Annotated in this window: 39 protein-coding genes, 9 tRNA genes, 7 rRNA genes, 8 pseudogenes and 1 other annotated feature (1 of these 64 running past the window's edge); of the genes and pseudogenes, 6 read left to right on the forward strand and 57 right to left on the reverse strand. The window is 40.2% G+C overall.

Going from position 1 to position 57671, the window contains the following annotated elements; all coding sequences use genetic code 11:
- The 23 genes and pseudogenes from rpoB to CNQ82_RS00115 all read right to left on the reverse strand — a co-directional run.
- Window positions 1-2227, reverse strand: a pseudogene (gene rpoB / locus CNQ82_RS00005) (DNA-directed RNA polymerase subunit beta); the annotation flags it as partial.
- 328 nt (window positions 2228-2555) lie between these two features.
- Window positions 2556-2957, reverse strand: a pseudogene (locus CNQ82_RS13215) (methyltransferase).
- A gap of 342 nt (window positions 2958-3299) precedes the next feature.
- Window positions 3300-3577: pseudogene (rplL, locus tag CNQ82_RS00015) on the reverse strand (50S ribosomal protein L7/L12).
- Complete coding sequence (locus CNQ82_RS13440; RefSeq protein ID WP_420876472.1) at window positions 3567-3623, reverse strand: hypothetical protein; 57 nt, start codon at window positions 3621-3623, stop codon at window positions 3567-3569. Before CNQ82_RS13440 ends, rplL begins: the two are co-directional and overlap by 11 nt.
- 77 nt (window positions 3624-3700) lie before the next feature.
- Window positions 3701-4202, reverse strand: a pseudogene (rplJ, locus tag CNQ82_RS00020) (50S ribosomal protein L10).
- 46 nt (window positions 4203-4248) lie between these two features.
- Window positions 4249-4398: a sequence feature (ribosomal protein L10 leader region), on the reverse strand.
- A 141-nt stretch (window positions 4399-4539) separates the two neighbouring features.
- Window positions 4540-5234: pseudogene (gene rplA, locus CNQ82_RS00030) on the reverse strand (50S ribosomal protein L1).
- A gap of 206 nt (window positions 5235-5440) precedes the next feature.
- Window positions 5441-5862, reverse strand: a pseudogene (rplK, locus tag CNQ82_RS00035) (50S ribosomal protein L11).
- A gap of 182 nt (window positions 5863-6044) precedes the next feature.
- Window positions 6045-6592 (reverse strand): annotated as a pseudogene (gene nusG / locus CNQ82_RS00040) (transcription termination/antitermination protein NusG).
- A gap of 20 nt (window positions 6593-6612) precedes the next feature.
- On the reverse strand, window positions 6613-6810 hold the full coding sequence (gene secE, locus CNQ82_RS00045; protein ID WP_123143538.1) for a preprotein translocase subunit SecE: 198 nt from the start codon (window positions 6808-6810) through the stop codon (window positions 6613-6615).
- A 46-nt stretch (window positions 6811-6856) separates the two neighbouring features.
- Window positions 6857-7000 carry a 50S ribosomal protein L33 gene (rpmG, locus tag CNQ82_RS00050; protein WP_095106879.1) on the reverse strand — a complete coding sequence of 48 codons (144 nt, stop codon included), beginning with the start codon at window positions 6998-7000 and terminating at the stop codon, window positions 6857-6859.
- Between the two features lie 195 nt (window positions 7001-7195).
- Window positions 7196-7759: a sigma factor gene (locus CNQ82_RS00055; protein WP_240624895.1), complete on the reverse strand. Its 564-nt coding sequence runs from the start codon at window positions 7757-7759 to the stop codon at window positions 7196-7198.
- 11 nt (window positions 7760-7770) lie between these two features.
- The gene (locus CNQ82_RS00060; protein WP_123143539.1) at window positions 7771-8295 is read right to left on the reverse strand and encodes an NYN domain-containing protein; all 525 of its coding nucleotides are present in this window, start codon (window positions 8293-8295) and stop codon (window positions 7771-7773) included.
- A gap of 3 nt (window positions 8296-8298) precedes the next feature.
- On the reverse strand, window positions 8299-9042 hold the full coding sequence (gene rlmB, locus CNQ82_RS00065; RefSeq protein ID WP_123143540.1) for a 23S rRNA (guanosine(2251)-2'-O)-methyltransferase RlmB: 744 nt from the start codon (window positions 9040-9042) through the stop codon (window positions 8299-8301).
- A 5-nt stretch (window positions 9043-9047) separates the two neighbouring features.
- Window positions 9048-9449: a Mini-ribonuclease 3 gene (locus tag CNQ82_RS00070; protein WP_206125366.1), complete on the reverse strand. Its 402-nt coding sequence runs from the start codon at window positions 9447-9449 to the stop codon at window positions 9048-9050.
- Window positions 9442-10842, reverse strand: coding sequence for a cysteine--tRNA ligase (gene cysS / locus CNQ82_RS00075; protein WP_123143541.1), 1401 nt, complete (start codon window positions 10840-10842; stop codon window positions 9442-9444). Before cysS ends, CNQ82_RS00070 begins: the two co-directional genes overlap by 8 nt.
- Window positions 10826-11455, reverse strand: a complete 630-nt coding sequence (gene cysE, locus CNQ82_RS00080) for a serine O-acetyltransferase (protein WP_186824455.1) — start codon at window positions 11453-11455, stop codon at window positions 10826-10828. Before cysE ends, cysS begins: the two co-directional genes overlap by 17 nt.
- A gap of 303 nt (window positions 11456-11758) precedes the next feature.
- On the reverse strand, window positions 11759-13213 hold the full coding sequence (gene gltX, locus CNQ82_RS00085; RefSeq protein ID WP_123143542.1) for a glutamate--tRNA ligase: 1455 nt from the start codon (window positions 13211-13213) through the stop codon (window positions 11759-11761).
- A gap of 288 nt (window positions 13214-13501) precedes the next feature.
- Window positions 13502-14560, reverse strand: coding sequence for a PIN/TRAM domain-containing protein (locus CNQ82_RS00090; protein ID WP_123143543.1), 1059 nt, complete (start codon window positions 14558-14560; stop codon window positions 13502-13504).
- A 27-nt stretch (window positions 14561-14587) separates the two neighbouring features.
- Window positions 14588-15958 carry a DNA repair protein RadA gene (radA, locus tag CNQ82_RS00095; protein ID WP_123143544.1) on the reverse strand — a complete coding sequence of 457 codons (1371 nt, stop codon included), beginning with the start codon at window positions 15956-15958 and terminating at the stop codon, window positions 14588-14590.
- A gap of 176 nt (window positions 15959-16134) precedes the next feature.
- Window positions 16135-18600 carry an ATP-dependent Clp protease ATP-binding subunit gene (locus tag CNQ82_RS00100; protein WP_123143545.1) on the reverse strand — a complete coding sequence of 822 codons (2466 nt, stop codon included), beginning with the start codon at window positions 18598-18600 and terminating at the stop codon, window positions 16135-16137.
- A gap of 11 nt (window positions 18601-18611) precedes the next feature.
- Complete coding sequence (locus CNQ82_RS00105; RefSeq protein WP_095106897.1) at window positions 18612-19616, reverse strand: protein arginine kinase; 1005 nt, start codon at window positions 19614-19616, stop codon at window positions 18612-18614.
- 4 nt (window positions 19617-19620) lie between these two features.
- Window positions 19621-20007 (reverse strand): annotated as a pseudogene (locus CNQ82_RS00110) (UvrB/UvrC motif-containing protein); the annotation flags it as partial.
- 159 nt (window positions 20008-20166) lie between these two features.
- A complete protein-coding gene (locus CNQ82_RS00115; protein WP_095106901.1) occupies window positions 20167-20628 on the reverse strand; it encodes a CtsR family transcriptional regulator in 462 nt (153 codons plus the stop codon).
- Between the two features lie 173 nt (window positions 20629-20801).
- Here CNQ82_RS00115 and CNQ82_RS00120 point away from each other — a divergent pair, with 173 nt between their 5' ends.
- The 3 genes from CNQ82_RS00120 (at window position 20802) to CNQ82_RS00130 (ending at window position 23136) form a co-directional block, all read left to right on the forward strand.
- Window positions 20802-22013 (forward strand): NupC/NupG family nucleoside CNT transporter, encoded by a 1212-nt coding sequence (locus tag CNQ82_RS00120; protein WP_095106903.1) that lies wholly within the window; start codon window positions 20802-20804, stop codon window positions 22011-22013.
- A 161-nt stretch (window positions 22014-22174) separates the two neighbouring features.
- On the forward strand, window positions 22175-22618 hold the full coding sequence (locus CNQ82_RS00125; protein ID WP_123143546.1) for an ASCH domain-containing protein: 444 nt from the start codon (window positions 22175-22177) through the stop codon (window positions 22616-22618).
- Window positions 22619-22638: 20 nt separating this feature from the next.
- Complete coding sequence (locus CNQ82_RS00130; protein WP_123143547.1) at window positions 22639-23136, forward strand: GNAT family N-acetyltransferase; 498 nt, start codon at window positions 22639-22641, stop codon at window positions 23134-23136.
- Between the two features lie 152 nt (window positions 23137-23288).
- Here the strand turns inward: CNQ82_RS00130 and pdxT are convergent, their stop codons facing one another.
- Window positions 23289-23885, reverse strand: coding sequence for a pyridoxal 5'-phosphate synthase glutaminase subunit PdxT (gene pdxT / locus CNQ82_RS00135; protein ID WP_123143548.1), 597 nt, complete (start codon window positions 23883-23885; stop codon window positions 23289-23291).
- Between the two features lies 1 nt (window position 23886).
- Window positions 23887-24774, reverse strand: coding sequence for a pyridoxal 5'-phosphate synthase lyase subunit PdxS (pdxS, locus tag CNQ82_RS00140; RefSeq protein ID WP_123143549.1), 888 nt, complete (start codon window positions 24772-24774; stop codon window positions 23887-23889).
- A gap of 97 nt (window positions 24775-24871) precedes the next feature.
- Here pdxS and pdxR point away from each other — a divergent pair, with 97 nt between their 5' ends.
- The 3 genes from pdxR (at window position 24872) to CNQ82_RS00155 (ending at window position 28017) form a co-directional block, all read left to right on the forward strand.
- Window positions 24872-26242 carry a MocR-like pyridoxine biosynthesis transcription factor PdxR gene (gene pdxR, locus CNQ82_RS00145; RefSeq protein ID WP_123143550.1) on the forward strand — a complete coding sequence of 457 codons (1371 nt, stop codon included), beginning with the start codon at window positions 24872-24874 and terminating at the stop codon, window positions 26240-26242.
- 14 nt (window positions 26243-26256) lie between these two features.
- Window positions 26257-26727: a GNAT family N-acetyltransferase gene (locus CNQ82_RS00150; protein ID WP_123143551.1), complete on the forward strand. Its 471-nt coding sequence runs from the start codon at window positions 26257-26259 to the stop codon at window positions 26725-26727.
- Window positions 26728-26850: 123 nt separating this feature from the next.
- On the forward strand, window positions 26851-28017 hold the full coding sequence (locus CNQ82_RS00155; protein WP_123143552.1) for an MFS transporter: 1167 nt from the start codon (window positions 26851-26853) through the stop codon (window positions 28015-28017).
- A 517-nt stretch (window positions 28018-28534) separates the two neighbouring features.
- Here the strand turns inward: CNQ82_RS00155 and rrf (CNQ82_RS00160) are convergent.
- The 32 genes from rrf (CNQ82_RS00160) to mfd all read right to left on the reverse strand — a co-directional run.
- Window positions 28535-28649 (reverse strand): 5S ribosomal RNA (gene rrf, locus CNQ82_RS00160).
- A 68-nt stretch (window positions 28650-28717) separates the two neighbouring features.
- Window positions 28718-31642: ribosomal RNA gene (locus CNQ82_RS00165) — 23S ribosomal RNA — on the reverse strand.
- A 157-nt stretch (window positions 31643-31799) separates the two neighbouring features.
- Window positions 31800-31876 (reverse strand) — tRNA-Ile (locus CNQ82_RS00170).
- A gap of 99 nt (window positions 31877-31975) precedes the next feature.
- Window positions 31976-33527, reverse strand: a 16S ribosomal RNA gene (locus CNQ82_RS00175).
- Window positions 33528-33763: 236 nt separating this feature from the next.
- Window positions 33764-33878, reverse strand: a 5S ribosomal RNA gene (gene rrf / locus CNQ82_RS00180).
- A 68-nt stretch (window positions 33879-33946) separates the two neighbouring features.
- Window positions 33947-36871 (reverse strand): 23S ribosomal RNA (locus CNQ82_RS00185).
- A gap of 243 nt (window positions 36872-37114) precedes the next feature.
- Window positions 37115-38666 (reverse strand): 16S ribosomal RNA (locus tag CNQ82_RS00190).
- A 124-nt stretch (window positions 38667-38790) separates the two neighbouring features.
- Window positions 38791-38866: transfer RNA gene (locus CNQ82_RS00195), tRNA-Ala, on the reverse strand.
- A gap of 21 nt (window positions 38867-38887) precedes the next feature.
- Window positions 38888-38961: transfer RNA gene (locus CNQ82_RS00200), tRNA-Pro, on the reverse strand.
- Between the two features lie 34 nt (window positions 38962-38995).
- Window positions 38996-39072, reverse strand: a tRNA-Arg gene (locus tag CNQ82_RS00205).
- Window positions 39073-39083: 11 nt separating this feature from the next.
- Window positions 39084-39172: transfer RNA gene (locus tag CNQ82_RS00210), tRNA-Leu, on the reverse strand.
- A 7-nt stretch (window positions 39173-39179) separates the two neighbouring features.
- Window positions 39180-39254 (reverse strand) — tRNA-Gly (locus CNQ82_RS00215).
- Window positions 39255-39283: 29 nt separating this feature from the next.
- A tRNA-Lys gene (locus CNQ82_RS00220) sits at window positions 39284-39356 on the reverse strand.
- Between the two features lie 12 nt (window positions 39357-39368).
- Window positions 39369-39444: transfer RNA gene (locus CNQ82_RS00225), tRNA-Thr, on the reverse strand.
- Between the two features lie 7 nt (window positions 39445-39451).
- Window positions 39452-39527 (reverse strand) — tRNA-Val (locus CNQ82_RS00230).
- Between the two features lie 10 nt (window positions 39528-39537).
- Window positions 39538-39652, reverse strand: a 5S ribosomal RNA gene (gene rrf, locus CNQ82_RS00235).
- The 16S, 23S and 5S rRNA genes sit together here with 9 tRNA genes alongside, the layout of an rRNA operon.
- Before the next feature lie 563 nt (window positions 39653-40215).
- Window positions 40216-41709, reverse strand: coding sequence for a lysine--tRNA ligase (gene lysS, locus CNQ82_RS00240; RefSeq protein ID WP_123143553.1), 1494 nt, complete (start codon window positions 41707-41709; stop codon window positions 40216-40218).
- A 12-nt stretch (window positions 41710-41721) separates the two neighbouring features.
- Window positions 41722-42717 carry a tRNA dihydrouridine synthase DusB gene (gene dusB, locus CNQ82_RS00245; RefSeq protein ID WP_123143554.1) on the reverse strand — a complete coding sequence of 332 codons (996 nt, stop codon included), beginning with the start codon at window positions 42715-42717 and terminating at the stop codon, window positions 41722-41724.
- 23 nt (window positions 42718-42740) lie between these two features.
- Window positions 42741-43223, reverse strand: a complete 483-nt coding sequence (gene folK / locus CNQ82_RS00250) for a 2-amino-4-hydroxy-6-hydroxymethyldihydropteridine diphosphokinase (RefSeq protein WP_123143555.1) — start codon at window positions 43221-43223, stop codon at window positions 42741-42743.
- Window positions 43216-43590, reverse strand: a complete 375-nt coding sequence (folB, locus tag CNQ82_RS00255; protein WP_123143556.1) for a dihydroneopterin aldolase — start codon at window positions 43588-43590, stop codon at window positions 43216-43218. Before folB ends, folK begins: the two co-directional genes overlap by 8 nt.
- The gene (gene folP / locus CNQ82_RS00260) at window positions 43590-44372 is read right to left on the reverse strand and encodes a dihydropteroate synthase (protein WP_123143557.1); all 783 of its coding nucleotides are present in this window, start codon (window positions 44370-44372) and stop codon (window positions 43590-43592) included. Before folP ends, folB begins: the two co-directional genes overlap by 1 nt.
- 155 nt (window positions 44373-44527) lie before the next feature.
- On the reverse strand, window positions 44528-45463 hold the full coding sequence (gene cysK / locus CNQ82_RS00265) for a cysteine synthase A (RefSeq protein WP_123143558.1): 936 nt from the start codon (window positions 45461-45463) through the stop codon (window positions 44528-44530).
- Window positions 45464-45750: 287 nt separating this feature from the next.
- Entirely contained in the window at window positions 45751-46635 is an 885-nt protein-coding gene (hslO, locus tag CNQ82_RS00270) for an Hsp33 family molecular chaperone HslO (protein WP_123143559.1), read from the reverse strand.
- A gap of 149 nt (window positions 46636-46784) precedes the next feature.
- The gene (gene ftsH / locus CNQ82_RS00275; protein WP_123143560.1) at window positions 46785-48893 is read right to left on the reverse strand and encodes an ATP-dependent zinc metalloprotease FtsH; all 2109 of its coding nucleotides are present in this window, start codon (window positions 48891-48893) and stop codon (window positions 46785-46787) included.
- A 116-nt stretch (window positions 48894-49009) separates the two neighbouring features.
- Window positions 49010-49552, reverse strand: coding sequence for a hypoxanthine phosphoribosyltransferase (hpt, locus tag CNQ82_RS00280; protein ID WP_123145604.1), 543 nt, complete (start codon window positions 49550-49552; stop codon window positions 49010-49012).
- A 5-nt stretch (window positions 49553-49557) separates the two neighbouring features.
- A complete protein-coding gene (tilS, locus tag CNQ82_RS00285; RefSeq protein WP_338062283.1) occupies window positions 49558-50847 on the reverse strand; it encodes a tRNA lysidine(34) synthetase TilS in 1290 nt (429 codons plus the stop codon).
- A gap of 248 nt (window positions 50848-51095) precedes the next feature.
- Complete coding sequence (locus CNQ82_RS00290) at window positions 51096-51506, reverse strand: S1 domain-containing RNA-binding protein (RefSeq protein ID WP_095106934.1); 411 nt, start codon at window positions 51504-51506, stop codon at window positions 51096-51098.
- Window positions 51507-51641: 135 nt separating this feature from the next.
- The gene (gene divIC / locus CNQ82_RS00295) at window positions 51642-52007 is read right to left on the reverse strand and encodes a cell division protein DivIC (protein WP_123143562.1); all 366 of its coding nucleotides are present in this window, start codon (window positions 52005-52007) and stop codon (window positions 51642-51644) included.
- A gap of 14 nt (window positions 52008-52021) precedes the next feature.
- Window positions 52022-52288, reverse strand: a complete 267-nt coding sequence (locus CNQ82_RS00300; RefSeq protein WP_123143563.1) for an RNA-binding S4 domain-containing protein — start codon at window positions 52286-52288, stop codon at window positions 52022-52024.
- A gap of 1 nt (window position 52289) precedes the next feature.
- The gene (locus tag CNQ82_RS00305; protein WP_123143564.1) at window positions 52290-53486 is read right to left on the reverse strand and encodes a MazG nucleotide pyrophosphohydrolase domain-containing protein; all 1197 of its coding nucleotides are present in this window, start codon (window positions 53484-53486) and stop codon (window positions 52290-52292) included.
- On the reverse strand, window positions 53486-55021 hold the full coding sequence (locus tag CNQ82_RS00310; protein ID WP_123143565.1) for a polysaccharide biosynthesis protein: 1536 nt from the start codon (window positions 55019-55021) through the stop codon (window positions 53486-53488). Before CNQ82_RS00310 ends, CNQ82_RS00305 begins: the two co-directional genes overlap by 1 nt.
- On the reverse strand, window positions 55011-57671 hold the 3' portion of the coding sequence (gene mfd, locus CNQ82_RS00315) for a transcription-repair coupling factor (protein ID WP_123143566.1). Its footprint extends 858 nt past the window's final position; 2661 of the gene's 3519 nt are visible here — the last part of the coding sequence; its start codon lies off the right edge, out of view — the gene reads right to left on this strand; the stop codon is at window positions 55011-55013. The genes CNQ82_RS00310 and mfd overlap by 11 nt, the downstream gene beginning before the upstream one ends.

A 57671-nucleotide genomic window follows, 5' to 3' on the forward strand; every position in this document is an offset into this window, starting at 1 on the left:
AGAAGGACCATCCGCTAAGATTTCGCCTTGGCTTACAATGTCGCCATCTTAACGATAGGACGTTGGTTATAACAAGTACCTGAGTTAGAACGTTTAAATTTAGCTAATCTGTACGTATCTACTTCACCATCAAATTGTTGGCCGTCTTCTTCAATAATACGACGCACTTTAATTTGATTTGATTCAACATGTTCTACACGGCCAAAGTGTTTGTTGATAACAGCAGCACCTGAATCTCGTGCAGTAGCATGTTCCATACCTGTACCTACAAATGGAGATTCCGGATTCATCAATGGTACTGCTTGACGTTGCATGTTCGCACCCATTAATGCACGGTTAGAGTCATCGTTTTCTAAGAATGGGATACATGCTGTCGCAGCTGATACTACTTGTTTAGGAGAAACGTCCATGTAGTCCATTTTTTCTCGATCCATGATTGTGTTGTTACCACGGAACGACAAACTACTTCTTCGCTAAGGAAGTGGCCTTCATCATCTAAACGAGAGTTTGCTTGAGCTACTACATAACTGTCTTCTTCGTCAGCAGTCAGATAGTCAATTTGATCAGTTACAGTATTAGTATCAAGGTCAACTTTACGATATGGTGTTTCGATGAAACCAAATTCGTTCACACGAGCATAACTAGATAATGAGTTGATCAAACCGATGTTCGGACCCTCTGGCGTTTCAATCGGACACATACGGCCATAGTGAGAATAGTGAACGTCACGTACTTCCATTTGAGCACGTTCACGAGTTAAACCACCAGGTCCTAATGCTGATAAACGACGTTTGTGTGTCAATTCAGCTAACGGGTTTGCTTGGTCCATGAATTGAGACAATTGAGAGCTTCCGAAGAACTCTTTAATTGAAGCAATTACTGGACGGATATTAATAAGTTGTTGCGGTGTAATAGAATCAGTGTCTTGAATAGACATTCTTTCACGTACCACACGTTCCATTCTTGATAAACCGATTCTGAATTGGTTTTGAAGCAATTCGCCTACTGAACGTAAACGACGGTTACCTAAATGGTCGATATCATCAGTTTGTCCGATACCATGCAATAAGTTGAAGAAGTATGACATAGAAGCAACAATATCTGCAGGTGTAATGCATTTAACCTCTGAATCAGGGAATGCGTTACCGATTACAGTTGTTGTACGTCCTTCTTCATCATTTGGTACGTAAACTTTGATTGATTGAATTTCTACTGGTTCATTAACAATACTGTCATCTAACTCATCTACTTCGATGTTAGCATTTGATTCTAGAACATCCATGATTTCGTCTAATTTACGACGATCTAGTACAGTACCTTCTTCAGCAACAATTTCACCAGTATCACTGTTCACAATCGGTTCAGCCAATTTTTGGTTGAACAAACGATGTTTTAAATGAAGTTTCTTGTTCATTTTGTAGCGGCCTACGCTCGCTAAATCATAACGTTTTGGATCGAAGAAACGAGAGTAGAGCAAGCTTTTTGCATTTTCTACTGTAGGTGGTTCGCCAGGGCGTAAACGTTCATAAATTTCTAATAATGCTTGTTCAGTATTTTCAGTACTATCTTTTTCAAGAGTATTACGTAAGTACTCGTTATCACCTAACAAATCAATGATTGATTGGTCAGTTGAATAACCAAGTGCACGAAGTAATACAGTCAACGGCAATTTTCTAGTTCTATCAATACGCACATAAACGATGTCTTTTGCATCTGTTTCGAATTCCAACCAAGCACCACGGTTAGGAATTACAGTCGCATCATAGTTTTCACGGCCGTTTTTATCTATTTTTTCATTGAAATATACGGATGGAGAACGAACTAATTGTGAAACGATAACACGTTCAGCACCATTAATTACGAAAGTACCAGTATCAGTCATTAATGGGAAGTCACCCATGAATACTTCTTGGTCTTTCACTTCTCCTGTTTCTTTGTTAATGAGACGCACTTTGACACGAAGAGGTGCAGCATAAGTTGCGTCACGGTTCTTAGATTCTCTAAATCATATTTCGGTTCACTAATCTGTAATCACAAATTCTAAGAAGGTTGCCTGTGAAATCTTCAATCGGAGAATATCTCTGAACATTTCAGTAATCCTTCTTTTAGAACCAATCATACGATTTCGTTTGAATTTCGATAAGGTTCGGTAATTCTAAAACCTCGGAAATTCTCGCGTATTTCTACGTTTACGATGTCTTCCATATTGGGACAATTTACCTGCCAAACAGATTCACCCTCAAAAATTGTTCGAATGCCTTTTACTATAAAAAATAATTTGAAATGCAACAAGACAAAAGAAAACGGCAGCACACCTGATGACACCATTTTCTATTCTGCGTTATTAATGATTTACTTTGTTATTTTATAGTAAAAGTACACACTTCTTGAACATAAATTTTTACATTCTATACTATATCAGAAATAAAATAAATGTCAATGGTTAACCGCTTGCTTTTTAAAATATAATACCCTTTATCTTTAGTTAGGGTTGTGACATTGCCAAAACAGCTCCATTTTCTTTTTGGCTGATGGCATGCCTTGTTTCTTTTGAATTACGACATAAAGTTCCCATCTTTTTTTAATTTTGAATATGCATCTTCTAATATTCCATGTACAACTGATTTACCCGCTCTGATAGGAGGGTTTGTTACAATCATGTCTGCACTGTCATCTGAAATTTCAGCTAATCCATCACTTCTTGTATCACCACATTATCAATATGGTTCTTTTCGCTATTTTCTTTAGCCAATTCCAAAGCACGATGATTAACATCCAAAGTATTACTTTATGATGCGGAGATACTTTGCAATCATCAATCCAATCGGCCCATAACCGCACCCTACATCTATAATTGTTTTACTTGGACCGGGAGGATGTTCTTTTAGAAATGTTCTTAATAATAAGTCGGATCCATAATCGATCTTCCCTTTGGAAAATACGCCTGAGTCAGTCATAAGGTTTAATTCATCCTGCTGATAACGATACTTAAAATTTTCTTTATGACTTGCTACTTCTGGATCTCTATCATAATAATGATCATACTACACTCATTTATTTAACACTCTGCAGATGCATTTCTATCCACCTTTAGATACACATTTATAGTCTATAAAGCTATGAAAGGCAATAAGGTGAGGGATAATTCTAACGTGCTTACATTAGAAAAAACCCCGTTAACTCAATAACGGGGTTTTCATTTCTCAAAGAATTCAGGCTGTGAAAACCTTAATTTTCACGATATTAACAATGGTTATTAGCCTCGTTCTCTTTTCATTCAATTCAATTAGCGATTAGAATTATTTCAATTCTACTGAAGCGCCAACTTCTTCTAATTGTTCTTTAAGTTTTTCAGCTTCTTCTTTAGGTAAAGCTTCTTTGATTACTTAGGAGCGTTGTCTACTAATTCTTTAGCATCTTTCAATCCTAAACCAGTTGCGTCTTTAACAGCTTTAACAACTTTGATTTTAGATGATCCAGCTGAAGTTAACTCAACGTCAAATTCAGTTTTTTCAGCAGCTTCGCCGCGCCTGCTGCACCTGCTGCTGCTACTGGAGCTGCTGCAGTTACACCAAATTCTTCTTCAATTGCTTTACTAAGTCATTTAATTCTAATACTGACATTTCTTTAATTGCTTCAATGATTGTTCTTGATTAGCCATTATTATATTCCTCCGTTTTATAAAATATTACGTTGCTGATTATTCAGCACTTTCTTCTTCTTTAGATTCTCCAACTGCTTTAACTGCATAAGCGAAATTGCGAACAGGAGCTTGTAATACAGAAAGTAACATAGATACAAGACCGTCGTGTGATGGTAAAGAACCAACAGTTTCAACTTCTTCAGCTGAAATAATGCTTCCGTCCATTACGCCTGTTTTAATTTCTAAAGCTTCGTGTTCTTTTGCAAATCCAGCGATAACTTTGCAGGAGCAACTACGTCATCAGTAGTTGTTGCAATAGCTGTCGACCTGTTAAGAATTCGTCAAGACCTTCAAGGCCAGCTTGTTCTGCAGCACGACGTAACATAGTGTTTTTGTATACTTTGTACTCAACACCAGCTTCACGTAATTGTTTACGTAATTCTGTTACTTCAGCTACTGTTAAACCACGGTAATTCACGATTACTGTTGAAACAGAATTTTTAAGTTGATCTGCAATTTGTTCAACTAATTGTTTTTTTGCTTCAATAATTCCAGACATTCAGACACCTCCATATTAATTTAGTTCGGTGCTTTTCATTTGGTTTACCCCAATAAAAAAAGCACTTTCACCCTACGGCAAAAAGTGCTTGAAAGTTTATCATAGATCACGTTCAAGTCAATTTTAGCCTCGGTAGGATATAGATTTTAAGTTATTTATTAACTCCTACTGTCTTAGGTAAAATAATCACATTAACCAATATAACGGTTTAGATGTGATATGTCAATATGTTTTAAAAAACTAGAGAAAATAATTTCAAGTAAGTGCAGATTCAAATCAATTCGTTCGGCACGTCACATCTTGTTATTTTCTCTAGTTCATTCATTTCAGTTATATATTATAGTTTGAAGTTAGAAGTATCTACTTTAACACCAGGACCCATTGTAGTTGTAACTGCAACAGATTTGAAGTAAGTACCTTTTGCAGAAGCTGGTTTAGCTTTAGCAATCACATCTTGAAGCGTATTGAAGTTTTCAATTAAGTCTTCAGTGCTGAATGATACTTTACCAATTGAAGCGTGGATGATACCAGCTTTTTCAGCGCGGTATTCAACTTTACCAGCTTTGATTTCTTCAACTGCTTTTTTAACATCCATAGTTACTGTACCTGTTTTAGGGTTAGGCATTAAACCTTTAGGTCCTAATACACGACCTAATTTACCAACTTCGCCCATCATATCTGGTGTAGCAACAACTACATCAAAGTCGAACCAGCCTTGTTGGATTTTAGTAGCGTATTCTGATTCACCTACGTAATCAGCGCCTGCAGCTTCTGCTTCAGAAGCTTTATCACCTTTTGCGAATACTAATACACGTTGAGTTTTACCAGTTCCGTGCGGTAATACTACTGCACCACGGATTTGCTGGTCGTTTTACGAGTATCGATACCTAAACGGAATGCTACTTCAACAGTTGCATCAAAGTTAGCAACGCTTGTTTCTTTAGCTAAGCTGATTGCGTCTTCAACACTATAGTGTTCGTTGCGATCAACTTTGCTAGCAGCATCTAGATACTTTTTACCTTTTTTAGCCATTTATTATTTCCTCCTTTAGTGGTTTTAGCGGGAATGTCCTCCCACATTACTTGCTACTGCAAGTTAAGAGCAGATGACGCTGTCAGCTGTTCGCAATATAAATATTGGATTCACTTTGAGTCATCTGCCGGTTTGTTTCAAGTTTCAAATTGTTATGTTTGTTCGTTTAAGAGATGCATTATAGAATAGCTCTCTTTGCTACGTTATTATTCTACAGTGATACCCATACTACGAGCAGTACCTTCGATAATACGCATAGCCGCTTCTTCATCAGCCGCATTTAAGTCAGGCATTTTGTTTGAGCGATTTCACGTACTTGATCTTTAGTTACTGAAGCAACTTTGTTTTTGTTAGGTTCACCAGAACCTTTTTCAACGCCAGCTGCTTTTTTAAGTAGTACTGGAGCCGGTGGAGTTTTAGTAATGAATGTAAATGAACGGTCTTCATATACACTGATTTCTACCGGAATAATTAAACCTGCTTGTTCTTGTGTTCTTGCATTGAACTCTTTACAGAATCCCATGATGTTCACACCTGCTTGACCTAATGCTGGACCAACTGGTGGTGCTGGGTTCGCTTTACCTGCAGGAATTTGTAATTTAACTACTTTTTCTACTTTTTTAGCCACGATGTGCACCTCCTTGATATCGTGATGTGGTCACAGGGCTCAATTTTGCCCTCCCACTCTTAAAACATTTCGTGACGAAATGGCCTGCCCTTCGCGAGCACGACCACAGTATTATATCATTTAAAAAATGTAAAATCAACACTATTTTCATTTTTAGTGTTTTATGCTGTTCAATTTAAATCTTAAAGTTTCTCGATTTGATCAAATTCTACTTCAACTGGAGTTTCTCTACCGAACATATCTACTAATACAGTCAATTTGAATTTATCTGCTTCGATTTCTTGCACTTCACCGACTTGGTTAGCAAATGGGCCTGATTTGATACGTACTTGTTCACCGACTTCAACTTCTACATCGATTGTTTTCTCTTTCATTCCCATTTGTTTCAAGATAAAGCGGACTTCATCCGGAAGCAGCGGATTAGGTTTAGAACCAGCACCAGCCGATCCAACAAATCCAGTTACACCTGGTGTATTTCGAACGACATACCATGATTCATCTGTCATTACTAATTCCACTAAAACGTAACCTGGAAATGTTTTTTTCGTCAATTTCTTCGCTTTACCGTCTTTGACTTGTGTTTCTTCTTCTTCTGGTATGACAACTCTAAAAATTTGTTCTGTCATATTCATCGATTCCACACGTTTTTCTAAATTCTTTTAACTTTATTTTCGTAGCCAGAGTAAGTATGCACGGCATACCAACGCTTTGCTCCAACTTCCTCAGACATGTATGTTGTCACTCCTCATATTAACTAATTAATTTTATCAATTCACCGATTCCCAAATCTAAGGCATAGAAGAAGAGTAAGAAGAATACTACTGTTACGATAACAATAGTTGTATATTTCAACAATTCTTCTTTAGTCGGCCAACTTGTCTTCTCCATTTCAGAAATAACGCCTTTAAAGAAACTATCTTTAGGTGCTTTTTTCTTATCTTCAGCCATTGTCGTACCTCCAATTAGTCATTAAATTCATCGTGGCGCAAGGCAACTACTTCGATTCCTTGTGTATCGTATGTGCATTACAAGTTTTGCAATACTTCTTCAATACTAATCTCTCTGCAAGGTCGCTGTTCTTTGGAACGGTATAATTTCTATTTCCGCATACTTCACAATTGAGCGGGACTTTCTTCATAATACCTTCACCTTACCTATATTAAATACTCACTTACTATACATAAGAAACCCTTACAATGTCAAACGACTAATCAATTGTAAGTTGTGCCTATATGTAAAATAAGTATGGTATTTCATTCATATTGTTTGTATTCTTTGCGCAATTTTGTTTTACAGCGATAAAGAGCATTATATACTGCTTTTTCCGTAATCCCTATCGCATATGCTGTTTTTGCGGAGAATAGTCATCCAATATATATTGTACTACTTCTTGTTCTAGTTTACTTAATTTCTTGCAATAAGAATCCAACTTTTCCCTTGCTTCTTCTATAATTAATCTTTCCTCAATGCTTTGTTCTGAAACAGCGGTCTCATATCGACTTCGCGCTTCTTCTATCAAACATTGGTGCTGTTTATTCAATCTGGTTTGTTTTCGGTAGTAATCAAACTTTGAAGTTTTAATTAAACGATTTAGAAAATGGTCAAAGGGTGTACTGGTTGATAGTTGATATTTATCTATATTTCTGCAAATTCTAAGAGAGATATCTTGGAGTAAGTCATCACAATCTGAAAATGCGATACTTTTATTTTGAATACGTTGACGGATCAAGGGCTGTAATAGGATAAGCAACTGGTTAACCGCTTCTTTGTCTTCTGCTTGAGCGCGTAAAATTAACGAGGTGATTTTCGTGGTGATTTCACTGGGATGCTGAGGCATGGCATTGTTCCTTTCACAGAAAGTGAAATTAGCATACCTGAATTCATCTTCGTTAATCAACTTGCAAAATTTTATTTTTCTTGGTTGCCGCGCCGTATTTTTTCAAATTCTGTGAGCACCTCATCTGACAGAGGAATGCGAGTTCTCGGCTTGTTATTGTCAAAGGATTTCATTGATGTATTAACGCTCGCTTCGTTCAACTTGATATTTTGCCACATTTCCCGCGAAGGGATACGATAAGCACCTGTTCCAAAAATAGCATGCTGTTCACTCAAATCACTCGTTACTACAGCGATATGTGTCGTATGCTTATCGTACAAATCATACACAAGTCGTTCTATATAGCTATCTGCTGTTTCATTTTCTTTTGTAAAAATAGTTTTAATCCCATGATAGTAACTCACGCTTTCATTGCCCTCTTGTTCGTAGGCATCAAACACACAAATAATTTCACCTGCTACTGCAGCATTATAATTACCTATCGATAACAACAACTTTTCTCTAGCTTCTTCTAAACTATCTTTAGCTAAATTTGTCAGATAGCTGCTTTGACCTATCATGTTATAACCATCAATAATTAAATAACGATCCTTCATGATTTATTCACCTGCCGGATGGCGTTTGCGATAAATCTCATATATCATCAAGCTCGCAGCTACAGAAGCGTTTAAGCTGTTGATATGGCCCGCCATAGGAATTTTAATATAAAAATCACATTTTTCTTTCACCAATCTGCTCATACCGTGACCTTCATTACCGATAACAATAGCAAGCGGCATGTCGACTGCCATTTGTCGATAGTCTGTTGCATTATCAGCAGCTGTACCTGCTATCCAGTAACCTTTATCTTTCAATTGATCCATGGTTTGAGATAAGTTTGTCACGCGTACTACAGGTACATGTTGAATGGCGCCTGCAGAAGCTTTGGCAACAGTTTGGGTCAAGGCTACAGAACGTCTTTTCGGAATAATGACTCCGTCCACATCTGCAGCATCTGCGGTACGTAGAATAGACCCTAGATTATGAGGATCTTCTAATCCGTCTAGTATTACCAAAGTCGGCAATCCTTCTTTGTCTTGCAATTGAGCGAGCAAGTCGTCTAACTCAGCATATTCATACGGTGCCACTAATGCAGCGACCCCTTGATGCGGCGCTTCAGCTAAATGATCTAATTTTGATTTTGGGACAGTTTGGACCACTATTTTTTGATTTTTTGCATGTTTTAATATTTCTTCAAGTTGTTGTTTTTTTACGCCATCTTGAATTAAGATTTTGTTGATTGAATGTCCTGATGTAATGGCTTCTTTAACGGCATGTCGTCCGACAATCACTGAATCTTCCACGTCCGTCACTCCCTTTCTTCTACTGCAGTTACAATACTTTCTAATAATGCTTGCAGTCTTTCTTCTTTATTTTCTAAATATAAATAGCCTATTACCGCTTCTAACCCCGAACTCTTACGATAAGTCTGTACGTCAGTGTTTTTAGCTTTAGTATGACTTTTAGCATTACGGCCTCGTCGTATGATTTCTTGTTCTTCTTCTGTAAACCAGTCTTCTTGCATCAGAAAATCCAGCGTAGCAGCTTGGCTTTTAGCAGTTACATATTGTTTAGCTTGCTGATGCAAACGATTCGGCTTTGCACGTAATTTCAAAATGATATGTTTGCGGACAAATTGGTCTAAAACTGCATCCCCCATATATGCTAAAGATAATGGGTTCAGCAGTTTTATATTATTTATATTATCCACGTTTGAATCTCACGCCTTGTGCAGTATCTTCAAGGATAATATTTTGTTCTTTTAATTGATCACGAATTTCATCAGCGCGTGCAAAGTCTTTATTTTTTCGTGCTTCATTACGTTCTTCAATTAAGGCTTCAATATCTTCATCCAACAATTCATCTTGTTGTTTACCTTTTAATGGAACACCTAAGACATCACTGAAGATTTGGAAGACTTCTTTAAAGCGAGCGATTACTTTTTTAGAAGTGGTATTTTCCAATACATATTTATTCGCTAATTTCGCTAAATCATACCAAGTAGTAATCGCATTTGCTGTATTGAAATCGTCATCCATTACTTTCTCAAATTGTGCCAACAATTGATCAACTTGTTCGATATATTCAGATTGTTCTTCAATATCTGTTGCAATGGCTTCACGTTCTTCGATGGCTTGATAACTGTTGCGGATACGTTCCAAACCGCTTTTAGCTGACTCAACTAGTTCCATATTGTAATTGATTGGACTGCGGTAATGCACACTGATCATAAAGAAACGTAATACATCTGGGTCCACTTCTTTAATAATGTCATGCACTAACACAAAGTTGCCTAATGACTTACTCATTTTCTCATTATCAATATTAATAAATCCATTATGCATCCAGTAGTTTGCAAATGGTGCATGGTTATGTGCCTCTGATTGTGCAATTTCATTTTCGTGGTGAGGGAATTGCAAATCACTGCCACCTGCGTGAATATCAATCGTTTCACCCAGTTCATTATATGCCATTACTGAGCATTCAATATGCCAACCTGGACGCCCTTTACCAAATGGACTATCCCAGCTGATTTCGCCTGGTTTGGCTTTTTTCCATAGTGTAAAGTCCAACGCATCTTCTTTTTGTTCACCTGATTCAATACGTGCGCCGACCTTCAAATCATCAATAGATTGATGGCTTAATTTACCATAGTCTTCGAATTTACGTGTGCGGAAATAAACATCTCCGCCACTTTCGTAAGCATAGCCTTTATCTACTAAATCTTTAATGAATGCGATAATATCATCCATATGATTCATAACGCGCGGATTAGAAGTCGCTTTTTTAACATTTAAAGCACCTGTATCTTCGTAAAAAGCTTGGATGTAACGGTCCGCAATTTCAGGGACACTTTCATTCAACTCTTTAGAGCGTTTGATCAATTTGTCATCCACATCTGTAAAGTTAGAGACGTAATTGACATCATAACCTTTATATTCGAAGTAACGGCGCACCACATCATAATTGATAGCAGGACGTGCGTTTCCGATATGAATATAGTTATAAACCGTTGGCCCGCAGACGTACATTTTAACTTTACCCGGTTCTAGCGGTTCAAAGGGTTCTTTTTGTCTTGTTAAAGTATTATATAATGTAATCATCTTGAATCTCTCCATTCTTAACTTGCTCTAGTTGCTTTTCTAATTGTTTCATTTGTTCGTAAATTGGATCTGGCAGATTGAGATGGTCAAAGTTTTTACCGATACGTTTACCATGTTGTTTCACAATATGTCCTGGAATACCTACTACTGTTGTATAGCTTGGTACATTTTGCAGTACAACCGAATTCGCTCCGATATTAACATTAGAATCTACTTTGATATTGCCTAGAATTTTTGAACCTGCAGCAATTAAAACGTTGTCCCCGATGTCAGGGTGACGTTTCCCTTTCTCTTTACCAGTACCGCCAAGCGTCACACCTTGATAAATTGTAACGTTATCACCGATAGTACATGTCTCCCCGATAACTACACCCATGCCATGGTCAATGAATAAACGTTTACCTATTTTAGCTCCCGGATGAATTTCAATACCTGTAAAAAACCGTGAAACTTGCGAAATAATACGCGCAGCCACATAATGCTGCTTATTATATAATTTATGAGCCACTAAGTGACTCCAAACTGCATGTAGTCCTGCATAAGTTGTTGCAACTTCGAATGCTGTTCTGGCAGCAGGGTCTTGTTCAAACACCATTTTTATATCGTCTCTCATTCTTCTAAACACGTAATCCCCTCCTAATTATAAAAAAAGCACCTCTAACAACTTAATGTCAGAGGTGCAATCGCACGGTTCCACTCTTCTTCAGCATGTTGAAATACCGCTCAAGCGATTTCTTACATACTCTCAAATAACCCGTATTCATTATTTCATACGCCAAGGTGCATTCAATAATAGTTATGATGTGCTCTCAGCTTCCGCACACTCTCTGAACATAAACTACTATCTACTAATCCTCAGTAATCACCTTTAATAATAGGTGGTTTATTTCAAAAATTCAAGCAACTTCAATATATTTTACAGATATTTTTTCAAGCGTGTAAGTACTTTTTCTTTACCTAATACTTCCATCGTATTTGGTAATTCTGGTCCGTGCATTTCACCAGTTACAGCTACACGAATCGGCATGAATAATTGTTTGCCTTTAATACCAGTTTCTTTTTGAACTGCTTTGATTGTTTTTTTGATTTCAGCCGCTTCAAACGGTTCTAAAGCTTCCAATTTGCCATACAAGTGATTCATTAATTCTGGCACTTGTTCACCGCTGATAACTTCTTTTTCTTCGTCATTCAATTCAATTTCATCACGGAAGAACATTTCAGATAACGGTACAATTTCACCCGCATAACTCATTTCTTTTTGATATAAGCCAATCAATTTGCGGCCCCAGTCTAAATCTGCTTCAGAAGGAGATTCAGGAATTAAACCAGCATTGATTAAGTGAGGTAAAGCCAATTCAAAGACTTTTTCAGAGTCTTTTTGTTTCATATATTGGTTGTTCACCCAAGCTAATTTTTTCTTATCAAAGAAAGCAGGTGATTTTTGCAAGCGGTTTTCATCGAAGATTTTAATGAATTCTTCTTTAGAGAAGATTTCTTCTTCACCTTCAGGAGACCAGCCAAGCAATGTAATAAAGTTGAACAATGCTTCAGGCAAGTAACCTAAGTCACGATATTGTTCGATAAATTGCAAGATTTGACCGTCACGTTTACTTAATTTTTTGCGTTGTTCATTCACGATAAGTGAAATGTGACCGAAACGTGGTGGTTCCCAACCGAACGCTTCATAAATCATTAATTGTTTAGGTGTGTTTGAAACGTGATCATCGCCACGGATAACATCAGAAATTTCCATATAATGATCATCTGCTGCTACAGCGAAGTTATAAGTCGGAACACCGTCTTTTTTCACAATAACCCAGTCGCCGATATTATCAGATTCAAACGATACTTCACCCTTAACCATATCATCGAATTTATAGACTTTACCTTTAGGCACACGGAAACGAATTGAAGGTTGACGGCCTTCTGCTTCGAATGCCGCTTCTTCTTCAGGTGTTAAATGAGCATGTTTACCTGCGTAACGCGGTGTTGCGCCACGTGCAATCTGTTCTTCACGTTCTTGTTCTAATTCTTCTTCAGTCATATAACATTTATAAGCTTTATCTTCTGCTAATAATTGTTCCACTAAAGGATCATAGAATTTCGCACGTTCTGATTGGCGGTACGGACCGTAACCTTTATCTTTGTCCACTGATTCATCCCACTCAAGACCTAACCATTCCAAATTGCTGAATTGAGAAGATTCACCATCATCTAAGTTACGTTTTTTATCTGTATCTTCAATACGTACAATAAAATCTCCATCATAATGTTTAGCAAATAAGTAGTTGAATAGTGCTGTTCTAGCGTTTCCGATATGCAAATAACCTGTTGGACTCGGTGCATATCTTACTCTTACGCGTTCACTCATTATATCGTTCACTCCTGTTTTTATTGTTTTTCGGAAAAGAAAACCTCAAAAAGCAAGTTGCTCTTTGTTGTCTTAGCTTTCTCCTTATTCATATAGAATGCCAGTGTATTCAGTGTTGCAGTCTTACACCATTGTCTGGAATCAACAGTTCATTTCGTGACACAAAAATCATCAAACATTCTGTATCCATTCTTATTTATTGTAGCATTACGAGCGCTATTTGGTAAGCCCAATGCTTGCAAAAATCTAACAGAGCGCTCTGAAGTTTTCTTTTTAAAAAGGTTGGATTTAAATTAATTTAGCAAATATAATACGGCCCGACGAAGTTTGTAAAATACTTATGATTTCAATATCTACATATTCACCTACATATGTTTTCGCATCATCAATCACTACCATCGTACCATCTTCTAAATAGCCGACACCTTGACCAGGCTCTTTCCCTATTTTTGTCAGCAAGAGATTCATCTGATCGCCTTGACGCACAGTCGGTTTCACCGCTTCCGATAAATCGTTGACGTTTAAGACTTTCACGCCTTGAACGTGGCAGATTTTATTTAAATTAAAATCAGTAGTAATCACATCTGCTTTATATTTATGTGCTAATTTAATTAACAACGCATCAATATCATTATATGATTTTTGAGGATGTATAATCCGCGTAGGATACGTATTGTCGTGCAGACGATTCAAGATATCTAACCCACGTTGCCCTTTATCTCTCTTCACGCTATCTGTAGAATCTGCCACAATTTGAAGTTCATTGATCACACCTTGCGGAATTAATATCTCACCATCTAAGAATCCGCATTCTATCACTTCTAAAATTCTGCCATCAATGACTGCGCTGGTATCAATAATTTTAGGCGCAGCACTGTAGGTGTTCAATTGTGCTGAACGTGCCATTTTTTCAGGCAGAAACATCAACATCTCGTCTCTTTTTTTCAAACCGAATTGGAACCCTAAGTAACTTAAGAAGACTGTAATGATAATAGGTAAAACATGAAGAAATAATGAAGAACCAATTAAATTTAAGATGAAAGAAATCATTACAGAAATTAATAAGCCCATAATCAAACCAATGGCTGCAAATAAAATTTCGATTGCGCTATGACGCATAATAAAGATTTCAAGCTTTCGCACATATTTCGTGATGCGCGGAATAAATATTCCAAAGATTAAAAAGAATATTAGTATACCAATTAAGCTGATAATATATTTGTTGGCAAGCCAAGGATAAGTATGCAGTATTCCTGTATCACGTGCCACTGACGGGATTATAATAACACCGAGTGTGGCACCTAAGATAATATAGCTTGCTATCACAATCATTCTAATAATTTTCACGCTGATGTCCCCCTCTCTTTATCTGTCTCAGCGTTTCATCAAGGCGAAATCAAGCGCTTCATGTACACTTGTGACGCCGATAACTTGGATTCCATCAGGGAAATCCCAACCGCCAATATTTGTTTTAGGGATAATCACACGTTTAAATCCAAGTTTCGCTGCTTCTTGTACGCGTTGCTCAATGCGTGAAACGCGACGTACTTCACCAGTCAATCCTACTTCACCCACATAGCAATCCATTCCGTTGACTGGCTGATCTTTAAAACTAGAAGCAATCGAAGCAATAATTGCTAAATCGACAGCTGGTTCAGTTAATCTGACCCCGCCTGCTACTTTGATATAAGCATCTTGCTGTTGCAATAAATAGCTTTCCTTCTTCTCAAGTACAGCCATCAATAAATTCAAACGGTTATGGTCGATACCTGTAGCCATCCGTCTAGGATTATTGAAAGTTGTCGGTGTAACCAAGGCTTGTACTTCAATCAATAGCGGTCTGGTACCTTCCATGGTTGGCACGATAGTCGAACCTGCTACATTGGTAGAACGTTCTTCTAAGAACATTTCGGAAGGATTTTTCACGCCCTTTAATCCGCTATGTTTCATTTCAAAAATACCCATTTCGTTAGTTGAGCCGAAGCGGTTTTTAACTGCGCGCAAGATACGATAGGCATGGTGTTCATCACCTTCAAAATACAATACTGTATCCACCATGTGTTCTAGTAATCTCGGCCCTGCAATTTGGCCTTCTTTCGTTACATGTCCTACTATAAAGGTCGCAATATTCATCTGCTTTGCAATGCCCATTAAAATTTGCGTACTTTCTCTTACTTGCGAGACCGAACCTGGCGCAGAATTGATATCCGGGTGGTAAATTGTTTGAATCGAATCTACCACTACTAAATCAGGTTGTGTCTGTTTGACCGCTTCTTTAATCACTTCTAAATCTGTTTCTGCAAATACGTTCAAATTGCTAGAATCTTCGTCTAGACGATCTGCACGCAATTTTGTTTGGTTAAGTGATTCTTCACCTGTTATATATAATACTTTTTTCTTTTGTGATAAGGCTGAACAGATTTGCAGCAGCAACGTAGATTTACCAATCCCTGGATCTCCGCCGATTAAGACCAGCGACCCTTGTACAACACCGCCTCCTAAGACTCTGTCGAATTCAGGAGAACTCGTTTGAATACGTGGAGTCGTCTCATTTTGTACTTGATTCAGCTTCGTTACTTTCGCTGTCTGCTCACGTGTACGCATGCCTCTGCCGCTTGGTGCTTCTTTCTTTTCAACGACTTCTTCCATTTGGTTCCAAGCTCCGCAATTCGGACATTTACCCATCCATTTCGGAGATTGGTACCCACATGCCATACACTCAAAAATGACTTTTTTCTTTGCCAATTTCACACCTCCTATTTTTTGTGAAAAGCATAATTATTTTACACCTTTACTATGCTAAATTCCATCATATCAGATTTTGAATTTTTACAGGGTCTCAAATGCATAAAGAAAGAGCACACGCTGACATTACAATGCAACGCATGCTCTTACTCTATCTATTTGATTTGTATTTGATTTTACGCTTTTGTAGCTGTTTTAACCGTTTCATCTGTTTCACGATCATTGATGTTATATTCAAATTTTTCGCCGTTATGATCAACAACTACATCTTTGCCTTCTAATTGGTTGCCGTCTAAGATCAATTCACTCAAGTTGTCTTCAACTGTTTTTTGAATTGCTCTGATAAGCGGACGTGCACCATATTGAGGGTCGTAACCTTCTTCAGCAATTTTTTCTTTAGCTTTTTCAGTAACGCTGATATTAATATCTTGTTCAGATAAGCGTTCTGTAAGTTTATTAACCATTTTAGTTACGATTTCTTTTAATTCTTCTTTATTAAGTTTGTGGAAGACGATAATGTCATCTACACGGTTTAAGAATTCAGGGCGGAAGGCATTTTTCAATTCTTTCAACATTGTACTGCGAATTGTTTCATAGTCTTGGCCTTCTGATGAACCGCCGCCGAAGCCTGTAAAGCGTTGGTCTTGTAATTCTTGTGCACCAACGTTTGAAGTCATAACAATGACTGTGTTACGGAAATCGACTCTGCGTCCTTTAGTATCAGTTAAGAAACCATCATCTAAGACTTGAAGCAAGATATTGAATACATCTGGATGTGCTTTTTCGATTTCATCAAACAAGATAACTGAATAAGGTTTACGTCTTACTTTTTCAGTTAATTGTCCGCCGTCATCATGACCTACATAGCCTGGAGGGGCACCAACTAAACGACTGACTGAGTGTTTTTCCATGAACTCACTCATGTCTACACGAATCATTGCATCTTCGTCCCCGAACATTGATTCAGCTAAGGCACGAGCCAATTCTGTTTTACCTACACCAGTTGGTCCTAAGAAGATAAAGCTTCCGATTGGACGTTTAGGGTCTTTCAATCCTGCACGAGCACGTCTTACGGCTTTACTGATTGAAGTGACAGCATCTTTTTGACCGATAACACGTTCATGCAATGTGTCTTCTAAGTTCAACAGACGTTCTGATTCTGTTTCGTTCAGACGAGTCAATGGAATACCAGTCCATCCTGCAATCACTTCAGCGATGTCATTTTCACTTAATGTGGTATTAGAACCGCCTTGTGCATTTTTCCATTCGTTTTTAGCGTCTTCATATTGTTTTTCTAATTTAGTTTGTTTATCACGAAGGTTAGCAGCATTTTCAAATTCTTGTGAATGTACAGCTGCATCTTTTTCGTTTTTCACTTTTTCAATTTCTTGTTCGATTTCTTTCAAGTTTGTTGGTGTGGTATGACTTTTAAGTCTTACTTTAGAACTTGCTTCATCGATTAAGTCGATAGCTTTATCTGGTAAGAAGCGATCTGAAACGTAACGGTCACTTAAACGTGCTGCTGCTTCGATAGCTTCATCAGAGATATTAATACGGTGATGTGCTTCATAACGATCACGTAGACCTTTCAAGATAGATACTGTGTCTTCAACAGTTGGTTCATCTACTTGTACAGGTTGGAAACGACGTTCTAACGCTGCGTCTTTTTCAATGTGTTTACGATATTCGTCTAATGTTGTGGCACCGATTGCTTGCAATTCACCACGTGCAAGTGCTGGTTTCAAGATGTTAGAGGCATCAATTGCGCCTTCAGCACCGCCTGCACCGATTAATGTGTGCAATTCATCGATGAATAAGATAACATCACCTGCTTGGCGAATTTCTTCCATTACTTTTTTAAGTCTTTCTTCGAATTCACCACGATATTTAGTACCAGCAACCACTGTGCCCATATCTAGAGACATCACACGTTTATTTTTCAATGTTTCAGGTACTTCATTATTCACAATCGCTTGAGCTAAGCCTTCTGCAATTGCTGTTTTACCTACACCAGGTTCCCCGATTAATACTGGGTTGTTTTTAGTACGACGGCTCAATACTTCGATCACACGTGTGATTTCTGCGTCACGTCCGACAACAGGATCTAATGTGCCGTCTTTAGCAATCGCTGTTAAATCACGTGCTAAACCATCTAATGTCGGTGTGTTATTAGATTTTGCGGCTTGCGCATTTTTGTTGCTCATTTCCGGACTGCCAAGTGCTTTAACAACTTGAGCACGTGCTTTTGTAATATTTAAGTCTAAGTTTGCAAACACACGTGCTGCTACGCCTTCATTTTCACGGATTAAACCAAGCAAGATATGCTCTGTTCCGACGAAATTATGGTGAAGTTTACGTGCTTCATCCATTGAAAGTTCGATAACTTTCTTAGCTCTTGGCGTATAGTGCAATGTGCCGACTTGTTCTTGACCTTGTCCGATTAGTTTCTCTACTTCTGCTACTACAAGATCTTCTGTAATACCGAAACTTTCTAATACTTTAGCTGCGATGCCTTCTGGTTCTTTCATTAAACCGAGAAGTAAGTGTTCAGTTCCGATATTTGAGTGATTCAAACGAATCGCTTCTTCTTGTGCATGCGCTAATACACGCTGTGCACGTTCTGTAAGTCTGCCGAATAACATAGCATAACCTCCTATTTTATATGTTCTCTAATAATATTTGCTCTTTGTTCATTTATCGATACTTCATCTGTGTCATTTATTAAAAATGGTGTTTGTATAGCGACCATCATTTCATTAAAATTAAAGTCTGGTATTTCAATATACCCTAAATCTATACCTAGTTTCACTTCGCTGAGTCGCATTGCCGCTTCTTCAAGTGACATCAAGCGACTATATCGCAACAATCCGAAAGAACGATAGATGCGATTTTCCATTTCAACTGAACTATGTTGATCCAATTGTTTTCTGACATTCAATTCTTCTGTAATGATTTGTTGTACAATCTCTATTAATGTTTCTATAATTTGTTCTTCTGTTCTTCCCAACGTCAATTGGTTTGAAACTTGGAAGACGTGGCCATACACTTGCGAGCCTTCACCATAAATGCCTCTGATGGTGAAGCCGAAGCGGTTAATCGTTTGCGCGATTCGATTCATACGTTTGGTAATCGAAAGGCCGGGCAAATGCAACATTACGCTGGCACGCATTCCTGTACCAATATTCGTGGGACAGGTTGTAAGATAACCAAGTGTTTCGTCAAAGCTTATGCTGAGTTTGCGATCTAACTCATCGTCCACTTCTGAAGCCTTTTGAAATAAAGATTCAAGATTCATATCGGTACTCATTGTTTGAATCCGGATATGATCTTCTTCATTTACCATTATGCTTAATGATTCATCTTCATTCAACAATACTGCTGAGGCAGGTTGTTTAATCAGCTCTGAACTAATTAAATGTTTGGCTACAAGTTTAAGTTTATCTCTTTGTTCCAGATTGCTCAGCTGCAAAGTTTGCATTTTCGGCAATGCATCTTGTACTTCATTAATTACCTTTTGACCTTCAATATCTGAAGTAAACATTAAGGGGTGCACATGATTATCCAAGTTTCTTGCGAGTCGAATGCGTGAAGACATTACCACAGGTGTTTCTTCACCATGTTCCATCCATTCACTCATATACATTGAATGTTCTTTCATGCAGCTATCCCTCGCTTTCTGCTTGAAGTGCTTTAATTTCATCGCGTACTACAGCCGCTTCTTCAAACAATTGCTTATCTACTAATTGCTGTAAATATTTATTTTTAGATTCGATTAATTTCTTAAGTGCTATTTTATGCGTTGAGGAAACAGGTGTTTTACCGACATGTTCAAATTGTCCACCTTGCACACGTCTTACAATATCCACAATATCCTCTTTGAAAGTCGTGTAGCATTGCGCACATCCGAATTTCCCTTTATAGGCAATATCTTTAATTGTCATATGGCAGTTTGGGCAGCGCTTTTCTTCTTTAACATTGAATTCTTCTAAATGAATACCATGCTTTGTCGCTAAGTGCTGCAAGATTTGTTTGATTACAAATGAACCTTCCATATCTTCTTGATGATTCTCAAATGAAGGTTCTTCATCGTAATTTTCTGCTTTGATAGGTTCAACATGTTCAGGATATGCTTCTTTCAGCATTCCATCATGCTTTTCAGAATCTATTGCTTCTATTTTATCGTCAGACATGTGCAACCTCCTTGTCTATTAATAATAATTAATGACTGGCAAGAGCTGTTTCAATATATTTGCTCGTACAATATCTCTTGCCGCTACATCCATTCTTAGCGTGTCGCGATCGACCACTGCTAGAATCATTTTCGCTTCACGAATAGTAATATATTGATTTTCAAGCAAGCCTTCAATCACATAGTGCGCTTGTTGCTGAGAAATAGAATCTCCGATAATTTGTAAGAGATGGTCAATATAACCTTTTGTATCTTTCGTTTCAACTTTGGTGATTCTTATATAACCGCCGCCGCCACGTTTACTTTCTATTTCATAACCGTGTTCATTGGTGAATCTTGTCTTAATCACATAATTAAGTTGAGAAGGTACACAGTCAAAGCGTTGCGCAATATTGGCTCTTTGAATCTCAACAACATCCTTATTTGATTCCTCAAATAAATGTTTAATGTATTGTTCTATGATGTCGGACATATTATGCATGGATATCACCCCTTTTTTGACCTTCTTTGACTATATTATATGACCAACTTTGACCTTTTTCAACCAATATGTTTCTAAAAAATTTGGTTTTCGTGAAAAATTGGGATGTAACTTACTACCATTTTAATGTATGATATGGTATGAAAATAAAAAAATAAAGGATGAAGAAAAACATGCATATCATTATTGCTTTAATAGGGATTATTTTCTTTTTAGCACTTGCATTTGTTTTTAGCTCAGATAAGAAAAATGTCAAATGGAAATATGTCGGCATTCTGCTTGTTATCCAATTCGTCTTCGCCTTCCTACTATTAAAAACTAATATAGGAATCACGGTTATTGGCGGCATTGCAAACGGCTTCTCTTACCTGTTGGCTAAAGCAGCTGATGGAGTAAACTTCGTATTCGGAGGATTTAAATACGTGGATCCTAAAAATCCGCCATTCTTCTTCAGCGTATTATTACCGATTGTTTTTATCTCAGCTATTATCGGGATTTTACAATATACTAAAATCTTGCCGTTGGTAATTAATGTCTTAGGATTTTTAATTTCCAAAATCAACGGTATGGGACGTTTAGAATCATATAACGCAGTTGCTGCGGCTATTTTAGGACAATCCGAAGTGTTTATCTCATTAAAAAAACAACTTCCTTACATACCTAAGCAACGTTTATACACACTCACAGCTTCAGCAATGTCCACAGTGTCCGCTTCAATTGTCGGCGCTTACTTTACATTGCTCGAACCTAAATATGTCGTAACAGCTATCGTATTAAACTTATTTGGCGGTTTTATTATCGCTTCTATCATCAATCCTTATACAGTGGATGAAAAAGATGACAAGTTATTAGTAGAAGAAACTGAAAACAAACAATCCTTCTTTGAAATGTTGGGAGAATATATCTTAGATGGATTTAAAGTTGCGGTCATCGTAGGGGCGATGTTAATCGGTTATATCGCAATCATTGCATTGTTAAATGGTATCGTCAGCGGAATCTTCACGATGGTTTCAGGCGGACATATTAAATGGGATTTCCAAACATTAATTGGATTTGTCTTCGCACCATTTGCATTCTTAACAGGTGTACCTTGGCATGAAGCAGTAAAATCTGGTTCATTGATGGCAACTAAGTTACTTTCCAACGAATTCGTTGCTATGCAAGGTCTAGGAAAAATGCACGGCTTATCGGACCGCGCAATCGGTATTACTTCCGTATTCTTAGTATCATTTGCGAACTTCAGTTCCATCGGTATTATCTCAGGTGCAATCAAATCATTAAATAATGAAAAAGGTGACGTGGTTGCACGTTTCGGACTTAAATTATTATTCGGTGCAACATTAGTGTCATTCATTTCTGCAGCAATCGCAGGATTCTTCATGTAAGATTAAGCAGCTCATAAGATGGCTTCCTAATTAAGGGAGTCATCTTTTTTATTATTTGTTGCAAAAAAAGAGCTTGTATAACAACGGCACCTATATTAAATTGCTTTCCACCACTTTTTAATGTAAAATCTCACTAACATAACAGAGAAAGGAACAACCAAATGACTATTGAAGAATACTGGAAAACATTTGTATCATGCCAACCTGAGTATCAAAATGTATCTTATACAGCATGGCAATTTGGAGTGGATCCAAGTAATCTTGCAGATTTAGTTAAACGAGGTATTAAAACTGCTACAACAAGTGGTTTAGCTTTTTATTCAGCAGAACAAGAACCGTTGCCAAAAGTTGGCGATTTGAGCATGGTTCTAGATGCACAAGACAATCCTATCTGTATTATTAAAAACACCAAAGTATATCAAGTTCCCTTCTCTGAAGTATCAGAAATGCATGCCTACAAGGAAGGCGAAGGAGACCGCACATTAAGTTATTGGGGAACTGTTCATACGGACTTTTTCGAAAAAGAATTCAGCTCAATCAAACAGTCTTTTTCTGAAAAAGAAATAATGGTCTGTGAAGAATTTGAATGTATACATACGTTTTAAATTAAAAATGAGGTGATTGAATGGATTTAAATCAGATTCAAATCGATAAGTTTCAAGAATCAGATACACAAACTGTCGTAGAGCTTATTATTCATACCCTTAGAACGACTAACATCCAAGATGAACCTGCAGAAGATATCGAAAGTTACGTTAAAGATATTACACCTGAAAGTATTCAATACAAAGCTGAAAATGTTAATTTCTATGTTTTCAAATTCAATAATGAACTGATTGCGACAGGAGCAATCGGTCCTTATTACGGCAGCAAAACTGAATTGTGTTTTTTCTCCATCTTCGTCTCACCAGATTATCAAAAACATGGTATCGGTACATTAATTATGGATACATTAGAAGATGATTACTATTACCATCGTGCTGAGCGTTTAGAAATTCCCGCTTCTATCACCGGTGTTAATTTCTATCGTAAACGCGGCTATGACTATAAGAATGGTATTAAAGAGCCTGACGATGTTGGTTTGATTTTTCTAGAAAAGTTTAAAAAAGCGAGCACTCTATAAAAAGAGTCCTCGCTTTAATAATGAGAATGGGACGTAATAATATCTCAACCCATCTCTCTGAACTGGCAGTAGCTATCTGAATAGAAAATGCGCTTGTTCCAAGCTCCTTTCTATTCTAGTTAGCCTTGCCGGGGCGGGAAGACGAAATAATTTTAATCACAAATTATTTCTGTCCCGCTCCCATGTTTATATTCTGCAACAATATGATCAATGAAATATTGCGTCACACGGTAATCATCTGTTAATTCAGGATGGAATGAAACACCTAAATAGTTACCTTCTCTCACTGCTACAATTTTATCATCTACCGTACTTAAAATTTCCACGTTGTCACTGTTTACTTTTTCAATATGCGGCGCTCTGATAAAGACAGCTTCTATATCATCCGCAATACCATTAATGTCTAATTCCGCTTCAAAACTGTCAACTTGACGGCCAAACGAATTACGTTCCACCGTAATATCTAGTTTTTGTAAATAGCCTTCTTCACCTACGATATCTTGGGCTAAGACGATTAAACCTGCGCATGTTCCGAACATCGGCAAATCCGAATTTACCAATGCTTCTTTAAAACCGTATAAGTTCATCAAACGACGTAATGTCGTTGATTCACCACCAGGCAGAATCAAGCCGTCAATTTCCTCTAATTGTTCAACACGTTTTACACTGACACCTTCATGTCCGCTCAATTCAATATGACGCAAATGTTCTCTCACTGCGCCTTGCAAAGCGAGTACACCGATTTTCATCTTACCAGCCACGCTCTTGCATACGTTCTTCTAATGACAATTGATTAACATCTAAGCCTCTCATTGCTTCGCCTAATTCTTGAGCAAGTTTACCGATTAATTCGTAATCAGTGTAATGTGTTGTTGCTTGAACAATCGCTTTCGCAAATTTTTCAGGATCATCAGATTTAAAGATACCTGAACCTACGAATACACCGTCTGCGCCTAGTTGCATCATTAAAGCAGCATCTTGAGGTGTAGCTACACCGCCAGCTGCAAAGTTAACAACAGGTAAACGGCCGTTATCTTTAATAGATTTCAATACTTCAAATGGCGCACCGATTTCTTTCGCAAACGTCATGATTTCATCATCCGGCATTACAGTTAATTTCGCCACTTCAGAATTCACTTGACGCATATGACGCACTGCCTCTACGATATTACCTGTTCCAGGTTCCCCTTTTGTACGCAACATCGCAGCACCTTCGCCAATACGACGTGCAGCTTCGCCTAAATTACGGCATCCGCATACGAATGGTACAGTATAATCGCTTTTCAATAAATGATACTCTTCATCTGCTGGAGTTAATACTTCAGATTCATCAATATAGTCAACGCCCATCGCTTCAAGCACACGCGCTTCAGTAATATGGCCAATACGGCATTTTGCCATAACCGGAATTGAAACCGCGTCCATTACTTCTTGAACAATCTTAGGATTACAAGCACGTGCCACCCCACCAGCTGCTCTGATGTCAGAAGGCACACGTTCTAAAGCCATAACCGCTACAGCTCCCGCTTCTTCTGCAATTTTAGCTTGTTCTGCATTGACAACGTCCATAATAACGCCGCCCTTTTGCATCTCAGCCATTCCACGTTTAACTCGATCTGAACCTACTTGTTTAGACATACTAAATACCCCTTTTCTAATTGATTAAATCCAGTTTAAAGGATAAACTGATAGTGTTAAAGAGTCAATTTCAATAAAAATTAGGAGGCCAGTTTCTATGTCTCAACCACTTTATATGCAGCTTTACCAAACCTTGAAAGAACAAATTATCGAAGGCCAATATCAATCCGGCGACCGCTTTCCATCCAAACGCCGTCTAGCCGAACACCATTCACTCAGCAACACCACAATCGAGCACGCGTACCAGTACTTACTAGATGAAGGCTATATCTACTCCAAACCCCGCTCAGGCTACTACGTTTCCGATATCGAGTCCCTTCCAATAGTGACCAAAGAAACTGCAGCTTCCTTCCAGGAAAAAGAAATCCTTGAAGAGCAGCAGACCCGCTATCAATTTGATCTTGCCCGTATTGATACCGAACACTTTCCGTGGCAGCAATTTCGCAAATATGCCAGAGATGTCTTCGATCAATCAATGGCCGACATCTTACAGCCAGGCATGCAACAAGGCGAATACAAATTGCGCCAAGCCATAGCGCATTACCTTTTCAATAGCAGAGGCGTCAGTTGCCATCCAGATCAAATTATTATTGGTTCTTCAACAGAACAATTAATCAATCAAGTCACTGATATTTTAACAGACCGTTCTTATATTATTGAATATCCAAGCTATCCGCCAATCAAGCAGGTATTAGATAAGAAGGGATTAAATTATAAAAGAGTCCCCGTTAAAAAAAGCGGTATTGATATGAAAGAAATCCAAAATTCTAAGCGTGAAGTGGTTTATGTTACGCCTTCTCATCAATTCCCAACAGGCTATGTTATGAATTTGAAGGTACGTACGCAGTTAATCAACTGGGCCCAGCAGCATCCGGAACGCTATATTATTGAAGACGACTATGATTCTGAGTTTCGTTATTTCAGCAAGCCGATTCCTGCCTTGCAAAGTTTGGATACCACAGGAAAGGTTATTTATATAAGTACCTTTTCAAAATCACTTTTCCCAAGTTGCCGTATCGCATTTATGGTGTTGCCAGAAGATTTAATGGAACGCTATCATCACTTACCCGACAAAGAAGGTACGACTGTCCCAGCGCCGATGCAATACATGATAGCAGAATTTATGGAAAAAGGTTCTTTCGAAAGACATTTGAATAAAATGCGTAAAGTCTATCGCTATAAGCTGACATATATTTTAGATGCTTTAGCCCCTTACAAAGACCAACTGCATATTGAAGGTGCAACTACAGGCATGCATTTTACACTCACCGTACAAAATGGATTATCTTTAAAGGATATTTTAAACAGAGCGCAAAAAAATCATGTGAAATTAACACCTTTGAATCGCTATATGAAAAAAAATAGTCGAAATAAATATATTCCTAAATTTATTATTGGCTTTGGCGGTATTAAAGATGAAGAATTAAAAGCTCATACAGAAGCATTACTTAAAACACTGACGATTTAGGAGGGAATTCGCTAATGATTACACTTATACCTTACCAATCCAGCTATGATTCACAGCTTAATCACTATTCGATTGCAGATGAAGAAAGCGACTTTGCACTGACTCCTTTAAAGGCTATAAAGGATTTAGCAGATAAGGAAGAAGCTGTACTCGTTTTTTCAGATCATACACTTGCTGGATTTTTTAGATTAAATTTTAATGATGAACGTTACGGACTTACACATAACCCCCATTCCGTTCTCTTAAAGTCTTTTTCCGTAACTGAAAACATGCAAGGGCAGAAAATAGCACAACAGACTTTGGCCGAATTACCTCACTATATTCAGGCTCACTATTCAGATGCTATCAATGAAATTGTACTATCTGTAAATTTCAGAAATCCTAAAGCAAAATATATATACGAAAAATGTGGCTTTGTAGATACAGGAAAAGTTATCGGAGGTAGTGCCGGGAATCAATACGTCATGTCGCTTAACGTGAAATGATTCATTGTAGAATATATATAAGTTAGGAAGTTCTATTGTTAATAGTTTAAAAATAAACCATTGACGCAAGTTTTAATTTTTAATATAATTTTTCTCATGTTTGCAAAATTTGGAGGTGTTAGTATGAAGAAATACCCTATCGCAATATGGATGTTAGCAATCGGTGCATTTGCGATCGGCATGACAGAATTTGTAATCATGGGATTACTTCCTAATATCGCTCGAGATTTTCATGTCTCTGTCAGCCAAGCAGGACAATTAATCACGGGTTATGCATTAGGTGTAGCAATAGGCGGACCTATTTTGGTCATGCTTACTATTAAATTGAACAGAAAGTATCTGTTAATCTTGCTCATGATTATCTTTATGATAGGTAATATTGCCGCATCATTAAGTCCAACTTACAGCTTTATGATGACCAGCAGAATCATCACCTCTCTGGCACATGGTTCATTCTTTGGAATTGGCTCAATTTTGGCTGCTAGTATGGTTCAGCCTGCTTATAGAGCAAGTGCTATGGCATTAATGTTTATGGGACTTTCTCTCAGTAATATACTAGGCGTTCCTTTTGGTACATTGATCGGTCAAAACTTCGGTTGGGCTATGACATTCGTCATCATTGCTATCATAGGCGGACTGGCATTAATCGGAATCATTATCTTTGTACCTAATCATAAGGAAACACAGAAATCTTCTGTAATGAACGAACTGAAAATCTTGAAAGAAAAACAATTATGGCTGACTTTAGCTATAACACTATTTGGATTCAGCAGTGTATTTGCTTATTTTACTTATATTTCTTCTATCCTAGTAGATGTTTCTCATATCAAAGAAAATTTAATTTCTTATATGCTTATCATCTTTGGAATAGGTGTCACATTAGGTAATGTAATCGGCGGTAAATTAGCTGATTGGAATCTAAACAAAGCACTCAAAATTATTTTTTCTACTTTTATCATTTACTTTGTATTATTGTATTTCATACAAATGAATGGAATACTCATGGTAGTAGGTATTTTCTTATTTGGAGTTATCGGCTTCAGTATGAGTCCTTCACTTCAATTTAAAAGTACCTTGATTTCTCAGGATGCTCCTACATTAGCGAGTACCTTGAATCAATCAGCATTTAACTTAGGAAATGCTTTAGGCGCATTTGTTGGCGGATTAGTAGTAACAAACTTGCCATTAGCCTCTTTAAGCTTAGTAGCCCCGTTACTCACATTAATCGGCCTCGTATTTCTACTCATTTCCATCTATGTAGAAAAGCAAAATAAAACTGCATTTCATTAATGAAAGATCTAATTAACTTCCTATGAAATCAGACACTGAAAAGTGGAAATTTTATAGGAGTTTTTTATATTAATAATACTGATCACTTTAAAATTAAAAAGCAGCCTAGTGAGGAATCTCATAAGACTATCATAATAAATTGATTCTATACTAAATCGGACTGGTGAGAAAATCACTCGTCCGATTTTTTGATATAAAAATAGCGCAATTATCTCTATAATTTAAAGTAACCACACCAAAATTAAAGGAGATAAGTTGCGCTTATGAATCATTTTATATCAACTATACTGGAAATTAAAGACAAGATATAGAACTCAGCACTAATATTGGAGAAAAAGAGCCTAAGGGAAGAACGTTTCTATTCTACTTTGGAAAATTGAAGTCCGTTCCTGAACACTAACACTGTGAAAACTACGGATTTAAAAATACCGACCGTTTCATAAATAATCACAAATTATATGATTATCAAGCATGTCTATATTTTCATATAAAAAAAGACCCTTACGGGTCTCGGATTGCCTGGCAACGTCCTACTCTTGCGGAACGTAAGTCCGACTACCATCGGCGCTAAAGAGCTTAACTTCTGTGTTCGGCATGGGAACAGGTGTGACCTCTTTGCCATTGTCACCAGACAATAGAATGTTTATACATTCAAAACTAGATAGTAAGTAAATTAATTTGACCAATCAAAACTTGAAATTGGATTAAGTCTTCGATCGATTAGTATTCGTCAGCTCCACATATCGCTATGCTTCCACCCCGAACCTATTAACCTCATCATCTTTGAGGGATCTTATAACCGAAGTTGGGAAATCTCATCTTGAGGGGGGCTTCATGCTTAGATGCTTTCAGCACTTATCCCGTCCATACATAGCTACCCAGCGATGCCGTTGGCACGACAACTGGTACACCAGAGGTATGTCCATCCCGGTCCTCTCGTACTAAGGACAGCTCCTCACAAATTTCCTGCGCCCACGACGGATAGGGACCGAACTGTCTCACGACGTTCTGAACCCAGCTCGCGTACCGCTTTAATGGGCGAACAGCCCAACCCTTGGGACCGACTACAGCCCCAGGATGCGATGAGCCGACATCGAGGTGCCAAACCTCCCCGTCGATGTGAACTCTTGGGGGAGATAAGCCTGTTATCCCCGGGGTAGCTTTTATCCGTTGAGCGATGGCCCTTCCATGCGGAACCACCGGATCACTAAGTCCGTCTTTCGACCCTGCTCGACTTGTAGGTCTCGCAGTCAAGCTCCCTTATGCCTTTACACTCTATGAATGATTTCCAACCATTCTGAGGGAACCTTTGAGCGCCTCCGTTACACTTTAGGAGGCGACCGCCCCAGTCAAACTGCCCGCCTGACACTGTCTCCCGCCATGATCAATGGCGCGGGTTAGAAATCCAACACAGCTAGGGTAGTATCCCACCAACGCCTCCACGTAAGCTGGCGCTCACGTTTCCAAGGCTCCTACCTATCCTGTACAAGCTGTGCCGAATTTCAATATCAGGCTACAGTAAAGCTCCACGGGGTCTTTCCGTCCTGTCGCGGGTAACCTGCATCTTCACAGGTACTATGATTTCACCGAGTCTCTCGTTGAGACAGTGCCCAAATCGTTACGCCTTTCGTGCGGGTCGGAACTTACCCGACAAGGAATTTCGCTACCTTAGGACCGTTATAGTTACGGCCGCCGTTTACTGGGGCTTCGATTCGTAGCTTCGCAGAAGCTAACCACTCCTCTTAACCTTCCAGCACCGGGCAGGCGTCAGCCCCTATACATCACCTTACGGTTTAGCAGAGACCTGTGTTTTTGATAAACAGTCGCTTGGGCCTATTCACTGCGGCTCTTCAGAGCGTGAACCCTAAAGAGCACCCCTTCTCCCGAAGTTACGGGGTCATTTTGCCGAGTTCCTTAACGAGAGTTCTCTCGCTCACCTTAGAATTCTCATCTTGACTACCTGTGTCGGTTTGCGGTACGGGCGCCAAATCTCTAGCTAGAGGTTTTTCTCGACAGTGTGAAATCAACGACTCGAGGAAAACATGTTTCCTCTCCCCATCACAGCTTGACCTTATGAATGGCGGATTTGCCTACCATTCAGTCTTACTGCTTGGACGTGCACTCCAACAGCACGCTTCGCCTATCCTACTGTGTCCCCCCATCGCTTAAAACGATTATTGGCGGTACAGGAATATCAACCTGTTATCCATCGCCTACGCCTGTCGGCCTCGGCTTAGGACCCGACTAACCCAGAGCGGACGAGCCTTCCTCTGGAAACCTTAGTCAATCGGTGGATGGGATTCTCACCCATCTTTCGCTACTCACACCGGCATTCTCACTTCTAAGCGCTCCACATGTCCTTGCGATCATGCTTCGACGCCCTTAGAACGCTCTCCTACCACTGTCCGAAGGACAGTCCACAGCTTCGGTAATATGTTTAGCCCCGGTACATTTTCGGCGCAGTGTCACTCGACTAGTGAGCTATTACGCACTCTTTAAATGATGGCTGCTTCTAAGCCAACATCCTAGTTGTCTGGGCAATACCACATCCTTTGCCACTTAACATATATTTTGGGACCTTAGCTGGTGGTCTGGGCTGTTTCCCTTTCGAACATGGACCTTATCACCCACGTTCTGACTCCCAAGTTAAATTGATTGGCATTCGGAGTTTGTCTGAATTCGGTAACCCGAGAGGGGCCCCTCGTCCAAACAGTGCTCTACCTCCAACAATCATCACTTGAGGCTAGCCCTAAAGCTATTTCGGAGAGAACCAGCTATCTCCAGGTTCGATTGGAATTTCTCCGCTACCCTCAGTTCATCCGCTCACTTTTCAACGTAAGTCGGTTCGGTCCTCCATTCAGTGTTACCTGAACTTCAACCTGACCAAGGGTAGATCACCTGGTTTCGGGTCTACGACCAAATACTCAACGCCCTGTTCAGACTCGCTTTCGCTGCGGCTCCGCATTCGCTGCTTAACCTTGCATCAGATCGTAACTCGCCGGTTCATTCTACAAAAGGCACGCCATCACCCATTAACGGGCTCTGACTACTTGTAAGCACACGGTTTCAAGTTCTCTTTCACTCCCCTTCCGGGGTACTTTTCACCTTTCCCTCACGGTACTGGTTCACTATCGGTCACTAGAGAGTATTTAGCCTTGGGAGATGGTCCTCCCGGATTCCGACGGAATTTCACGTGCTCCGTCGTACTCAGGATCCACTCAGGAGAGAATTGACTTTCGACTACAGGACTCTTACCTTCTCTGGTTCGACTTTCCAGTGCGATTCGTCTAATCAATTCTTTTGTAACTCCGTGTAGAGTGTCCTACAACCCCAATGAGCAAGCTCATTGGTTTGGGCTCTTCCCGTTTCGCTCGCCGCTACTCAGGGAATCGAGTTTTCTTTCTCTTCCTGCGGGTACTAAGATGTTTCAGTTCTCCGCGTCTGCCTTCGGACATGCTATGTATTCACATGTCGATAACACAACATAACTTGTGTTGGGTTCCCCCATTCGGAAATCTCTGGATCAACGCTTACTTACAGCTACCCAAAGCATATCGTCGTTAGTAACGTCCTTCATCAGCTTCTAGTGCCAAGGCATCCACCGTGCGCCCTTAATAACTTAATCACGTTATTAATTATGTGAGTAATCTTCTTTGCCGTAGGCAAATCGATTACTAGCGATTCATTTAAATGAATAAAGCTTTTAAAACTCTAATTCACTCGGTTTTGCTTGGTAAAATCTATTTTTACTTACTTATCTAGTTTTCAATGTACAATTTTAATGGTGGGCCTAAGTGGACTCGAACCACCGACCTCACGCTTATCAGGCGTGCGCTCTAACCAGCTGAGCTATAGGCCCATTCCACGATGAATGTTTTAAATAAACATTCAAAACTGAATACAATATGTCACGTTATTCCGTCAGTTTCTGTTGAAACTGTTCCGTATATATCCTTAGAAAGGAGGTGATCCAGCCGCACCTTCCGATACGGCTACCTTGTTACGACTTCACCCCAATCATTCGTCCCACCTTCGACGGCTAGCTCCTAAAAGGTTACTCCACCGGCTTCGGGTGTTACAAACTCTCGTGGTGTGACGGGCGGTGTGTACAAGACCCGGGAACGTATTCACCGTAGCATGCTGATCTACGATTACTAGCGATTCCAGCTTCATGTAGTCGAGTTGCAGACTACAATCCGAACTGAGAACAGCTTTATGGGATTTGCTTGACCTCGCGGTTTCGCTGCCCTTTGTACTGTCCATTGTAGCACGTGTGTAGCCCAAATCATAAGGGGCATGATGATTTGACGTCATCCCCACCTTCCTCCGGTTTGTCACCGGCAGTCAACTTAGAGTGCCCAACTTAATGCTGGCAACTAAGCTTAAGGGTTGCGCTCGTTGCGGGACTTAACCCAACATCTCACGACACGAGCTGACGACAACCATGCACCACCTGTCACTTTGTCCCCCGAAGGGGAAGACTCTATCTCTAGAGCGGTCAAAGGATGTCAAGATTTGGTAAGGTTCTTCGCGTTGCTTCGAATTAAACCACATGCTCCACCGCTTGTGCGGGTCCCCGTCAATTCCTTTGAGTTTCAGCCTTGCGGCCGTACTCCCCAGGCGGAGTGCTTAATGCGTTAGCTGCAGCACTAAGGGGCGGAAACCCCCTAACACTTAGCACTCATCGTTTACGGCGTGGACTACCAGGGTATCTAATCCTGTTTGATCCCCACGCTTTCGCACATCAGCGTCAGTTGCAGACCAGAAAGTCGCCTTCGCCACTGGTGTTCCTCCATATCTCTGCGCATTTCACCGCTACACATGGAATTCCACTTTCCTCTTCTGCACTCAAGTTTTCCAGTTTCCAATGACCCTCCACGGTTGAGCCGTGGGCTTTCACATCAGACTTAAAAAACCGCCTACGCGCGCTTTACGCCCAATAATTCCGGATAACGCTTGCCACCTACGTATTACCGCGGCTGCTGGCACGTAGTTAGCCGTGGCTTTCTGATTAGGTACCGTCAAGGTGCGCATAGTTACCTACGCACTTGTTCTTCCCTAATAACAGAGTTTTACGATCCGAAGACCTTCATCACTCACGCGGCGTTGCTCCGTCAGGCTTTCGCCCATTGCGGAAGATTCCCTACTGCTGCCTCCCGTAGGAGTCTGGACCGTGTCTCAGTTCCAGTGTGGCCGATCACCCTCTCAGGTCGGCTACGTATCGTTGCCTTGGTAAGCCGTTACCTTACCAACTAGCTAATACGGCGCGGGTCCATCTATAAGTGACAGCAAAACCGTCTTTCATTGCGGAACCATGCGGTTCCGCATATTATCCGGCATTAGCCCCGGTTTCCCGGAGTTATTCCAGTCTTATAGGTAGGTTACCCACGTGTTACTCACCCGTCCGCCGCTAACATCAGAGGAGCAAGCTCCTCGTCTGTTCGCTCGACTTGCATGTATTAGGCACGCCGCCAGCGTTCATCCTGAGCCAGGATCAAACTCTCCATAAAAGTTTATGATTTGTTTGACTAGCTCATAAAAAACTAATTTGTTTTAAAACGTCTAAGACGTTTGTTAATTGGAATTAACGTTGACATATTGTCATTCAGTTTTCAATGTTCATTTTTTCACTGACAAGAATTAATTATACTCTCTTTTCTAAGAGAAGTCAACACTTTCTTAAAAGTTTTTTTAATTCAACAGCTTTCTTTCACAAAAAAATGACCTAGCGGTCAAAAGTGAAATTGCCTGGCAACGTCCTACTCTTGCGGAACGTAAGTCCGACTACCATCGGCGCTAAAGAGCTTAACTTCTGTGTTCGGCATGGGAACAGGTGTGACCTCTTTGCCATTGTCACCAGACAATAGAATGTTTATACATTCAAAACTAGATAGTAAGTAAATTAATTTGACCAATCAAAACTTGAAATTGGATTAAGTCTTCGATCGATTAGTATTCGTCAGCTCCACATATCGCTATGCTTCCACCCCGAACCTATTAACCTCATCATCTTTGAGGGATCTTATAACCGAAGTTGGGAAATCTCATCTTGAGGGGGGCTTCATGCTTAGATGCTTTCAGCACTTATCCCATCCATACATAGCTACCCAGCGATGCCGTTGGCACGACAACTGGTACACCAGAGGTATGTCCATCCCGGTCCTCTCGTACTAAGGACAGCTCCTCTCAAATTTCCTGCGCCCACGACGGATAGGGACCGAACTGTCTCACGACGTTCTGAACCCAGCTCGCGTACCGCTTTAATGGGCGAACAGCCCAACCCTTGGGACCGACTACAGCCCCAGGATGCGATGAGCCGACATCGAGGTGCCAAACCTCCCCGTCGATGTGAACTCTTGGGGGAGATAAGCCTGTTATCCCCGGGGTAGCTTTTATCCGTTGAGCGATGGCCCTTCCATGCGGAACCACCGGATCACTAAGTCCGTCTTTCGACCCTGCTCGACTTGTAGGTCTCGCAGTCAAGCTCCCTTATGCCTTTACACTCTATGAATGATTTCCAACCATTCTGAGGGAACCTTTGAGCGCCTCCGTTACACTTTAGGAGGCGACCGCCCCAGTCAAACTGCCCGCCTGACACTGTCTCCCGCCATGATCAATGGCGCGGGTTAGAAATCCAACACAGCTAGGGTAGTATCCCACCAACGCCTCCACGTAAGCTGGCGCTCACGTTTCCAAGGCTCCTACCTATCCTGTACAAGCTGTGCCGAATTTCAATATCAGGCTACAGTAAAGCTCCACGGGGTCTTTCCGTCCTGTCGCGGGTAACCTGCATCTTCACAGGTACTATGATTTCACCGAGTCTCTCGTTGAGACAGTGCCCAAATCGTTACGCCTTTCGTGCGGGTCGGAACTTACCCGACAAGGAATTTCGCTACCTTAGGACCGTTATAGTTACGGCCGCCGTTTACTGGGGCTTCGATTCGTAGCTTCGCAGAAGCTAACCACTCCTCTTAACCTTCCAGCACCGGGCAGGCGTCAGCCCCTATACATCACCTTACGGTTTAGCAGAGACCTGTGTTTTTGATAAACAGTCGCTTGGGCCTATTCACTGCGGCTCTTCAGAGCGTGAACCCTAAAGAGCACCCCTTCTCCCGAAGTTACGGGGTCATTTTGCCGAGTTCCTTAACGAGAGTTCTCTCGCTCACCTTAGAATTCTCATCTTGACTACCTGTGTCGGTTTGCGGTACGGGCGCCAAATCTCTAGCTAGAGGCTTTTCTCGACAGTGTGAAATCAACGACTCGAGGAAAACATGTTTCCTCTCCCCATCACAGCTTGACCTTATGAATGGCGGATTTGCCTACCATTCAGTCTTACTGCTTGGACGTGCACTCCAACAGCACGCTTCGCCTATCCTACTGTGTCCCCCCATCGCTTAAAACGATTATTGGCGGTACAGGAATATCAACCTGTTATCCATCGCCTACGCCTGTCGGCCTCGGCTTAGGACCCGACTAACCCAGAGCGGACGAGCCTTCCTCTGGAAACCTTAGTCAATCGGTGGATGGGATTCTCACCCATCTTTCGCTACTCACACCGGCATTCTCACTTCTAAGCGCTCCACATGTCCTTGCGATCATGCTTCGACGCCCTTAGAACGCTCTCCTACCACTGTCCGAAGGACAGTCCACAGCTTCGGTAATATGTTTAGCCCCGGTACATTTTCGGCGCAGTGTCACTCGACTAGTGAGCTATTACGCACTCTTTAAATGATGGCTGCTTCTAAGCCAACATCCTAGTTGTCTGGGCAATACCACATCCTTTGCCACTTAACATATATTTTGGGACCTTAGCTGGTGGTCTGGGCTGTTTCCCTTTCGAACATGGACCTTATCACCCACGTTCTGACTCCCAAGTTAAATTGATTGGCATTCGGAGTTTGTCTGAATTCGGTAACCCGAGAGGGGCCCCTCGTCCAAACAGTGCTCTACCTCCAACAATCATCACTTGAGGCTAGCCCTAAAGCTATTTCGGAGAGAACCAGCTATCTCCAGGTTCGATTGGAATTTCTCCGCTACCCTCAGTTCATCCGCTCACTTTTCAACGTAAGTCGGTTCGGTCCTCCATTCAGTGTTACCTGAACTTCAACCTGACCAAGGGTAGATCACCTGGTTTCGGGTCTACGACCAAATACTCAACGCCCTGTTCAGACTCGCTTTCGCTGCGGCTCCGCATTCGCTGCTTAACCTTGCATCAGATCGTAACTCGCCGGTTCATTCTACAAAAGGCACGCCATCACCCATTAACGGGCTCTGACTACTTGTAAGCACACGGTTTCAAGTTCTCTTTCACTCCCCTTCCGGGGTACTTTTCACCTTTCCCTCACGGTACTGGTTCACTATCGGTCACTAGAGAGTATTTAGCCTTGGGAGATGGTCCTCCCGGATTCCGACGGAATTTCACGTGCTCCGTCGTACTCAGGATCCACTCAGGAGAGAATTGACTTTCGACTACAGGACTCTTACCTTCTCTGGTTCGACTTTCCAGTGCGATTCGTCTAATCAATTCTTTTGTAACTCCGTGTAGAGTGTCCTACAACCCCAATGAGCAAGCTCATTGGTTTGGGCTCTTCCCGTTTCGCTCGCCGCTACTCAGGGAATCGAGTTTTCTTTCTCTTCCTGCGGGTACTAAGATGTTTCAGTTCTCCGCGTCTGCCTTCGGACATGCTATGTATTCACATGTCGATAACACAACATAACTTGTGTTGGGTTCCCCCATTCGGAAATCTCTGGATCAACGCTTACTTACAGCTACCCAAAGCATATCGTCGTTAGTAACGTCCTTCATCAGCTTCTAGTGCCAAGGCATCCACCGTGCGCCCTTAATAACTTAATCACGTTATTAATTATGTGAGTAATCTTCTTTGCCGTAGGCAAATCGATTACTAGCGATTCATTTAAATGAATAAAGCTTTTAAAACTCTAATTCACTCGGTTTTGCTTGGTAAAATCTATTTTTACTTACTTATCTAGTTTTCAATGTACAATCATGAATACTCGGATGAGCATTCAAAACTGAATACAATATGTCACGTTATTCCGTCAGTTTCTATTGAAACTGTTCCGTATATATCCTTAGAAAGGAGGTGATCCAGCCGCACCTTCCGATACGGCTACCTTGTTACGACTTCACCCCAATCATTCGTCCCACCTTCGACGGCTAGCTCCTAAAAGGTTACTCCACCGGCTTCGGGTGTTACGAACTCTCGTGGTGTGACGGGCGGTGTGTACAAGACCCGGGAACGTATTCACCGTAGCATGCTGATCTACGATTACTAGCGATTCCAGCTTCATGTAGTCGAGTTGCAGACTACAATCCGAACTGAGAACAGCTTTATGGGATTTGCTTGACCTCGCGGTTTCGCTGCCCTTTGTACTGTCCATTGTAGCACGTGTGTAGCCCAAATCATAAGGGGCATGATGATTTGACGTCATCCCCACCTTCCTCCGGTTTGTCACCGGCAGTCAACTTAGAGTGCCCAACTTAATGCTGGCAACTAAGCTTAAGGGTTGCGCTCGTTGCGGGACTTAACCCAACATCTCACGACACGAGCTGACGACAACCATGCACCACCTGTCACTTTGTCCCCCGAAGGGGAAGACTCTATCTCTAGAGCGGTCAAAGGATGTCAAGATTTGGTAAGGTTCTTCGCGTTGCTTCGAATTAAACCACATGCTCCACCGCTTGTGCGGGTCCCCGTCAATTCCTTTGAGTTTCAGCCTTGCGGCCGTACTCCCCAGGCGGAGTGCTTAATGCGTTAGCTGCAGCACTAAGGGGCGGAAACCCCCTAACACTTAGCACTCATCGTTTACGGCGTGGACTACCAGGGTATCTAATCCTGTTTGATCCCCACGCTTTCGCACATCAGCGTCAGTTGCAGACCAGAAAGTCGCCTTCGCCACTGGTGTTCCTCCATATCTCTGCGCATTTCACCGCTACACATGGAATTCCACTTTCCTCTTCTGCACTCAAGTTTTCCAGTTTCCAATGACCCTCCACGGTTGAGCCGTGGGCTTTCACATCAGACTTAAAAAACCGCCTACGCGCGCTTTACGCCCAATAATTCCGGATAACGCTTGCCACCTACGTATTACCGCGGCTGCTGGCACGTAGTTAGCCGTGGCTTTCTGATTAGGTACCGTCAAGGTGCGCATAGTTACCTACGCACTTGTTCTTCCCTAATAACAGAGTTTTACGATCCGAAGACCTTCATCACTCACGCGGCATTGCTCCGTCAGGCTTTCGCCCATTGCGGAAGATTCCCTACTGCTGCCTCCCGTAGGAGTCTGGACCGTGTCTCAGTTCCAGTGTGGCCGATCACCCTCTCAGGTCGGCTACGTATCGTTGCCTTGGTAAGCCGTTACCTTACCAACTAGCTAATACGGCGCGGGTCCATCTATAAGTGACAGCAAAACCGTCTTTCATTGCGGAACCATGCGGTTCCGCATATTATCCGGCATTAGCCCCGGTTTCCCGGAGTTATTCCAGTCTTATAGGTAGGTTACCCACGTGTTACTCACCCGTCCGCCGCTAACATCAGAGGAGCAAGCTCCTCATCTGTTCGCTCGACTTGCATGTATTAGGCACGCCGCCAGCGTTCATCCTGAGCCAGGATCAAACTCTCCATAAAAGTTTATGATTTGTTTGACTAGCTCATAAAAAACTAATTTGTTTTAAAACGTCTAAGACGTTTATTAATTGGAATTAACGTTGACATATTGTCATTCAGTTTTCAATGTTCATTTTAATATAAATGGTGGAGACTAGCGGGATCGAACCGCTGACCTCCTGCGTGCAAAGCAGGCGCTCTCCCAGCTGAGCTAAGCCCCCAATATAATAATCAAATAAGAGTCGGGAAGACAGGATTCGAACCTGCGACCCCTTGGTCCCAAACCAAGTGCTCTACCAAGCTGAGCTACTTCCCGTCATTCAATTATGTAATGGTAATAAAATTATAAATGGCGCGCCCGATAGGAGTCGAACCCATAACCTCTTGATCCGTAGTCAAACGCTCTATCCAGTTGAGCTACGGGCGCTAATATTTATATGGTGCCGAGGACCGGAATCGAACCGGTACGGTAATCACTTACCGCAGGATTTTAAGTCCTGTGCGTCTGCCAGTTCCGCCACCCCGGCAAAATAATGGAGCAGAAGACGGGATTCGAACCCGCGACCCCAACCTTGGCAAGGTTGTATTCTACCGCTGAACTACTTCTGCATTATTTTGTAAGTATAATGGAAAACTGATGAGCCATAGAGGATTCGAACCTCTGACCCTCTGATTAAAAGTCAGATGCTCTACCAACTGAGCTAATGGCTCAAAAGATTAAGATGGTGCCGGCCAGAGGACTTGAACCCCCAACCTACTGATTACAAGTCAGTTGCTCTACCAGTTGAGCTAGGCCGGCTACTAAATGGTGGAGAATGACGGGTTCGAACCGCCGACCCTCTGCTTGTAAGGCAGATGCTCTCCCAGCTGAGCTAATTCTCCGAATTATATTGCCTGGCAACGTCCTACTCTTGCGGAACGTAAGTCCGACTACCATTGGCGCTAAAGAGCTTAACTTCTGTGTTCGGCATGGGAACAGGTGTGACCTCTTTGCCTTTGTCACCAGACAATGTATTGTTAATGTAGTTTTTCGTGTTTTCCACTTAAACTATATTAACTGGTTTTCTTAACATTTGCAATAGTCAATTTTACACTCAGTTAAAATCTTATTTACAAATGTGTAACGCGTTCTTTTTGACGACTCTTATATATTACTACATCTTAAAGTCTTTGTCAACACTTTTTTAAAATATTTTTGAATCCTTCATATTCATGCAAAAACACTCATAAAATGTTGCGTTGTTTGTCAGAACAATTAACAATTATACACGCTTTAAAAATTAATGCAAGGGTTTTTCTTAAGTTTTTTGAAATTCTTTTAAGCTTTTGTAATATACGTTTAATCTCATCGCTTTGAGATGCTGAAACTACTTTATTACCCTTCCTATAATATTAAAAGAGACCGGAGCAACGTCATGTTCCGGTCTCTTTCTCTTGAACTGCTAGTAGCTATCTAAATAGAATGCGTACTTATTTTAAGCTTCATTCTATTCTGGTCAGCTTTTAGAGGGAGGTAGGAAGATAAATTAATATTCTGCCTAACTCCACGATCACTTTGCATCAGAGTTTATTATTTTTGACGCATGTATGGGAATAATAACACGTCTCTGATAGACGGTGAATTAGTTAATAACATTACAAGTCTATCAATACCAATTCCTAATCCGCCTGTTGGAGGCATACCGTATTCTAATGCTTCAATATAGTCTTCATCCATTTCGTGCGCTTCATCGTTGCCTTGCTCTTTCTCTTTTAGTTGCGCTTCAAATCTTTCTCGTTGATCGATAGGATCATTTAATTCTGTAAATGCGTTTGCATGTTCACGACCTACGATAAACAATTCAAAACGGTCTGTAAATCTAGGGTCTTCTGGATTTTTCTTAGCTAATGGAGAAATTTCGATTGGATGACCATAAACAAATGTTGGTTGAATAAGCGTTTCTTCAACTTTTTGTTCAAAGAACTCATTCAAGATATGGCCATAAGTCATATGATCTGTTATTTCGATATTATGTTCTTTCGCAAGTTCACGTGCTTCTTCATCAGATTTTACATCAAAGAAGTTTACACCTGTAGCTTCTTTTACAGCATCTACAATGTGGACACGTTTCCATGGTGAATCTAAATCTACTTCGTATTCTCCATAAGGCACAACTGCTGTACCTAATACTTTTTTAGAAATGTGTCGGATAGTACCTTCTGTTAAATCCATAATGTCATGGAAATCAGCGTAGGCTTCGTATAACTCAATCATTGTAAACTCAGGGTTATGTCTTGTTGATACACCTTCGTTACGGAAGACACGACCAATTTCATATACTTTTTCCAATCCGCCTACAATAAGACGTTTTAAGTGCAACTCAATTGCAATACGCATATATAATGTTGCGTCTAAAGCATTGTGATGTGTAACGAAAGGACGTGCTGCAGCACCACCAGCGATTTGATGCATCATCGGTGTTTCAACTTCTAAGAAACCTTTGTCATTTAAATAATTACGCATTTCTTGGATGATTTTACTACGGTTAATGAAAGTTTGTGTACTTTCTTGGTTTGTAATTAAATCTAAATAACGTTGACGATAGCGTTGTTCTACATCTTGCAAACCATGGAATTTGTCTGGTAATGGACGTAATGATTTTGATAACAATGTAAATGATTTAGCTTTAACACTGAGTTCACCTGTGTTAGTTTTGAACATTACACCTTTGATACCTACGATGTCCCCTAAATCTGCCATTTTCCAAATTGCAAATTGATCTTCACCAACTTGGTCTTTACGTACATAAATTTGGATTTGTCCTGATAAATCTTGAATATGCGCAAAGCCCGCTTTACCTTTACCGCGTTTAGTCATTAAACGTCCAGCAATCGCTACGTGTGCTTCTGGCTCATCTTCTTTTTCATGTAATTCTTCTTTAGAAAATTGATCCCATTTTTCTTTTAATTCTTCAGCATCTGCTGTACGTTCAAAACGTTTACCGAAAGGATCAATTCCTAAATCGATTAATTCTTGTAATTTTTGACGGCGGACCTGCATTTGGTCATTCATTTCTTCTGACATGTTACCTCTCCTTTAAGCTTGTTGGGTTGCTGTTGCTGCTGTTGCTTCTGCTTGGAAATTCTGCAGAATATCAATCATTTCTTGTTCAGTGTTTGCTTGGTTCAATGCTTTACGGGCTTTTCCGTTCCCTTTTACACCTTTTAAATACCAAGAAGCGTGTTTACGCATTTCCATAACACCAATCTTCTCACCTTTTAATTCTACTAGTCGACGCAAATGTAATAAAGCAATTTCTACTTTTTCTTTTACAGTAGGTTCATCCATCAATTCGCCAGTTTTTAAATAATGCACTGTACGATAAATCATCCAAGGATTTCCTAAAGCCTCGCGACCGATCATAACAGCATCTACGCCAGTTTCGTCTAACATTTTTTGAGCGAGTTCCGGACTTGTTACATCACCATTCCCGATAACAGGAATGTTAACCGCTTCTTTCACCTGTTTGATTATATCCCAATCTGCGTGACCTTCATACATTTGCACACGCGTACGTCCATGCAATGAAATAGCTGCTGCACCTGCACGCTCTGCTGCCTTCGCATTTTCGACAGCATAGATATGGTCTTCATCCCAGCCGATACGCATTTTACATGTAACTGGTTTGCTGACTTTTTCAGTTACAGCAGAGACCATTTCATAAATTTTATTAGGGTCTAACAACCAACGGGCACCCGCTTCACAACGTATAATCTTATTAACGGGACATCCCATATTGATATCAATTATATCAGCAGTTGTATTTTGATCTACATAGACTGCCGCTTCTACCAATGTTTCTTTTTCTCCACCAAAAATCTGCAAGGATAATGGACGTTCATTCTCATCAATATACAACATATTCATTGTTTTAGGATTATTAAACAAAATAGCCTTATCACTGACCATTTCAGCACATACTAATCCTGCACCAAACTCTTTAACTGTTAATCTGAATGCAGAGTTGCAAACTCCGGCCATCGGAGCAAGCACGACTCTATTGTCGATTTCTACATCTCCAATCTTCCACATAATAACTACCTCTCAATCTTTCTCTAACGTTTATGATACTTAGTCACAGTTTCATCAGGAACTTCAATATCTTTAATCTTCGTCTGTAGCAATGGATGCATCACTTCAGGTGCAATTTCTTGCAAAGGAACCAAGACAAAGGCACGTTCTGCCATTCTAGGATGAGGAACGCTCAATGTTTGATTTTCAATGATTTCATTACCATAAAGCAAAATATCTATATCTAATGTGCGCGGTCCCCATCGTTCTTTACGAACACGATGTAATTGCTGTTCTATCTTCAAACCGCAATCTAAAACCTCTTGCGGTGTTAAATCCGTTTCAATTTCTGCGCATAAATTTAAAAAATCAGGCTGGTCGACATAGCCGACTGGCGCTGTTTCAAAAAGTGAAGAAACTTGAGTTACTTGAATACCTGGTTGTGTATCTAATAAACGAAGTGCTTCATTCAATTGTTGTTCTCTATCTCCGACATTACTGCCTAAGCCTAAATAAACTTTAGTCATGCTCAGCATTCACCCTCGTTATTTCAATTCCCACTCCGTCATAGTGACCTGGAATAGGTGGTGTTTCTTTTGTAATTCTCACTTTAGTTTCCAATACCCGATTATAGTGTGAATTTATACGTTTTGCAATAAGCGTAGCTAAATGTTCGAGCAAATTCTTAGGTTCGCCTTCCATTATCTCTTTCACGTCTGCGTAAACTTCAGCATAATTAACTGTATCTTCTACAGCGTCTGAAGCACCTGCAGCCGTTAAATCCACTTTCAAAGTAATATCTACTACGAATATTTGTCCGATGTCATTTTCGGCTTGCAATACTCCGTGATAACCATAAAAGCGCATGCCATTAAGAAAAATCGTATCTGCCATTATTCATTCTCCTTTAAGTAATCTATACCTTGAGCAATACGCGCGTTCAGTTTAACATTATGTACTCTGACAGCCTTGACTCCCTGCATAATACCATAAGCTGTTGTAGCGGCTGTTGCTTCATCACGTTCTTCTGGACGAGAATCTGTTTCAATCATTTCTTTGATGAAACGTTTACGGCTCGTTGCTAATAGTACAGGGTACTCAGTTGCTACAAGCTCATCTAATCGATTCATTACTGTACGCTCTTCTACTCTGCTTTTAGCGAACCCAATGCCTGGGTCAATCCAAATATTATCATGAGCAATACCTGCTTCTTCTGCACGATGCGCTTGTTTTAGTAAATACAAGAGCATTTCATCCATAATAGGTTCATCACGTTCGCCGTCTCCATTGTGCATCAGTACAATTTCTGCATTATAGCGTGCCACAGTTTCAAACATTTTAGAATCATACAAGCCTGCCCATTGATCATTAATCATGGTTGCGCCGGCTTCTAAAGCTTGTTCTGCCACTTCGCTTCTGAAAGTATCTACTGAAAGTTGAACATTAAAGTCAGAAAGTGCGCGTACTACCGGAATGACACGTTCTAATTCATCTTCTAAAGTTACCTCGCTGTGTCCTGGGCGAGTTGAAACGCCTCCGATATCCACAATATCGACACCTTCATCCATCATTTCTTTCACACGGGCAACAGCTGTCTCTACTGAATTATACTTTCCGCCATCTGAAAAAGAATCCGGTGTGACATTCAATATTCCCATAATCTTTGTATGTGCCATGATGACCTTCCTTTCGAAATATATGCTCTTATTATAGCAAACTTCGATTAATGACCGAATGTATTAGTTTTCAAAAATTAAATTCTTAAATAGAAAAAAGCTGCCGCAGCACCCTCTGTTTTGAGCGTACTGCTGACAGCTGTATTACCGTCTGCTTATTTTTCTTCAAAAGAATAAAGCGGAGTTGAAAGATAACGTTCGCCGTTACTTGGCAATACAGTAACAACTGTTTTACCTTTGCCTAATTCTTTAGCTTTTTGAATAGCAGCATGAATGGCAGCTCCTGAAGAAATACCTGCTAAGATACCTTCTTCTTTAGCTACACGACGAGAAGTTTCCATCGCAATTTCATTGCCTACTTTGATAACTTCATCATAAATTTGAGTGTCTAAAGTATCAGGAACAAATCCTGCACCTAAACCTTGTAATTTGTGTGGTCCTGGTTCTCCGCCACTTAATACAGGTGAATCTTCTGGTTCGATGGCTACAATTTCAATATTTGGATATTGTTTTTTCAAGACTTTGCCGACACCTGTCAATGTTCCGCCTGTACCGACACCTGCTAAGAAAGCATCGATTGTTTTATCTTCGAATTGGTCAACTAATTCTGGACCAGTTGTCAATTCATGAACCAGTGGGTTTGCAGGGTTTTCGAATTGTTGAGGTTCATAATAACCGTATTCTTCTTTTAATTCTTTAGCTTTTTTAATTGCACCTTTCATCGCTTCTGATCCAGGTGTTAATACTACTTCTGCACCGTAAGCTTTTAATAAGTTACGACGTTCAATACTCATTGTTTCAGGCATTGTAAAGACTGCTTTATAACCTTTAGCAGCTGCAACGAATGCTAAACCGATACCAGTGTTACCACTTGTTGGTTCTACAATTGTATCGCCTGGTTTAATTGCGCCTTCTCTTTCAGCTTTTTCAATCATTGCTAAAGCAATACGGTCTTTAACTGAGCCGCCTGGATTTTGATATTCTAATTTCACATAAACATCAGCTGCGTCTTCAGGTACTACATTGCGTAGTTTAACAACGGGTGTATCTCCAATAATTTGAACAATATTATCTACAGGTTTCTTTGCCATAAAAAAACACTCCTTTTTTAGTTAAAAAGATATTGAAAAACAAACTGTCGAGATGCAGATTCCACTATAATTAAAGCCCCATTTATCGCATCTCAATTCTTATTTAATTCTATTTCAAATATACCTTAGCTATTTCATCGGATATTATTATTTTATCAGACTTGTATGACAAATCACAAGCTGATTGTCTCTATTCTTTTATATTTCCTCTTTTTGAAAAAGAAAACCCGTAAAAAAGCGAATCCAATGCTTGAATTACAGCATTGGATTCGCTTGGCATTTAATATTTATGCATTGAGTTCTTCAATTAATCCTTTAAGTTCCGCTTCACTATATTGGTATTTAGCACGACAAAAATGGCATTCTGCTTCTGCACCATGGTCTTCATCAATCATCGCTTGAATCTCAGCTTCTCCTAATCCTTTGATGGCATTTAAGAACTTTTCGTGGCTACAGTTACATTCAAATTTAACAGGGACTGTTTCTAAGAATTTCACATTTTCTTTACCAAGGATTTCTGTCAACAATTCTTCAGGTGACAAACCTTGATCAATTAATTTCGAAACAGGTGTCATGTTACTGATTGCTTTCTCAACTTTATCGATTGTTTCTTCTTTCGCATTCGGCATAACTTGAATGATGAAACCACCTGAGGCTTTGATTGAATTATCCGGATTGACTAGCACGCCAAGTCCTACTGAAGAAGGAACTTGCTCACTTGTTGCATAGTAATACGTAAAGTCATCTCCGAGTTCACCAGAGACAATCGGGCTTGAACCTGAGAAATAATCTTTCAAGCCGACATCTTTAACAACCGTCAATGTACCATCTGTACCCACTGCACGACGTACGTCTAATTTACCTTGTTCATTTAATGGGAAATGTGTTTGTGGGTTTGTAACATAACCACGAATATCTCCTTTAGCATCGGCATCCGCTACAATACGGCCGATAGGACCATGGCCATCTACCGTTACTGTTAATTTCTGTTCACCTTTCAACATTGCACCCATCATAGCTGTGGCAGTCATTGTACGACCTAGTGCCGCGGATGCTGTAGGCCATGTATAGTGTCTTGTTTGCGCTTCTTGCACCGCATTTGTGGTAACCGCTGCATAAGCACGGATGTCACCATCAAATGCTAATGCTTTTACGATATAATCTTGTGTCATTCTTAATTAACTCCTCTTACTTAGTTTATATATTTCATACTTCACTCGTTTTCTTTATTTCAGTTCAAAAAATCTCTTCCTGCGTATTCCCATGATAGCAGAAAGAGATTTTAAACTACATTATTTGATTTCCAACAAAAAGTTAACGATTAATCGTTGCGACGGTCATTTTTATCAGCATCTGATGAATGATTATCGCGATGATTTGGAACATCAGTATCGTTTTCACGTTGTGAATCTTCATGCTTATGTTCTTCGTTTTCTTTTTGTTGTTTTTCTTGTTCGTCTACTTCAGCTTCTTCTTCTTGATACTTTTTATCTTCATCTTGTACTTCATCAAGAATTTCGTCATAAGACTTGCCGAATTTACCTTCTTTGAAGTCTTCATCACCATGGTTAACTACTTTAGCTTCATCATAATTCACTTCAGGCAATTTGCCGTCGTAGAATAATGAGTGGATTTGTTCGCGTACTAAAGTTTCTTCAGTCAACAATGTTTTAGCAATCAATTTAAGTTGATCCAAGTGCTCAGTCAAGATTTGTTTACAACGTTCGTATTGTTCTTTGATAATACGTTGTACTTCTTTGTCGATTTCATAAGCAATTTGTCCAGAGTATTCTGGGTCACCTTGCATATCTTTACCTAAGAAGACTTGGCCGCTTCCTTTAGTAAACTGCATTGGTCCGAGTTTCTTACTCATACCGTATTCAGTTACCATAGAGCGCGCAATTTGTGTTGCACGTTCAAAGTCGTTCGAAGCTCCTGTAGAGACTTCATTAAAGTTGATATCCTCTGATACACGACCACCTAATAAGCCGCAGATTTTATCAAGTAATTCTGGTTCAGTCATTAAGAAACGATCTTGTTTAGGAAGCATCATTGCGTATCCGCCAGCTTGACCACGCGGAACAATGGTAACTTTGTGTACCACTTCTGCTTCATCCAAGACCATACCGATAATCGTATGACCGGCTTCATGATGTGCCACGATATTACGTTCTTTTTCAGAAATAACACGTGATTTTTTAGCTGGTCCTGCGATAACGCGGTCTGTTGCCTCTTCAATATCACGCATATCGATTTTCTTCTTGCCGTCACGTACTGCAATTAACGACGCTTCGTTCAGCAAGTTTTCTAAATCGGCACCAGAGAAGCCTGGCGTTCTTTGCGCGATAGCTTTCAAATCTACTGTTTCATCTAGAGGTTTGTTTCTAGCATGTACATATAGAATGGCTTCACGGCCTTTAACGTCTGGACGTCCGACTTGGATTTGTCTGTCGAAACGACCTGGACGTAATAATGCTGGGTCTAAGATATCAGGACGGTTAGTAGCGGCAATCATGATAATACCTTCATTTTCACCGAAGCCATCCATTTCTACTAGTAATTGGTTCAACGTTTGTTCACGTTCATCGTGACCGCCGCCGACACCTGCACCACGTTGGCGTCCTACTGCGTCAATTTCATCGATGAAAATGATACAAGGTGCATTCTTCTTAGCATTTTCGAATAAGTCGCGGACACGGCTCGCACCGACACCGACAAACATTTCAACGAAATCAGAACCACTGATTGAGAAGAATGGAACACCTGCTTCACCTGCAACTGCACGTGCAAGCAATGTTTTACCTGTACCTGGAGGACCTACTAGAAGTACCCCTTTTGGAATTCTAGAGCCCATATCTTTAAATTTCTTATTGTCTTTCAAGAAATCTACAATTTCGATTAATTCTTGTTTTTCCTCATCTGCACCGGCTACGTCAGAGAAACGTACACGGCGTTTTTGGTTATCGTACATTTTCGCTTTGGATTTACCAAAGTTCATCATACGGCCGCCACCACCGCCGCCTTGTGCTTGACTAAGGAAGAAAATAAATAATAAAGCAATAACCAATACTGGAATCAATGTTGAAAGAATACTTACAAATACACTTTGTTTTTCTTCTTCTTTAACTGTAAACTTCAAATCTTTTTGTTTGTGTGCTTCATCTGTGACTTTTTGCAAGTCTTTTTGGTTATTATATAACATCGTTGAAGAATAATCTTCACCGTTCTTGGTTTTTCCGCTTACTAGATACACGTTCTGTTCAGGCTGGATTTCTAAAGTTTTCAAATCGCCTTTTTCGAGTTTATTCGAGAACTGTGTATAAGAAAGTTGCTTTGGCATATTGCCATTACCATTCAGCCAGGAAAATAAACCGAATATAAAAACGCCAATGATTGCGATTACAAGCACATTGCGAAAAGCTTTCTGCATGCGTTTTTTCCTCCTACTCCAATAATAAAACTAACAAAAATTGTAACACAATATAACTTTTTATGGCTAGTATTTCAACTTTAAGAAAAACTTAACCATACATATTATTCAAATGTTTATTTATTTTCGTAAACTTCAGGTTTCAAAGTGCCTACATATGGAAGATTACGGTAATATTCCGCATAATCTAAACCATAGCCAACCACAAACTCATCTGGAATTTTGCGACCGACATATTTTGCTTCGATATCTGCTTTGCGACGGTTTGGCTTGTCTAATAAAGTAACGATTTCTAAAGAGTTGACGTGACGTGATTTCAACAACTCAGTAATAGATTTCAAAGTCGTACCTGTTTCTAAAATATCTTCGATGATCAATACGTCTTTATTTTCAATTGAGCTGCCTAAATCTTTTAAGATTTTGACTTCACCTGTCGATTCAGTACCGCCATGGTAGCTGGAAACATCCATGAAATCGATAGATAAATGTGTATCAATACGCTTGATTAAATCTGACATAAACATGGCAGACCCTTTTAAGATACCGATACAAACAAGGTCTTTTCCTCTGTAGTCCTTTGTAATTTCTGCGCCGAGCTGGCGGCAAATCTGCTGAATTTCATCTTCAGTCAGTAATATTTCCTTTAAATCATCTTTCATCATGATTACACTCCTAAATTTGTGATCTCTAGTTTTTTTTCATAATTCGGCGCAGTATAAAGTGAGCCGACTGCGACTATCTCCCCTTGTTTATTCAGCAATATGGGTAATCGATCGCGTTCATAAGCTGGAACTTTGCGATTGATCATCAAGCGGTTGACTTTCTGATGTCCTCTGTGATGAGGCAAGGCAAAACGGTCGCCTTGCTGCCGGATACGTAAAGTCATCGGAAAATCAGTATTATCTAGCGTATTATTAATTATAATTTGATATGTACCAAACTGATAATGTCCTGGTTGTGCAATCCGCTTCGGTGTTAAATCTATATCTGTATAACCCATTATTATAAATTTATCATACACAATTTGAATATTCCATTTATCTGTCGAATAAATTACAGCTTGTACTGTTGAATTTTCCAATTGTGTAAACCATTCACGATATGCATGTTCTGAAATCGGTTGATGCTCCGTCCATTTATTTAACAATTTATCCATAATTGTCGTCTTTTGTGAATGATTCAATTGATTAAAGGCTGCACGGTCCACTGTTATCTGCTCATTCTCAATTTCGGTATGCCGTGCGATAAAGTCTTTCGCAAAAATCTGTAAAGATTGAAATTGTTCATCATGCCAATGTTTCAATTTCAATAATTGCGCAACGTCTAATTGTGAATTTTCTTCTATTGCCGGAAACAAACGGTTTCGAATGTCATTTCGTACATAATGATTATCCTCATTAGAGGCATCTTCATGATACGGAACGTGATGACGTTGCTGGTAAGCTCTGATTTCTTCTTTAGATACGTTGAGCAAAGGACGAACCAAGCGGATACCTGAGTATGCTTCCTTTTCAGACATACCTAACGGACTGCGTGTCGTTCTGCCAGTCATAATGCGATAAAAAATAGTTTCTAACTGATCATCTTGATGATGGGCAGTCATTAAAACATTCGCATCCACCGCAGCCATCTGAGTCATAAACCAAGCATAACGCTGCTCTCGCGCTTTTGATTGAATACTCTTCCCTTGAAGGGTAAGTTTTGATAAATCCAAATGATGCACATGCAAAGGGATATAGTGCTGCTTACAATAAGCGCGTATAAATGTTTCTTCTTCTTTCGAGGCTTCACGGATACCGTGGTTCACATGCAGCACCGTTAATTTTCGATAGGTATGTGAAAGTTCAGTTGTTAATAAGTTGAGCAGTACCATACTATCCACCCCAGTGGATACTGCAAGCGCAATGTGGTCGTTTTCTGTCCAACCCTGCGTATAAATATTCAATAGCTTCACCTCGCATCGTTTATGTATCGTTATACTGAAGCGGTCATCGTCAGGGCATCGGCTTTAAGTGAGTAGAGGTCCTTTTATGAAGAAAGCTGCTGATGATAAACTTTGCAGCTGAGGTCATAATTATTTCAAATCGGCCCTTATATTATACCTGTTTCAAGCACCAATACAAAGGGATACGTATTTAATTTTAAAAAAATAAAATAGACCGTCTCTCGCGAAACAGTCTTTAGATTATATATTAACTTAGATTAGCGTCTTGAACCTCTGCCGCCTCTTCTAGATTCAGCTTGACGTTTGATAGAAGTCATTTTCTCTTCACTATCTTTTAAGAAGTTGCTTAATTTCTTTTCAAAGTCCTCTGGTTTGCTTTGTGCCGGTTTGCCATGGTGGTGGTTCCCGCCTCTATGGTGTTGTCTTTTTGGACGATCTTTTGCTTTTTTAATTGAAAGACTAATTTTGCCGTCATCAGCAATAGATAGTACCTTAACTTCTACTTCATCTCCAACAGACAAATGTTCTTCTACATTTTCAACATATTTGTCTGCAACTTCACTGATGTGAACTAAGCCACTTTTCCCTTCAGGTAATTCTACAAACGCACCAAATTTCTTGATACCAGTGACTTTCCCTTTAAGCTTGCTTCCTACTTCGATTGACATATCCTAAATAAATCCTCCGATTTCTTTCAATTTTAATTTAACTCTATTATATGCTTGTTGTCACAATTTAACAATGCTATATCAGCTAATTCGCCTAGATATTTCATTTTCCCCAAATAGAGGCATTTTGCGCAGTTATTTTTTATCTTTCGGCAATTTGAAAATCACTTCGCCGTCATTACTTAAATAATAATCGTCACGTGCAATTTTTTCGATATAATCTTTGTTATTTAAGTTATTCAACTGTTCTTTCAAAGCGATTTCTTCATCTTGCTGCTTCTGAAACTTTTCTTCTTTGGCTTTACGTTCTTTAGCATCGTCTGCATTGCTTTTGATTTGGGTGATCACCACGATAGAAAGTATTAATATAATCGCCAGCAGAATACCCGCAAACAACGTGACACGGCGCTTCACAACCCGCTTTTTCATCTCATGACGTTTCTTTTTGCGGTTTTCTTTTTCGATATATTGATTCTCCATCTGTTCTACTTTTCTATTCATGGCATCTCACCTCCTTAATCATTGTCGTTAATACGTTCTTCTTTGACGAGTTCGTACATGCCTTTAGCATTTTCTTTAGAAGCATGTTCGTTTAATCCTGTTACTTTGATAGTAACAATACGTTGGCCGAAGCGAATCACCACTTCATCGTCGACTTTCACATCTGTGCCGGCTTTAGCTGTATGGCCATTCACCTGCACACGTCCTTGGTCACTGACTTCTTTAGCCAATGTACGGCGTTTGATTAAACGTGAAACTTTTAAAAACTTGTCTAATCTCACTCTATTTTCCCTCTTTCTTTTCTAAAAAGGCTTTCAGTTCTGCCTCATTATAGTCTTTATTTTTGATATCATCATACAACGCCATAAAATGGTCTGCAAATACTTTCTCAAATTTAACGCGTTCTTGTTTGCCTTCTTTTGCTTTAGCATCTTGCCAAATCTCTTTCAAATCCTCGAGATTATCTGCTTGAGCTTCGCCAAAAATATGAGGGTGGCGTCGAATCATTTTATCATTCATACTTTCAATGACTTCGTGTACATCCATGTAGCCTTCTTTTTTGCCGATACTCGTATGCAGCATTACTTGCAGCAAGATATCGCCTAACTCCTCAATCATGTGCCAATCATCTTCATTATCTATGGCTTCGAAAAGCTCGAAAGTTTCTTCAAGCAAATAACGTTTCAAGGAAGCATGCGTTTGTTGTTTATCCCATGGACAACCTTTGTCGTCATCTACTAAAGTATCGATAACACTTTCCGCAAAGTCAAAATCACGATGCATTAAATCTGCATCTTCAATGCGCGGAATAAATACACTGGTCAAATTACTGAATAAATCATGATGATCTAACTCAAATAACGGCGTTTCAATCAATTCTGCTCCTGTGCTGCGCGCACCATCTACAATCCATACGTGATAATCGTCTGGATAACGTTCCATTAAGGTGAGTTTTAAATCGCCTGCAGTCATGGCACTATATACTTGAGTAATCAAAGTGTGCGTACGGATATTCAACTGTTCTGGTTTGAGCGCAGTACCATCCAGCAATGTAAATCCATCGTTCGGATCGACTTGTACTGCTTCAAAGACATCATCGATAAAGCTTTTGCCTCCCAGAACGCGAACCGCTACGTCGCCATGCTCTGCAGCATAGGCTGTCAACATAGCGGTTGTCGTTTCAGCAACTCTAGGGTGGCCGGGCACCGCATAGACCACATCTTCTGTTTGGGCCGCTTCAACTAACTGCGCCACAATCTCTTTATAGACTTCAGCAAATTCATCATGCGCTTCGTATACTTCATCGAAACTCAACCACTCTATCTCTACATTTTCAGTCTCGCGAAGTTCTTGTATCACTGGGTGCTCCAATGTACGTGCGTAAACTTTAGGTGCATTGATTAAAAAGCGGTACACACCTAACGGCAACTCCTCTAATCCATAGTTGCCTAAACCTGCAATAGTAATCGTATGTGTCATTATTTTCGTCCTTTCTTAAAGTGATACAATTTATCTCCGAATGGCATATGCTGCAGTTCGCGGTACGTCAGCAAGTTCAACCCTGCAATCGCCTCTATTACGACACCTACACCAGCCAATGCTGCGACTAATAATTCTAACATTCCGGTCAAGCGTCCAGCAGTCGGCAAGACCCACATGACAACTTGAACAGCACAAGTCATGCCTAGCATAGAAACCACTAGTTTCAGCACAAAGGTGCGCAGGTGGCGGAAGCGGTAAAATTGGAAAGTACGCCATTGCAACACGCCTGCAAACAAGCATAATGAACTTACGGTACTGATACTCGCTCCTATAATACCGATACGCGGAATCAAGAGTACGTTGATGATTAATTTCAACGCTGCCCCTGACGCAAAAGCAATTAAAATCAACCGCGATTGCTGGCGCACTTCTAACAATGCAATATTAATCATAATTAAGGAAACACAGATGACAGTTAACATATAAACGACTAACGTTGCTGTCAGTACATCATTTTTAAAGAATACGCGATTCATCAAAGGTAGTAAATTCATCAATCCGACACCCGCTGCCACACTGATAGTCACCGTAATCTTCAAAGAAGCATTCGCATAGCGGTTCATACGTTCAAATCGACCTTCTTGAAAGGCATTAGTTAATAACGGAATCAAGACAAAGCAAAATGTTGTAGTCACGATTAAACCGATTTGAATAAAGGAAGCGCCTCTATCATAAATACCTTTTTCAACAATAGCCTCTTTGAACGGCAGTCCATAATGCTGCAATTCGCGGATGACGCTGAAACTATCCATTAGTTGCCAAGTTGTCACAATCAGGTGCGAGGCCGCAAAAATGATAATAGCTGCTGTTAAGCGTTGCCATACTCTCCAATCGGTTTCTTTGTCACGCCAGTGCCACTGAAATTGAAATGGTCGCTGCCACATCAAGTAGAGTGCTGCGGCTAAAAAGCCGAGTGCGGATGCGAGGATGGACCACTTCCCGATTTGATAGATGGTCCAGTCGCTGATGGCAAATATAATGATCATGACGAGTATAATGCCGACACGCACGATTTGTTCTATGACTTGTGAATAGGCGGGCAATTCCATTTGTTGGCGTGATTGGTAGCTACCGCGCAATACACCGAGAATGCCGACGACTAAAAAGCTGCAGCTGGCCATTCTTATCATCGGTGTAAGATGCATGTCACCCATTATTCGTGCAATCAAGGGTGCACCAGTAAAGACGACTAAGAAAATAACGAAGCAGGCTGCTTGTATCCAAATCATGACTTGACTGATGCGTTTCGCTGTCCAATGTTCGCCGAAATTTTGTGTGACTGCGCTAGGGATAGCGTTCATGGATAAAATGGTAGCAAGGGATAGAAATGGATACACTTGCTGGTAAGCATAGAGTCCTGCGTCACCTAAGACGTTTTGGTATGGTACGCGATAAATGGCACTGAGTATTTTAACTGCAATCAGTGCAAGCGTAAGAATGACAACACCATTAAACGCTGACTTACGCTTCATCTGGGATAACCATGCTTTCTTCTAAGGCTTTCATTAAGAATTTCAAGCGGTCGAACCAAGCACCTGCACGTTTATTTTTCGCCAAGGTAATTTTCATGGCTCCGTCTTCAACGCCGACTTTCATGTCGCGTCCTAATGGCAAGGTTTGTTTAAATAAGGCTTCGCCATTGATATCTTCTGTGCCTTTTTCTGAGAGCTGCACTTCGACAGCTTTGCCGGTATCTTTAATGTGCTCTACTCCGACATTCAGTGCATGAATGCGTATTTCTACGATATCAAGCAGCCGTTCAACTTGTACTGGATATTCGTTGAAGCGATCTATCAATTCATCTTTAATATCCATCAATTGTTCGTCATTTTCAATTTGACGTAACTTTTTATAGATTTCAATTTTAGATTGTTCGTTCGGAATATATTCTGTCGGCAAGTAAGCATCAATGTTAAGGTCGATTTCAATTTCTGGTGTTGTTGTTTCTTCTTTAATACCGCGTTTTTCATTAACCGCTTCTTCCAACATTTGTGAATACAAGTCGAAGCCGACTGAGTCAATAAAGCCGTGCTGCTGTTTACCAAGTAGATTGCCGGCACCACGAATATTCAAATCGCGCATGGCAATTTTGAATCCGCTGCCGAGTTCAGTAAACTCTTTAATAGCTTGTAAGCGTTCTTCCGCTGTTTCAGACAACACTTTGTTTGTCGGATGCAAGAAGTATGCATAACCGACACGTGATGAACGACCGACACGTCCACGCAATTGATACAATTGGCTTAAGCCGAAGCGGTCCGCATCTTCAATAATTAACGTATTCGCATTCGGCACGTCGACACCCGTTTCAATAATCGTTGTCGTTACTAAGATATCGTATTCACCGTTAACAAATCCGATCATCGTATCTTCTAATTCACGTTCAGTCATACGTCCATGTGCGACGCCGATATTCGCTTCCGGCATCAACATTTGCAGCTGCTCTTTCTTCTCATAAATAGATTGAACTTTATTGTAGAGATAGAAGGCTTGGCCGCCGCGCGATAATTCTCGTTCTAGTGCTTCTTTCACAAAGTTTGAATTTTGTTCTAGGACATAAGTTTGAACTGGGAAGCGGTTTTCTGGCGGTGTTTCAATGACTGACAAGTCCCGTACACCGAGCATACTCATATGGAGTGTACGCGGAATCGGTGTTGCTGTCAGTGTCAGCACATCTACATTCGTTTTCAAGGATTTAATACGTTCTTTATGACGGACGCCGAAACGTTGCTCTTCATCGACAACGAGTAAGCCCAAGTCTTTATATTTCACGTCTTTAGCTAAGAGTTTATGTGTACCCACGACGATATCTACTGTGCCATCTTTCAACCCTTGCTTAGTTTCTTTGACTTCTTTTGGCGTTCGGAAGCGGCTCATCAATTGAATATTTACCGGGAAATCCTGCATACGTTCAATCAACGTTTCATAGTGCTGCTGCGCTAAGATAGTTGTCGGAACTAAGAAAGCCACTTGTTTACCTTCCATTACTGCTTTAAAGGCCGCACGAAGCGCTACTTCTGTCTTGCCGTAACCTACATCACCGCACAACAAGCGGTCCATTGGTCGTTCTTTTTCCATATCATCTTTGATTTCCACAATCGATTTGCTTTGGTCTGCAGTTAAATCGTAAGGGAAATCCATTTCAAATTCATGTTGCTGTTCCGAATCAGCGCCATATTTATACCCTTGTGCCAATTCACGTTCACGATAAAGTTCGATCAATTCATCAGCAATATCTTCGACACTTTGTTGTACTTTAGCTTTCGTTTTCTTCCACTCAGTACCGCCGAGTTTATTGAGTCTTGGTGTCTTATCTTCAGAAGCCACATACTTCTGCACTTGATCCATTTGATCGACCGGTACAAAGAGCTGATCCGTACCTTTATATTGAATTTTAATATAGTCACGGTGGACATCGCCGACTTCCAGCGTTTCCACACCTAAATAACGTCCAACACCATGATGGACATGTACGACATAGTCCCCAATTTTCAAGTCTTGATAAGATTTGATACGTTCGGCATTGGTCATTGTCGGCGTACGTTTCTTAGCCTTCTTCTGCTTAGATTTAAACAATTCGCGCTCTGTGACCACCGCCAGCTGCATGTAAGGCAACTCGAAACCTTCAGAAAGACTGCCTTCCGTAACCACTACATGGCCGCCTTCGATATGTTCTCCTGCAGCGCCTTCCACTACTGGAATATGCATCTCGCTCATCATAGACTTCACACGGTCTTTTTTCGTTTCCGTTTCTACCAAGACCACGACCGTATAGCCATTATTGACATAACGCTGAAATTCCGAACGCATAATATCATACTGACCATAAAACTGCTGCACAGGTTTGCTGGAGAATTTAACGATATGGTTCAATTTGACAGGCATACTTGCTGTGAAAAGAGTGAAATAAGTGATTTGTCTAGAATTAATGAGTTCCTCAAACGCTTTGTCATTCATGAACTGTTGGCCGATAAAGCCTTTCCCGCTTTCAATCAACTGAGTCATAAAGTCATTGACTTCAGTTGTCAACGTTTCTTCAGTATCTTTTACGCGATTATATTCGTCTACCGCAATAATAGCGTTGTTGCTGATATAGTCGACAAGTGTAGCAGGTTGTTCATACAT

It is taken from the genome of Staphylococcus debuckii (assembly GCF_003718735.1).
In the GTDB taxonomy this organism is placed as follows: Bacteria; Bacillota; Bacilli; order Staphylococcales; family Staphylococcaceae; genus Staphylococcus; species Staphylococcus debuckii.

What these genes read in the sequence shown, in the direction of transcription:
- secE (WP_123143538.1), bottom strand. Translation starts at nt 6,810, where the DNA reads ATGGCTGAAGATAAGAAAAAAGCACCTAAAGATAGTTTCTTTAAAGGC.
- rpmG (WP_095106879.1), bottom strand. Translation starts at nt 7,000, where the DNA reads ATGAAGAAAGTCCCGCTCAATTGTGAAGTATGCGGAAATAGAAATTAT.
- CNQ82_RS00060 (WP_123143539.1), bottom strand. Translation starts at nt 8,295, where the DNA reads ATGAAGGATCGTTATTTAATTATTGATGGTTATAACATGATAGGTCAA.
- cysS (WP_123143541.1), bottom strand. Translation starts at nt 10,842, where the DNA reads ATGATTACATTATATAATACTTTAACAAGACAAAAAGAACCCTTTGAA.
- cysE (WP_186824455.1), bottom strand. Translation starts at nt 11,455, where the DNA reads ATGAGAGACGATATAAAAATGGTGTTTGAACAAGACCCTGCTGCCAGA.
- gltX (WP_123143542.1), bottom strand. Translation starts at nt 13,213, where the DNA reads ATGAGTGAACGCGTAAGAGTAAGATATGCACCGAGTCCAACAGGTTAT.
- CNQ82_RS00100 (WP_123143545.1), bottom strand. Translation starts at nt 18,600, where the DNA reads ATGTTATTCGGCAGACTTACAGAACGTGCACAGCGTGTATTAGCGCAT.
- CNQ82_RS00105 (WP_095106897.1), bottom strand. Translation starts at nt 19,616, where the DNA reads ATGAAAGAACATTCAATGTATATGAGTGAATGGATGGAACATGGTGAA.
- CNQ82_RS00115 (WP_095106901.1), bottom strand. Translation starts at nt 20,628, where the DNA reads ATGCATAATATGTCCGACATCATAGAACAATACATTAAACATTTATTT.
- CNQ82_RS00120 (WP_095106903.1), top strand. Translation starts at nt 20,802, where the DNA reads ATGCATATCATTATTGCTTTAATAGGGATTATTTTCTTTTTAGCACTT.
- CNQ82_RS00125 (WP_123143546.1), top strand. Translation starts at nt 22,175, where the DNA reads ATGACTATTGAAGAATACTGGAAAACATTTGTATCATGCCAACCTGAG.
- CNQ82_RS00130 (WP_123143547.1), top strand. Translation starts at nt 22,639, where the DNA reads ATGGATTTAAATCAGATTCAAATCGATAAGTTTCAAGAATCAGATACA.
- pdxT (WP_123143548.1), bottom strand. Translation starts at nt 23,885, where the DNA reads ATGAAAATCGGTGTACTCGCTTTGCAAGGCGCAGTGAGAGAACATTTG.
- pdxS (WP_123143549.1), bottom strand. Translation starts at nt 24,774, where the DNA reads ATGTCTAAACAAGTAGGTTCAGATCGAGTTAAACGTGGAATGGCTGAG.
- pdxR (WP_123143550.1), top strand. Translation starts at nt 24,872, where the DNA reads ATGTCTCAACCACTTTATATGCAGCTTTACCAAACCTTGAAAGAACAA.
- CNQ82_RS00150 (WP_123143551.1), top strand. Translation starts at nt 26,257, where the DNA reads ATGATTACACTTATACCTTACCAATCCAGCTATGATTCACAGCTTAAT.
- CNQ82_RS00155 (WP_123143552.1), top strand. Translation starts at nt 26,851, where the DNA reads ATGAAGAAATACCCTATCGCAATATGGATGTTAGCAATCGGTGCATTT.
- lysS (WP_123143553.1), bottom strand. Translation starts at nt 41,709, where the DNA reads ATGTCAGAAGAAATGAATGACCAAATGCAGGTCCGCCGTCAAAAATTA.
- dusB (WP_123143554.1), bottom strand. Translation starts at nt 42,717, where the DNA reads ATGTGGAAGATTGGAGATGTAGAAATCGACAATAGAGTCGTGCTTGCT.
- folK (WP_123143555.1), bottom strand. Translation starts at nt 43,223, where the DNA reads ATGACTAAAGTTTATTTAGGCTTAGGCAGTAATGTCGGAGATAGAGAA.
- folB (WP_123143556.1), bottom strand. Translation starts at nt 43,590, where the DNA reads ATGGCAGATACGATTTTTCTTAATGGCATGCGCTTTTATGGTTATCAC.
- folP (WP_123143557.1), bottom strand. Translation starts at nt 44,372, where the DNA reads ATGGCACATACAAAGATTATGGGAATATTGAATGTCACACCGGATTCT.
- cysK (WP_123143558.1), bottom strand. Translation starts at nt 45,463, where the DNA reads ATGGCAAAGAAACCTGTAGATAATATTGTTCAAATTATTGGAGATACA.
- hslO (WP_123143559.1), bottom strand. Translation starts at nt 46,635, where the DNA reads ATGACACAAGATTATATCGTAAAAGCATTAGCATTTGATGGTGACATC.
- ftsH (WP_123143560.1), bottom strand. Translation starts at nt 48,893, where the DNA reads ATGCAGAAAGCTTTTCGCAATGTGCTTGTAATCGCAATCATTGGCGTT.
- hpt (WP_123145604.1), bottom strand. Translation starts at nt 49,552, where the DNA reads ATGAAAGATGATTTAAAGGAAATATTACTGACTGAAGATGAAATTCAG.
- CNQ82_RS00290 (WP_095106934.1), bottom strand. Translation starts at nt 51,506, where the DNA reads ATGTCAATCGAAGTAGGAAGCAAGCTTAAAGGGAAAGTCACTGGTATC.
- divIC (WP_123143562.1), bottom strand. Translation starts at nt 52,007, where the DNA reads ATGAATAGAAAAGTAGAACAGATGGAGAATCAATATATCGAAAAAGAA.
- CNQ82_RS00305 (WP_123143564.1), bottom strand. Translation starts at nt 53,486, where the DNA reads ATGACACATACGATTACTATTGCAGGTTTAGGCAACTATGGATTAGAG.
- CNQ82_RS00310 (WP_123143565.1), bottom strand. Translation starts at nt 55,021, where the DNA reads ATGAAGCGTAAGTCAGCGTTTAATGGTGTTGTCATTCTTACGCTTGCA.